The organism is uncultured Algibacter sp., from assembly GCF_947495925.1.
Lineage (GTDB): Bacteria > Bacteroidota > Bacteroidia > Flavobacteriales > Flavobacteriaceae > Algibacter_E.
Genome location: NZ_CANMAU010000004.1, coordinates 173,015 through 230,685, shown reverse-complemented (window position 1 = coordinate 230,685; position 57,671 = coordinate 173,015). Strand labels below are relative to the sequence as shown.

Annotated in this window: 50 protein-coding genes (2 of these 50 running past the window's edge); 18 read left to right on the top strand and 32 right to left on the bottom strand. The window is 33.2% G+C overall.

What is annotated here, in order from left to right; all coding sequences use genetic code 11:
* Positions 1-838: the 3' portion of a TolC family protein gene (locus tag Q0857_RS10070; protein ID WP_298534616.1), read on the top strand. The gene continues 581 nt to the left of window position 1, outside the view; the window shows 838 of its 1,419 coding nt (coding positions 582-1,419); its start codon lies beyond the left edge, outside the window; the stop codon is at positions 836-838.
* Between the two features lie 61 nt (positions 839-899).
* Here the strand turns inward: Q0857_RS10070 and Q0857_RS10065 are convergent, their stop codons facing one another.
* Together Q0857_RS10065 and hemN are read right to left on the bottom strand one after the other, a co-directional pair.
* On the bottom strand, positions 900-1,733 hold the full coding sequence (locus Q0857_RS10065) for a universal stress protein (RefSeq protein WP_298534613.1): 834 nt from the start codon (positions 1,731-1,733) through the stop codon (positions 900-902).
* A 16-nt stretch (positions 1,734-1,749) separates the two neighbouring features.
* Positions 1,750-3,114 (bottom strand): oxygen-independent coproporphyrinogen III oxidase, encoded by a 1,365-nt coding sequence (gene hemN, locus Q0857_RS10060; RefSeq protein WP_298534610.1) that lies wholly within the window; start codon positions 3,112-3,114, stop codon positions 1,750-1,752.
* A gap of 124 nt (positions 3,115-3,238) precedes the next feature.
* Between hemN and Q0857_RS10055 the strand changes: the two genes are divergently transcribed.
* The 5 genes from Q0857_RS10055 (at position 3,239) to lpxD (ending at position 9,741) form a co-directional block, all read left to right on the top strand.
* Positions 3,239-3,856: a YceI family protein gene (locus Q0857_RS10055; RefSeq protein ID WP_298534607.1), complete on the top strand. Its 618-nt coding sequence runs from the start codon at positions 3,239-3,241 to the stop codon at positions 3,854-3,856.
* A gap of 43 nt (positions 3,857-3,899) precedes the next feature.
* The gene (locus Q0857_RS10050) at positions 3,900-4,691 is read left to right on the top strand and encodes a hypothetical protein (RefSeq protein WP_298534604.1); all 792 of its coding nucleotides are present in this window, start codon (positions 3,900-3,902) and stop codon (positions 4,689-4,691) included.
* 128 nt (positions 4,692-4,819) lie between these two features.
* Positions 4,820-5,992, top strand: coding sequence for an LETM1-related biofilm-associated protein (locus tag Q0857_RS10045; protein WP_298534602.1), 1,173 nt, complete (start codon positions 4,820-4,822; stop codon positions 5,990-5,992).
* 134 nt (positions 5,993-6,126) lie between these two features.
* A complete protein-coding gene (locus Q0857_RS10040) occupies positions 6,127-8,505 on the top strand; it encodes an arylsulfatase (RefSeq protein WP_298534599.1) in 2,379 nt (792 codons plus the stop codon).
* Positions 8,506-8,748: 243 nt separating this feature from the next.
* Positions 8,749-9,741, top strand: a complete 993-nt coding sequence (gene lpxD, locus Q0857_RS10035; protein WP_298534596.1) for a UDP-3-O-(3-hydroxymyristoyl)glucosamine N-acyltransferase — start codon at positions 8,749-8,751, stop codon at positions 9,739-9,741.
* An 83-nt stretch (positions 9,742-9,824) separates the two neighbouring features.
* On the opposite strand, the gene Q0857_RS10030 is transcribed toward lpxD, so the two are convergent.
* From Q0857_RS10030 to Q0857_RS09990, 9 genes are all read right to left on the bottom strand, one after another.
* A complete protein-coding gene (locus tag Q0857_RS10030; protein ID WP_298534593.1) occupies positions 9,825-10,934 on the bottom strand; it encodes a T9SS type A sorting domain-containing protein in 1,110 nt (369 codons plus the stop codon).
* Positions 10,935-11,050: 116 nt separating this feature from the next.
* On the bottom strand, positions 11,051-11,806 hold the full coding sequence (locus Q0857_RS10025; protein ID WP_298534590.1) for a LytTR family DNA-binding domain-containing protein: 756 nt from the start codon (positions 11,804-11,806) through the stop codon (positions 11,051-11,053).
* A 7-nt stretch (positions 11,807-11,813) separates the two neighbouring features.
* Complete coding sequence (locus Q0857_RS10020; RefSeq protein ID WP_298534587.1) at positions 11,814-12,125, bottom strand: 2TM domain-containing protein; 312 nt, start codon at positions 12,123-12,125, stop codon at positions 11,814-11,816.
* Positions 12,126-12,127: 2 nt separating this feature from the next.
* On the bottom strand, positions 12,128-12,463 hold the full coding sequence (locus Q0857_RS10015) for a 2TM domain-containing protein (RefSeq protein ID WP_298534585.1): 336 nt from the start codon (positions 12,461-12,463) through the stop codon (positions 12,128-12,130).
* A 13-nt stretch (positions 12,464-12,476) separates the two neighbouring features.
* Positions 12,477-13,814 (bottom strand): 2TM domain-containing protein, encoded by a 1,338-nt coding sequence (locus Q0857_RS10010; protein WP_298534582.1) that lies wholly within the window; start codon positions 13,812-13,814, stop codon positions 12,477-12,479.
* A 23-nt stretch (positions 13,815-13,837) separates the two neighbouring features.
* On the bottom strand, positions 13,838-14,461 hold the full coding sequence (locus tag Q0857_RS10005; RefSeq protein WP_298534580.1) for a hypothetical protein: 624 nt from the start codon (positions 14,459-14,461) through the stop codon (positions 13,838-13,840).
* A 191-nt stretch (positions 14,462-14,652) separates the two neighbouring features.
* Entirely contained in the window at positions 14,653-15,378 is a 726-nt protein-coding gene (locus tag Q0857_RS10000; RefSeq protein ID WP_298534577.1) for an energy transducer TonB, read from the bottom strand.
* 462 nt (positions 15,379-15,840) lie between these two features.
* Positions 15,841-16,530 carry a DUF4386 domain-containing protein gene (locus Q0857_RS09995; RefSeq protein ID WP_298534574.1) on the bottom strand — a complete coding sequence of 230 codons (690 nt, stop codon included), beginning with the start codon at positions 16,528-16,530 and terminating at the stop codon, positions 15,841-15,843.
* Between the two features lie 85 nt (positions 16,531-16,615).
* On the bottom strand, positions 16,616-18,769 hold the full coding sequence (locus tag Q0857_RS09990; protein WP_298534572.1) for a TonB-dependent receptor: 2,154 nt from the start codon (positions 18,767-18,769) through the stop codon (positions 16,616-16,618).
* Positions 18,770-19,064: 295 nt separating this feature from the next.
* On the opposite strand from Q0857_RS09990, the gene Q0857_RS09985 reads away from it, so the two are divergent.
* Together Q0857_RS09985 and Q0857_RS09980 are read left to right on the top strand one after the other, a co-directional pair.
* Complete coding sequence (locus Q0857_RS09985; protein ID WP_298534570.1) at positions 19,065-19,559, top strand: sigma-70 family RNA polymerase sigma factor; 495 nt, start codon at positions 19,065-19,067, stop codon at positions 19,557-19,559.
* A gap of 4 nt (positions 19,560-19,563) precedes the next feature.
* The gene (locus Q0857_RS09980) at positions 19,564-20,196 is read left to right on the top strand and encodes a hypothetical protein (RefSeq protein WP_298534568.1); all 633 of its coding nucleotides are present in this window, start codon (positions 19,564-19,566) and stop codon (positions 20,194-20,196) included.
* Here the strand turns inward: Q0857_RS09980 and Q0857_RS09975 are convergent.
* From Q0857_RS09975 to Q0857_RS09910, 14 genes are all read right to left on the bottom strand, one after another.
* Entirely contained in the window at positions 20,185-20,781 is a 597-nt protein-coding gene (locus Q0857_RS09975; RefSeq protein ID WP_298535085.1) for a pseudouridine synthase, read from the bottom strand. The genes Q0857_RS09980 and Q0857_RS09975 overlap by 12 nt on opposite strands.
* A complete protein-coding gene (locus tag Q0857_RS09970; RefSeq protein WP_298534566.1) occupies positions 20,768-23,062 on the bottom strand; it encodes a type IA DNA topoisomerase in 2,295 nt (764 codons plus the stop codon). The genes Q0857_RS09975 and Q0857_RS09970 overlap by 14 nt, the downstream gene beginning before the upstream one ends.
* A 200-nt stretch (positions 23,063-23,262) precedes the next feature.
* A complete protein-coding gene (locus Q0857_RS09965; RefSeq protein ID WP_298534563.1) occupies positions 23,263-24,651 on the bottom strand; it encodes a TolC family protein in 1,389 nt (462 codons plus the stop codon).
* Between the two features lie 45 nt (positions 24,652-24,696).
* Entirely contained in the window at positions 24,697-25,365 is a 669-nt protein-coding gene (locus Q0857_RS09960; protein WP_298534560.1) for an ABC transporter ATP-binding protein, read from the bottom strand.
* A gap of 148 nt (positions 25,366-25,513) precedes the next feature.
* Positions 25,514-27,904: an ABC transporter permease gene (locus Q0857_RS09955; RefSeq protein WP_298534557.1), complete on the bottom strand. Its 2,391-nt coding sequence runs from the start codon at positions 27,902-27,904 to the stop codon at positions 25,514-25,516.
* 3 nt (positions 27,905-27,907) lie between these two features.
* The gene (locus tag Q0857_RS09950) at positions 27,908-28,771 is read right to left on the bottom strand and encodes an alpha/beta hydrolase-fold protein (protein ID WP_298534555.1); all 864 of its coding nucleotides are present in this window, start codon (positions 28,769-28,771) and stop codon (positions 27,908-27,910) included.
* A 22-nt stretch (positions 28,772-28,793) separates the two neighbouring features.
* Complete coding sequence (locus tag Q0857_RS09945; RefSeq protein WP_298534552.1) at positions 28,794-31,217, bottom strand: ABC transporter permease; 2,424 nt, start codon at positions 31,215-31,217, stop codon at positions 28,794-28,796.
* Positions 31,218-31,226: 9 nt separating this feature from the next.
* A complete protein-coding gene (locus Q0857_RS09940) occupies positions 31,227-33,659 on the bottom strand; it encodes an ABC transporter permease (RefSeq protein ID WP_298534549.1) in 2,433 nt (810 codons plus the stop codon).
* Positions 33,660-33,667: 8 nt separating this feature from the next.
* Positions 33,668-36,097, bottom strand: a complete 2,430-nt coding sequence (locus tag Q0857_RS09935; RefSeq protein ID WP_298534547.1) for an ABC transporter permease — start codon at positions 36,095-36,097, stop codon at positions 33,668-33,670.
* A 47-nt stretch (positions 36,098-36,144) separates the two neighbouring features.
* Complete coding sequence (locus Q0857_RS09930; RefSeq protein WP_298534544.1) at positions 36,145-38,547, bottom strand: ABC transporter permease; 2,403 nt, start codon at positions 38,545-38,547, stop codon at positions 36,145-36,147.
* 39 nt (positions 38,548-38,586) lie between these two features.
* The gene (locus tag Q0857_RS09925) at positions 38,587-39,075 is read right to left on the bottom strand and encodes a nuclear transport factor 2 family protein (RefSeq protein WP_298534542.1); all 489 of its coding nucleotides are present in this window, start codon (positions 39,073-39,075) and stop codon (positions 38,587-38,589) included.
* Between the two features lie 112 nt (positions 39,076-39,187).
* Positions 39,188-39,865, bottom strand: coding sequence for an ABC transporter ATP-binding protein (locus Q0857_RS09920; RefSeq protein WP_298534539.1), 678 nt, complete (start codon positions 39,863-39,865; stop codon positions 39,188-39,190).
* Positions 39,866-39,907: 42 nt separating this feature from the next.
* Positions 39,908-40,999 (bottom strand): S41 family peptidase, encoded by a 1,092-nt coding sequence (locus Q0857_RS09915; protein ID WP_298534537.1) that lies wholly within the window; start codon positions 40,997-40,999, stop codon positions 39,908-39,910.
* Positions 40,999-42,249, bottom strand: coding sequence for an efflux RND transporter periplasmic adaptor subunit (locus Q0857_RS09910; protein WP_298534534.1), 1,251 nt, complete (start codon positions 42,247-42,249; stop codon positions 40,999-41,001). The genes Q0857_RS09915 and Q0857_RS09910 overlap by 1 nt, the downstream gene beginning before the upstream one ends.
* 202 nt (positions 42,250-42,451) lie before the next feature.
* On the opposite strand from Q0857_RS09910, the gene Q0857_RS09905 reads away from it, so the two are divergent.
* Positions 42,452-43,798 (top strand): sigma-54 dependent transcriptional regulator, encoded by a 1,347-nt coding sequence (locus tag Q0857_RS09905; RefSeq protein ID WP_298534531.1) that lies wholly within the window; start codon positions 42,452-42,454, stop codon positions 43,796-43,798.
* Complete coding sequence (locus tag Q0857_RS09900; RefSeq protein ID WP_298534529.1) at positions 43,788-45,161, top strand: ATP-binding protein; 1,374 nt, start codon at positions 43,788-43,790, stop codon at positions 45,159-45,161. The genes Q0857_RS09905 and Q0857_RS09900 overlap by 11 nt, the downstream gene beginning before the upstream one ends.
* 34 nt (positions 45,162-45,195) lie before the next feature.
* Here Q0857_RS09900 and Q0857_RS09895 read toward each other — a convergent pair whose 3' ends face one another.
* Both Q0857_RS09895 and Q0857_RS09890 read right to left on the bottom strand, forming a co-directional pair.
* Positions 45,196-45,993 carry a 1-acyl-sn-glycerol-3-phosphate acyltransferase gene (locus tag Q0857_RS09895; protein ID WP_298534526.1) on the bottom strand — a complete coding sequence of 266 codons (798 nt, stop codon included), beginning with the start codon at positions 45,991-45,993 and terminating at the stop codon, positions 45,196-45,198.
* A 50-nt stretch (positions 45,994-46,043) separates the two neighbouring features.
* Positions 46,044-46,685: a CoA pyrophosphatase gene (locus tag Q0857_RS09890; RefSeq protein WP_298534522.1), complete on the bottom strand. Its 642-nt coding sequence runs from the start codon at positions 46,683-46,685 to the stop codon at positions 46,044-46,046.
* A 2-nt stretch (positions 46,686-46,687) separates the two neighbouring features.
* On the opposite strand from Q0857_RS09890, the gene Q0857_RS09885 reads away from it, so the two are divergent.
* Positions 46,688-47,392, top strand: a complete 705-nt coding sequence (locus Q0857_RS09885) for a peptidylprolyl isomerase (RefSeq protein WP_298534519.1) — start codon at positions 46,688-46,690, stop codon at positions 47,390-47,392.
* A 3-nt stretch (positions 47,393-47,395) separates the two neighbouring features.
* Here Q0857_RS09885 and Q0857_RS09880 read toward each other — a convergent pair whose 3' ends face one another.
* Entirely contained in the window at positions 47,396-48,001 is a 606-nt protein-coding gene (locus Q0857_RS09880; protein ID WP_298534516.1) for a trimeric intracellular cation channel family protein, read from the bottom strand.
* A 125-nt stretch (positions 48,002-48,126) separates the two neighbouring features.
* The gene (locus tag Q0857_RS09875; protein ID WP_298534513.1) at positions 48,127-48,846 is read right to left on the bottom strand and encodes an RDD family protein; all 720 of its coding nucleotides are present in this window, start codon (positions 48,844-48,846) and stop codon (positions 48,127-48,129) included.
* A 24-nt stretch (positions 48,847-48,870) separates the two neighbouring features.
* On the opposite strand from Q0857_RS09875, the gene Q0857_RS09870 reads away from it, so the two are divergent.
* The 6 genes from Q0857_RS09870 to Q0857_RS09845 are packed head-to-tail and all read left to right on the top strand — an operon-like array spanning position 48,871 to position 54,600.
* Positions 48,871-49,860, top strand: coding sequence for a stage II sporulation protein M (locus Q0857_RS09870; RefSeq protein ID WP_298534510.1), 990 nt, complete (start codon positions 48,871-48,873; stop codon positions 49,858-49,860).
* 38 nt (positions 49,861-49,898) lie between these two features.
* Positions 49,899-50,582, top strand: coding sequence for a hypothetical protein (locus tag Q0857_RS09865; RefSeq protein ID WP_298534508.1), 684 nt, complete (start codon positions 49,899-49,901; stop codon positions 50,580-50,582).
* On the top strand, positions 50,579-51,784 hold the full coding sequence (locus tag Q0857_RS09860) for a DUF4350 domain-containing protein (protein ID WP_298534506.1): 1,206 nt from the start codon (positions 50,579-50,581) through the stop codon (positions 51,782-51,784). The genes Q0857_RS09865 and Q0857_RS09860 overlap by 4 nt, the downstream gene beginning before the upstream one ends.
* Before the next feature lie 2 nt (positions 51,785-51,786).
* Positions 51,787-52,857, top strand: coding sequence for a MoxR family ATPase (locus tag Q0857_RS09855; protein WP_298534503.1), 1,071 nt, complete (start codon positions 51,787-51,789; stop codon positions 52,855-52,857).
* A gap of 2 nt (positions 52,858-52,859) precedes the next feature.
* A complete protein-coding gene (locus Q0857_RS09850) occupies positions 52,860-53,222 on the top strand; it encodes a DUF805 domain-containing protein (RefSeq protein ID WP_298534500.1) in 363 nt (120 codons plus the stop codon).
* Between the two features lie 46 nt (positions 53,223-53,268).
* Positions 53,269-54,600 carry a DUF58 domain-containing protein gene (locus tag Q0857_RS09845; protein WP_298534497.1) on the top strand — a complete coding sequence of 444 codons (1,332 nt, stop codon included), beginning with the start codon at positions 53,269-53,271 and terminating at the stop codon, positions 54,598-54,600.
* Between the two features lie 54 nt (positions 54,601-54,654).
* Here Q0857_RS09845 and Q0857_RS09840 read toward each other — a convergent pair whose 3' ends face one another.
* Entirely contained in the window at positions 54,655-55,134 is a 480-nt protein-coding gene (locus tag Q0857_RS09840) for a Dps family protein (protein WP_298534494.1), read from the bottom strand.
* Between the two features lie 100 nt (positions 55,135-55,234).
* On the opposite strand from Q0857_RS09840, the gene Q0857_RS09835 reads away from it, so the two are divergent.
* On the top strand, positions 55,235-56,173 hold the full coding sequence (locus Q0857_RS09835; RefSeq protein WP_298534491.1) for a hydrogen peroxide-inducible genes activator: 939 nt from the start codon (positions 55,235-55,237) through the stop codon (positions 56,171-56,173).
* A gap of 4 nt (positions 56,174-56,177) precedes the next feature.
* On the opposite strand, the gene Q0857_RS09830 is transcribed toward Q0857_RS09835, so the two are convergent.
* The gene (locus Q0857_RS09830; protein WP_298534488.1) at positions 56,178-57,137 is read right to left on the bottom strand and encodes a hypothetical protein; all 960 of its coding nucleotides are present in this window, start codon (positions 57,135-57,137) and stop codon (positions 56,178-56,180) included.
* Positions 57,138-57,147: 10 nt separating this feature from the next.
* Positions 57,148-57,671: the end of a cytochrome c peroxidase gene (locus tag Q0857_RS09825; RefSeq protein WP_298534485.1), read on the bottom strand. Its footprint extends 532 nt past the window's final position; the window shows 524 of its 1,056 coding nt (coding positions 533-1,056); its start codon lies off the right edge, out of view; it ends in the stop codon at positions 57,148-57,150.

The following is a 57,671-nucleotide window of genomic DNA, read 5'->3' as shown; positions in this document are numbered from 1 at the left end:
GGATTTCTTAGATAATGCCCAAATGCGCTTTGATGGTATTAAAAAGAGTTATGAGGTCGGTGACAAACCAGCAATTGATACTCTTGAAGCAAGAATTACATTAAACAATAGAAAGTTAAACCTTGAAAAATCAAGAATAAAATTTATTAAATCGTCCTTGGAATTATCTAATTACCTCTGGTTAAACGAAAACACACCAATAGAAATTAACGATGGGGTTATTCCCGATATTAATATATTCAAGACTATCGACAATACTTTGAATACATCTATTTTAGATATTGAAAATATGAATTTGGATGAACACCCAAAGCTTAAGTCTTTAGATTACAAATTTCAAAGTTTGAACGTTGAAAAACGCTTAAAGATGAATAACCTTTTACCGCAAATAGATTTGCAATATAATTTTCTTTCAGAAACTCCTGAATCCATAAATTCTTTTAATTCTTCAAATTATAAAAGCGGTGTAAACATAAGTTTTCCCTTGTTTTTAAGAAAAGAACGTGGTGATTTAAAGTTGGCTAAAATTAAACTGCAAGACACACAATATGAAATTCAATCTGCCAAAGTAGCGTTAAAAAATAAAATTAATGCCATTAATCAAGAATTAGAATCCTTTCTTTTACAAAATGATTACACCGAAATTATTGTTGAAGATTATGATAAAATGTTAACTGCAGAAGAACGTAAATTCTTTTTAGGAGAAAGCTCTTTATTTCTAGTAAACTCAAGAGAATCTAAATTGATTGATGCTAAGCTTAAAGCCATTTCAATTGAAAACGACTTCTTTAATACAAAAGCAAATCTATTTAATGTATTGGCTCTTTCAATACTGTAAAATAAAAAGGAGATGTTTTATTTAAACACCTCCTTTTTTAATTTGAGTTAGTCACTCATTATTATATTTTAAAAGTTATAACAGGTAATGTAGAATGGTTTGCAACATCCTCGCCTATACTACCCTCAAAAAAGTGAGCTAATCCTTTTTTACCATGAGTAGGTACAGCAATTAAATCTGCGCCTATTTTATTTGAGAAAGTTAAAACACCATCTTCCACATTATAATCAGACACATAATTCACATCACTCATTTTATCTAAATTACCATCTGCTTTGGTAAAAAAGTTCACGACGCGTTTTTCAATTTCTATGGAACTTCTAAACCTATCGTTAGGCAGATTCACATAAACCAGATAGACTTTAGAATCCATAGCTCTAAATAAGCTCATGGCATTCAAATAAGATTTTATGCATTCTTCAGAAAAATCACAAGCAAAAGAAACGACTCCAAAGTTTACATTGCTCAATTCATTTTTAACTACCAGTACTGGTATATCGGCATTCCTCACAACTCTTTCAGTGTTTGATCCTATGAAATACTCCCTCATACCACTAGCTCCATGCGACCCCATCACAATCAAATCGACATCGTTTTTTAAAGCAACATCATTGACTTCACTAAACACTTTAAAATGCTTTATTATTGGGGATACCTTAACGCCTTTTAGATAATCTTTATCCAAAAAAGTTTCAAACTTTTGTTCAGCCAATTGCAGAAAAAATGCTGCTTTTTGATTTTGAAGACCGTCAGAGGCAGAAAGCATGATGTCCGACATTTCTAACATATGTAAAGCCAATAACTCAGCATCATATCTTTTAGCCAATTTAGCGGCTGTTTTTAAAGCGTATTCTGAATGTTCAGAAAAATCTATAGGTACAATTATTTTTTTCATAACTCTGTTTTTTTAATTAAACGGTCATCGAAAACAACTGCGTATCGGGTTGTTTTCTTTGTAACAACACATCAAATGCCATACAAATGTTTCTAACAAATGGCTGGCCTTTTGTAGTAACTTCAATAGTCTTATTTTTTATATGAAGTAATCCATCTTTTTCCATTTCTTTTAATCGAATCAAACTATCGGGCAATTCCTTGAAATACAACTCATCAAGCTCCCAAGAAGTTTTAAATTGACACATTAAATTCAAAATATGCTTTCTTATAACCAAATCTTCATCATTTAAAATATGTCCCCTATAAACAGGAATAGCATCCTCTTCTAATAGTTTATAATACTCTTCAATAGCTTTAACATTTTGAGAAAACCCATACCAACTATCACTTATGGAAGATACTCCTAAACCAATCATTGCTTGAGTTTTAGAAGCAGTATACCCCATAAAATTTCTGTGTAGCTCAATACTTATCATCGATTTGTGTAATGTATCTGTGGTTAATGCAAAATGATCCATCCCTATTTCTTCATACCCTACTTCAGCTAATAACTGTTTACCAAGTTCATATTGATTTCTTTTCAATTCCGCAGAAGGTAAATCTTTATCGCTAAAACCACGCTGACCATTTCCTTTTATCCAGGGTACATGAGCATAACTATAAAAAGCAAGCCGGTCGGGCAAAAGTTCTTTTGTTTTTAAAATAGTTTCTTCAACATGTTCTAAAGTTTGAAATGGTAATCCAAATATAATATCATGTCCAACTGATGTATAACCAATCTCGCGAGCCAGATCGGTTGCTTTTTTAACATTTTCGAAGGGTTGAATTCTATGAATTGCTTTTTGCACGGTTTCATTATAGTCTTGTACGCCATAACTCACTCGCCTAAAACCCACATCATATAAAGCCTGCAAATGCTCTCGTGTTGTATTATTAGGATGCCCTTCAAAACTAAACTCATGATCCTCAGATTTTACAGCCCCTTCTAAGACACCATTGATCAATATTTTTAAATGATCTGGGCTAAAAAATGTTGGAGTCCCTCCACCTAGGTGCAATTCCTTAATTATTGGTTTTTCATCCAATACGTCTAGATATAAACGCCATTCCTTTAAAACCGCTTTAATGTATGGCGATTCCACACTGTGCTGTTTGGTAATTCGTTTGTTACAACCACAAAACGTGCATAAACTTTCACAAAATGGTAAATGTATATAGAGACTAATTCCTTCTTTTTTATTGCTTTCTTTAAACGATTTTAATAAAGACCTTTTCCATTTTTCAGAAGAAAACGTCGTCTCGTCCCAATAAGGAACCGTTGGATAACTTGTATAGCGTGGACCCGCAATATTATATTTATTGACTAATGAATTAAACATACCTAACATTTATACTTCAAAATTATGGTTTTTAATGACTGTAAAATATGACATATGTCATGGTAGATATTTGCAATTGATTCATTAATCCCTTAACTTTCGCTTAAATAAAAAACTAAGAAAAATGAGAAAAGTAGGTATCCTATTAATTGCTTTAGCACTAGTAGTTACATCTTGTAAAAACGAAAAAAAAGAATCTAAAACAGAGACTACTCCAACTGAAAAATTTGTTGTAAAACCTGAAGCCACATCGATTACATGGAAGGCATACAAAACAACCGAAAAGATAGGCGTTGGAGGAGAATTTACCACTGTAAATTTCAAAGAACAAGCTGGGGCTTCACCTCAGGAGGCTTTAAATAATTTAAGCTTCTCAATTCCAATAAGTAGTTTATTTACTAATGATGCCACGAACACCCGTGATGCAAAAATTAAAACATCATTTTTTGGTGCCATGTTAGATACAGAGTTAATTAAAGGAACTCTAAACTATGAAAATGATATCGTAGTTGCCTCGCTTACCATGAATGGAGTTACTCATAATTTACCAATGGATATCATAATTACTGAGGAAAGACGTGTTTCTCTAACAGGCACCATGAATCTGGCAGACTGGAATGCTTTAGACGCCTTAGCTTCATTAAATAAAGTTTGTTTTGATTTACATAAAGGTCCAGACGGCATTAGCAAAACTTGGGAAGATGTAGCCATTGAGGTAAATACTTTTCTGCGTAAAAATTAGCAATTGAGGTCTTATAGACCGAATAACGATCCTATATTAAGATATGAAACTTAAAATTGCTTTACTTTTTGTTTTCATCATAATAGTTAGAAATAGCAATGCTCAGAATTCAAACCCGACTAATCAAAAGCATTGGTCCTTTGATATTACACCTTATGGGCTGCTTGCTTTTAACTCTACCGATGTTGGAGGCACGAGAATAAGACAATCGTTTAGCGATTTGGTTTCAATTACTGATGCTGGATTTCAACTAGCTGCTGAAGCCAAATACAAAAAACTTCATCTTATTTTTGATGGTACATGGGCCACTTTGGGAGATAGTTCGAATGATAGTTATTTGAATATTGATTTAAAAATCATTCAAAATATACTCACTTTTAAAATTGGCTATACAGTTTATGAAAATTTCAATTATGATGAAGATGAAATTTTAAAAGGCTGGTCTTTAACTCCCAATATTGGCGCTAAGTACTGGAAGAATGAAGTCCAGCTTCAATACAGTTTATCCTTTGAAGATGACATCTTAATAAATGATAATATAAATCAACTAGCAGATTGGTGGGATTTAATGATAGGCTTAAAGAGCGAATTCTTTATTAGTAATAAGTTCATGCTAAGTGTTAATTTAGACATTGGAGGGTTTGGCATTGGAAATTCATCTAAATCCGCTTACGATTTTGTCTATTTAAACACTTTTAAAGTTTCCAAATTAATTTCGGTAAATGCAGGCTTTAGAAATTTCAAATACCGAAGAGTCGATGCCAGTGAAAATGGTAACTTAGAAACGAATGTTAATGTTTTTGGTCCAATCGTTGGAGCTACTTTTAGTTTATAACCAAAAACACAATTCTAACACCTCTTGAGATAAACTTCACCGAATTCAGGCTTTGTTAGAACATAAGATTTATTTGTGAATTATTTGGCTAAAATGTTACATTTGCGGCATAATTTATTGAACAAACTATGAATCCATCATCGGCTGGTTGGATAAAAAAATTACTCAGTGAACTATCAAAAAATAATATCTTTCTAAAGTTTAGTGAAGAAGGTTTTTATGATAGTTTGAGAGACTGTGGCTTTATTTATGGTAGTAATTTAGATGTCGTTGTTCAGGTTTTTTCAAAAAAAGACTTGACCGAAGAAGAACTATGTAAAACAAACCTAATATTATCCTTGTTTTATACCCATGCTCGTTCTAAATCTAAAACAAATTTTATAGACAGTGTTATAGATTTTTACGGTTCGATTAATGAGGTTAAAACATCCATTTTTCAAGATTTATTGGGCGGTATAAAGTCTAGTGAACAACTTGAAAAAATCGTGCATAAGCGCGTCCAAATAGATGTCAATGTATTAACCAAAAATTTCAATTATTTTGTTATTAATGCCCTGTTATATGTTGATGTTTTGGCATATGTCGAATACCTAAAGAAAGAGAAAGTATCTATAAATTATATTAAAAAACTAGAGTCTACTATTGTTGCGATAACACTAAATGTTTTAAATTCTAAAGCGACTAAAAACCAATATGATGATAGTTTAATTAAACTCTTTGAATCTTCCCTAAGGTATCATGATAATATTGATATTGATTATAACAAAGCAGTCAAACTCATAAAATCGAAACAGGAAAAGCATTACATATTAGACCTAGCATGTATGGCTACTTGGAGTGATCAAATGATTGACCTTGAAGAGCAACAATTTTTAGAAAAACTTGGCAGCGATTTACAATTAAGTCTTTCTAGAATCAATCAATCCATAAAAGCTGTGAATCAATTTTACAGCATTAATAAAGACAATATTGCACTGTTAAGCTCAAAAAACATTGTTCAAAGTTTTTATAATAACTCAAGTAAAATGGTGCATAAGCTTATAAGTAGAAACAGTAAGCGCCTGTATCAAGAAATCAAAGATAGTAAAGAACTCATGGTACTAATTTCTCAATCTACAGTGCGCGATTTGAGTAAAGAGGAACAGAAAAAAGTACAAGAGCAATTATTAGATATTTTTAAATCCATCCCAAGTTTGGCAATTTTCCTGTTACCTGGAGGCGCATTGCTACTGCCTTTTGTGGTTAAGTTCATACCCAAACTTTTGCCCTCTGCATTTGATGAAAATAGAATTGAGGATTAAGATAACGTCAATAATATCTGCCCACCTTACGTTAAAAACTATAATAAATATAATATTTATAGACTTTGTGGTAAATTTTCTATAATTTTATAAATACTGATTTTTAATACTTCTAACTTAAATCATTTTTTTTTATGAAAACTAAATTACTAACATTAGCTCTTATTGGACTAATAATGAGTTGTAATTGGCCAAACAAGCAATCGCAAACTGCTGTTGCATCAGGGGAATACACTATGGATCGAACCGTTTTGCCTATACAACCACCTACACATGACCCTGTAACAATAATGGATGCACGCGATGTAGAAAAACCTGAACCTTTTGAGATTAAAGCACCTGAAGGCGCCCCCAATGTGGTAGTTGTTTTAATTGATGATATTGGATTTGGAGCGACAAGTACGTTTGGTGGAGCAATTAACACTCCTACTTTTGATATGTTAGCCAATAATGGGTTGCGTTTTAATCGTTTTCACACCACCGCCCTTTGTTCTCCAACCAGAGCGTCATTATTATCAGGAAGAAATCACCACAATGTAAATGTAGGATCTGTAATGGAAATAGCTACAGGGTTTTCAGGTAATCAAGGGATACGTCCAGACAATGCAAAATACTTTGCTGAAACCTTAAAACAAAACGGGTATAGCACTGCTGCTTTTGGTAAATGGCATGAAACTGCCACGTGGGAGGTTTCTGTATCCGGACCATTTACACGCTGGCCGACTAACTCAGGTTTTGATAAGTTCTATGGATTTATTGGAGGTGAAACTAACTTATGGGATCCCGTAATTTTTGATGGCGTCACAAAGGTGAGCAAAAAAGATGATCCAGATTATCACTTTACTACAGATATGACTAATGAGGCTATTGAGTGGGTTAAATTCCAAAAAGCCATGACTCCAAATAAACCATTTATGGTGTATTATGCGACTGGAGCTACCCACGCGCCACATCATGCCCCCGAGGAATGGATAAAAAAATATAAAGGTAAATTTGACAAAGGCTGGATGAATCTAAGAGAAGAGACCTTTGCTAAACAAAAAGCCATGGGGGTCATCCCAGAAAATGCGCAATTGGCTCCAATGCCTTCAGATATAAAAGATTGGGAATCGTTGAGCACTGATGAGAAAGCATTGTTCGCCTTACAAATGGAAACTTTTGCTGGTTTTGCAGAACATACAGACAATGAAGTAGGACGATTAGTTAATGCCATTGATGAAGTTGGTGAATTAGATAATACATTGTTTGTATATATCATGGGCGATAACGGTTCTAGTGCTGAAGGCGGACTTGAAGGAACTTACAATGAGTTGATTCATCTTAACGGTATCTTTGGAGAAGAAACAGTTGAAAGTATGCTAGAACATGCAGATGATTGGGGTGGACCAAATTCGTTCCCGCATATGAGTGCAGCATGGGCAGTGGCTACAGATGCTCCATTTAAATGGACTAAACAAATGGCCGCCGATTTTGGTGGTACTAGGAACGGTATGGTTATGCATTGGCCTGCAGGTATTAAGTCTAAAGGAGAAATTCGTTCACAATGGCATCATGTAAACGATATAGCTTCTACAGTCCTAGAAGCTACCAAATTACCCGAACCAAAATCAATCAATGGGGTTGATCAAATCCCGATGGACGGTGTAAGTATGATATACGCATTAGATGATGCTAATGCTGCAGACAGACATACCACTCAATATTTTGAAATGTTTGGTAATAGAGCTATCTATGACAAGGGCTGGTTAGCTCGCGTGGTACACATGGTACCCTGGGTAGGAAAACCAAGAGCGACCTTTCAAGAGGAAAAATGGGAGTTATATAATATTGATGAAGATTTTAGTTTAGTAAATAACCTCGCCGATGAAAACCCAGAAAAACTAAAAGAACTTGTAGACTTATTTGAAAAAGAAGCCATTGCTAATAATGTATATCCTTTAGATGATAGATTATATGAACGCTTTAATGCTGCAATGGCTGGGCGACCTGACTTAATGGGAGACAGAAAATCATTAACGCTTGCTAATGGCATGGAAGGTATTCTAGAAAATACATTTTTAAATATAAAAAATTCTTCGAAAACAATAGATGCTTATGTATCCCTTAAAGGGAAAGACAGTGGTATCATTCTTTGCCAAGGTGGTAAGTTTGGAGGCTGGGCATTATATATGAATGAAGGCAAACCGGCATATACATATAACTATTTTGGTTTACAAAGCTATACTGTGCAGTCAAACAAAGCCATTACAAATAACAATGCGAACATTAAATTACAATTTGATTATGATGGTGATGGTGCTGGAAAAGGTGGTTTAGCAAAACTTTATGTAGATGGTGATTTAGTTGCTGAAGGTCGCATTGAAAAAACCCAACCTGCGGTTTTCTCAGCCGATGAAACTGCCGATGTTGGTAAAGACGATGCTACCCAAGTTGCGAACACGGTGTTTGACGATGTACATGATTCTGAATTCACAGGCTACATCAATAAAGTAACAATTAGTATTCCTGAATAGATTAATAAAGGATACTAATACAATTAGAAATATTATCTAATATTAAAAACCCACAATAGGCATTTAAGCTAATTGTGGGTTTTATTTAATTCCTTAACAATTCATAAGTTCAACCCATTCTAATAATTATATGGTTTTATATAATTTCATCTATTTTGATTGAAAACGTATTTGACCGAAAAAAAGTAATTATTTAATTATATTTCCGTTAGTTTTACAAACAGAATTAACCAAAAATACCAAATGGCATCTTATACTATTCAATACATAAATGATCTTTTACAAGGAGAATTAATAGGTAATACAGAACAACTTATTGAAGGCCCAGAAGAACTTCAAAATGCTGAAATTAAACACATTACTTTTATAGGCAGCACGAAATACATAAAATATTGGGAAGATTCTAAGGCTTGTGCGGCCGTGGTTAATGCCAATTTAAAGATAGAGCCTGATGATAATCGTGCCCTAATTAAAGTGCCTAATGCCGATTTGGCTATGGCTAAAATTTTGGAACTTTTTAATCCACCTGCACCTGAATTTGAATCAGATATTCATCCAACGGCAGTTGTACATGAAACAGCCTCAATTGGTGAAGGTTGTAAAATAGGAGCAAATTGTTACGTTGGAAAAGATGTGATTCTCGGCAAAGGCGTCATATTATATCCAAACGTTTGTGTGTTTGATGAATCAACCATTGGTGATCATACTATAGCTTGGTCTGGAACTGTTGTAAGAGAACGCTGCCTTATTGGTAGTCATTGTATTTTTCATACTAATGTTAGCATTGGAGCTGATGGATTTGGTTATAGACCTAGTGATGATGGCCGTGGATTGGTAAAAATACCCCAAATAGGTAATGTTATTATTGGGCATTATGTTGAAATTGGAGCCAACTCTTGCGTAGATAGGGCCAAATTCAGCTCAACTATAGTTGGCGATGGCTGCAAAATTGATAATTTAGTTCAAGTTGCTCATAACAGTGTAATGGGGCGTTCTTGTATTATGGCAGGACATAGTGGACTTGCTGGCTCAGTCACTTTAGGCGATGGTGTTATTATTGGTGGTAGTGCATCAATAAAAGACCACACAACTATACACTCAGGAGCTACCGTTGGTGCTGGGTCTGGTGTTATGAACGATGTCCCTGCTGGACAAACTGTACTAGGTTATCCAGCTCAAGAAGCCAGAGACATGTTAAAGCAATGGGTTGCTGTGAGACGATTAGCTAAAAAATAAGAGCTTAATAAACTTCATTATATAAAAAACGACCTAAATAAATTTTAGGTCGTTTTTTATATAATCTAAGTGAATAATTTAATCTATTTCTTTATGATAGATTGAAAATCTGTCGAACCTCCGTTACTTATTTTTGCGTAATATACTCCTGAGGTTAATTCCAATAAGGATATTTCGTTGTTAACTCCAATCAGTTTTTGAGTTTTCACTAATTGACCAACACTATTATAAATTTGAATTAAAGCATCACTTTCCAATGCTGTTAGTAATTTTACATTCAGAATGTCATTTACAGGATTTGGATAAACTTGTACGTTTTTCCCAACTTTATTATCGTTAATACTTAGCTGATTTTCTAAGGTATACGTATGAATCCAGTCCACATACATGGTATTAATATCGTCATCTAATAAGTCGTTTTTTGCAGCAATTCCGCCACTCCAGCCTGGAGCATCAATAGTCCACAAATCCCATATGATTCGTAAATTTCTGGTAAAGTTTCTCGTTGTGCTCACGCTACCTGCAGGCTCCCCATCTAAGTAGAATTGAATATTATTAGCATCTTTCCACCAAACTCCAACAGTATGATATTCTTCGTTCCAAGGCACACCTTTTAAGGGGTTATCATTAGATAAATTTCTATTATCAAAATCTCCTTTAGCACGTTCTGTATTATTGTTGACCACTAAAAAATATTGAGACTGCATTAAGTAAGGCCAACTGTTGTACTGCGAACTTGAAGCCGAAGGCTTCGAATTAAGCTCTACCACATCAATTTCATCTCTGTTAGCACTGTTCCCTTCATTTAACCAGAAAGTATTATATGCCGAAATATGTGCTGTTTTCATCCTACATTCTGTATACATCGGGTAATTTACATACGCCTTAGACATTACTCTAGAAGTTTCAAACCATCTATTAGTCCCTGAATCATCAAGTGTCGCTTTTATCCAAAGATTACCATTTTCAACCCCAGAGTTATTAGCTAGCATTTGTACAGGTTCTCCATAATTCCAGAGTGACTTAAACCATTTACTTGTATCCCAGGAATCAAATTCGTCTGTTAGTCCACTAACTGCTACCCACTCTTTACCATCGGGGGCTGTAGGTTGAGCGAATGATTTGACACTGAATAAAAATGACAACAGTATGATGTACCTAATTTGTTTACTTTTAAAGAAATAGTTTAGCATAGTTTTTAATAGTTTTTAATAGTTTTTTACAAAACTAATAAAAACTATAGAAGGTATAGAAGGTATAGAAGGTATAAAATTAAAAATCCTGAATTAAACAAAACCAAGACATTAAACTATTCTAGCCAAGCCTTGAAACTTTTAACCCGTTCACGAGCTACAACAACGTCTTGCTCATTAAAAGAGTTTAATTTTATTTGCAAACGTGAATTGGTATAGCTCACCATATCTTTTATGGCATTAATATTAACGAAGAACTTCCTGTTAATACGAAAAAAACTTTGAGGTTCTAGTTCATCCTTTAAATGATCTAGAGTAGAGTCAACAAGATAGTTTCGACCTCCCGTTGTATGTAAATATGTCCCTTTATTTTCGCTATAAAAACACTCTATATCATCAACATTTATAAGCTTTAAATGTTGACCTACTTTTACTGAAAACCGCTTTTTATATTCCCTATCAATAGGGTTTACAAGTAATTTTTTAATGTCATTAAAGTCTAGAGTTACAGCTTGTTTCGGAGGAGTTCGTTCTTTATACTTTTGCACAGCTACTTCCAAATCGTCATCGTCAATTGGCTTAAGTAAATAATCAATACTATTTAATTTAAAAGCCTGAAGTGCATACTCATCATAAGCGGTTGTAAAAATTATAGCCGACTTAATATCAATGATTTCAAATATTTCAAAAGATAAGCCATCACTTAGTTGGATATCAAGAAATATTAAATCTGGATGCTCGTTATTTTGAAACCAGTTTATTGATTCTTCGACAGAATGTAACATAACCTCAGCCGATAAGTCTAAATTTTTCAGCATACGTTGTAAACGCCTTGCTGATGGTTTTTCATCTTCTATTATTAAAACTTTCATAATTATATTATTCCCATTTAGTCGTTTTCGTTTTCTCATTCATATACTCCCGAACTTTTTTCTCCTCCCAGTTCTTTGTAAAAAAAGATTTCCCTTTAAAAACATGTAATGCATGGAATACCATAATGATTCCCCAAGCAATCATAATAATAATATTAAACCAAATGAAGAAATCTTTATACGGTCCGGCCACAATCCACAGATTATAGCAGAGCAATACAACAGACACTATATATCCAATCAAATGAAAGTAAAATATTTTTAACTTTTTAACTCTTTTCTTAGCTCGAATATAACTTTGTTCTTTATGCTCCTCCATAACTATTGGTATTTACGACTTTCCCTTCCATCCTTCTCCATGTATTCTCTAATTTTTCGATCCTCCCAAGACTTACCCAAAACTAAGTTTTTACCAAAAATACATAACGCATGAATCCCCAAACCGATTCCCCAAAAAATAGGTGTTGCAAAAGTGCCAAAATTCCAAAAAGAACCGCCGTTAAAAACTATCATACCAATAATGAATATATTTACAACGCCATACCAGAAAGCATGCCAATAAAATCCTTTAAGTTCCTTTACTCGTTTTTCGGCTCTTAAATACGCATCTTCTTTTTGATACGATTTATTATATTGTTCTAAATCTCGATTTTCCATAATTTTAAATATTTTAATCCCAATTCTTTTTTTCCTCTTCCATATACTTCTCAATCTTCCTTTTCTCCCAGCTTCTTCCAAAGCCTCCTCCATCGACAAAAACCCTAAAACCCTGAATAACTAATCCTAACCCCCAACCAAACATTGGGAACCAAAACCAATGAAACTGCGGCACGGTTTTAAGGTTAACGAATATTAAAAAAGGAATAACCAAGCAGTAAGATCCCAGGCTGTAATAAAAGCCTTTTAGTTCTTCTACGTGCTTGCGCGCACGTATATAATTATCATCTATTTCTGGTTTTGATTGTGATTTCATTATTGACACTTGTTTTGTAAGCATAGGCACTGCAACAGCAAAGCGCTTAGCTTCTTTTATGATATTAACTTTTTTATCTGTTAACAAATTATAGCGCTGTTGGATATTACTCAAACCTACACCACTACTCTTTTTAACTATTTGTTTGGGCTGCAAATTATTCTCTACAATAAGGTTGTTATTATTCTCATAGATCTTAATATGCAACGGTTTTGATGCTGTTACCATATTGTGTTTCACCGCATTTTCTAGTAATAGCTGTAATGATAATGGTACCACTTTACTCTCTGGGTTTGTAGATTTTTCTGGAGCACTAAATATAATGCTATCCTCAAAGCGCATTTTCAATAAGGACATATAAGTCTTGGCAAACTTAAGCTCTTCATCTACCGTAACTAGTGCTTTGTTTTTTTGTTCTAATACATACCGATACACTTTTGAAAGTGACGTAGTAAACTTTTGCGCACTATTTGGATTTTCTTCTATAAGACTAGTCAAAACATTAAGACTATTAAACAAAAAGTGCGGGTCTAACTGATTTTTTAAAGCATCGAACTTAGCACTTGCTGTACCTGCGATTACTTTTTGCTCTTTTATTCTATTTTGTTGGTAGCGATTGTAAAAATAAATAGCGTGAAAAACTGCAATTATTAATAAAGTAATTATGAGACCAAAGTGATAATACTTAAATCGTTCTCTTGCTATAAAGTCTTCAAAAGGAACTCCAAAATAAATCACTGTAGTTACTATTCTTAATAAAAACAACCCTAATAAGGTAATTACCACCGCACCAATAAAACCAATAATAATGCGCTTTAAAGTATCATTCTTTTTCCATGCTTTAGTTGCCAGATACCCAAAAAAAGCCATATTAGAATATCCAAGAACAAAAGAATACAACTGATAAAATGCCAAAATCTCGAAAAACTCTTGACTACTGTCAAAGGTAAAACCGTTTTCAAAAACGTTACCAATAATAAACACAACAAAGCCTATTACTATGGTAAGAATGATATTTTTCAATTGTTTTGACATTATATAATTATTAATCAGTTATCCTATTTCTCGCAAGTTTCAAAAATTTCCGTTGCTCTTTCTTTTCCCCAATTAGGATGAAACGGTGTTTCTGGTTTAAAGTTAGCAAAAAGTTCTATGGAACGCTCTAAATCTTTACAAAACGGTGCAGTATCCTGCCCAAAATATTTGGCACTTCCCATATCCCATTCTGCTTTACAATATACTACTCTTGGATTATTAGGATCAATCAAGGACGCCTTTGTATAAAGTCCTACTACTTTTGGAGATAAAGACATGCCATATGTAGCCCCATCAAAAGCGACCCAGGCTGTATGTAACAAAGCTTGGAGCACCATAATTTCTGAATTGTTTTTTGAAATTGCCGTAGCATCATTAATTAAATCTTGAGCTTTGCTTAGTTTTTGCGATAACTTCTCTTTATCTCGTTCTCCAAAACTTAAAGTAATGTTTATTTGTGCGGCATAGTATAACGGTAGCCAATTATCGGATTCCGCACTTGCAATGCGTTCAAAAAGGTTTGAAGCTTCCGCTGACTCGTTCGATTGCCATAGCCCAAAAGCTTTTTGCATTCCCTTCTCATAGCTTGTTTGAGCATTAAGGCAAACTGAAATTAAAAGTGTACTAATAATGATTAAATGTTTCATGATAAATGTTTTTAAGTTATTTTGATGAAACAAATATCCCTATTAAACCAAGCTATAAGAAAACAGACTTTCTGAATTGTCAAATATCTAAGATGAACTGTGAAATTAAACCTAACGTATAGAAAAAGGCAGTCTAAATACTTTTAAACTGCCTTTACTCACATTGATACAAACCTTTTTCAAAAACAGAATTAACCTTCCTGAAATTTAAAAAAGATGGGAATAGCATAAGTTACTTTCACAGGTTTACCGCGTTGTTTACCAGGTTTCATTTGAGGTATTTTTTTTATAATTCTTTCAGCCTCTTTTTCTAAAATTTCATCCGGTCCTCTGGATCTAACTCCAGTAATATACCCTTTGGAGTCAATTATAAACACAACTGAAACTCGTCCTTGCATTCCCATATCCAATGCCATTTGCGGATAATTAAAATGCTTAGCAACATGTTCTTGCATTTTCTTTTGAAAGCATTGTTTTGTCTGTAACTTAGACAAACCTTCACAGCCAGGAAATACAGGAACCTCTTCAATAACAGCAAAAGCTACCTGCACCTCTTCCTCTATTTCCTCAACAACAACTTCACTAACCTCGACAGGCTCTGCTATTGCCGTTTCCTGAGTAATCTCTGTACTTTCAATAATAGTTTCTTCAACCTCTTCTGTATCTTCAACCACCTGAACAGACTCACTAACCACAGCAGGGGGCGGTGGAGGTGGTGGAAGTTCAGTATTTAAAATTGGTATTTCTTCTTCAAACTCGCTTTGCATATCAACAATACCGATTTCGATTTCATCCTGTTCATAAGTTTTAAACTCTAAAACTTGCCAAGATAAAAGCAACATTAAATTTAACCCGATAGCAAAATAGATGCCACTATTTCTTCCTATCTCTAGTTGTGGGTTCTTTTTAGCTTCCATGATATTCTATTTACTAATTTATAACTACCGTTTAATTTGGTGAAATAAAATTATCATATTATCATAAAAATAACTATGATATTTATCATATCTCAAAAAATACATGATTTACTGATAATATAATAATTTACTAATTTTCTGAAACCAAATAAATGGTTAAAGAGATTCGAAGGTTTTCGCTACTCTGAACTTTTTAAGTTTTCCTTCTTATTTATTATTTCGACAAATTAAAGCGTCTAGAATATCGTCTTTCGACTCAGTAGCAACTAGTGAAAATGGTTCCTTTACAGCTATTAATGAATTAAAAAAAGTTCTTGAAATAAAAATGATTGTTGCAGGTAACGATGCAAATTTTTCTGTTCTCCAGTTTAATTTAAAGTGTATCCAAAAGTTTTATTGGTTATAATAAACAAAAAAATATAACGGGAAGAATACTAAGAAGTCTTAAATTTTTGGACCTCATTATTGAATAGTCTTATTCTTAACTCCCATAATAATTAACCATAAACAAAGTGAAATTTCACCAATATCTGCAGGGATTGTTATATTGTTTAGTAATACGGAATGGGTTCCAGGGTATAAAAAGTGTACAACAAAATCTATTAAATCTCCTATACATCCTAAAATTAAAAATACACCTATGATTTTAGGAACCAAACCAGACTTAAAAATCATGTACCCAAGAGGAAACAAATAAAGTCCATAAAATATCTGATTTACTAAATAACCATGTCCATGTATATTAAAATAGTATGACGACAATGATTTAAGCTGTTCATTATTAAAAGCAACTGAATATTCTGTATTGATCAAAAACTCCAAAGCAGAAAACTGATTTAACATATTTTGACAATACATGGCCACAGAAATAACCACGCACAATAACATAAACAATGACACACTCTTACTTACATTTTTAAAAATCACATATAATATAAAAGCATATACAAAAAATGCAGTTGACATGATCAGGTCACTAATAAAACCTAAGCGAAAAAGCCATTGGTTATTAATAATATTTTCGGTTGTCGCCGAAAAATCACCAGGAACAAAGAGTTTTTGTCTAACAAAAAATTCTGCAAATATTCCTGTAACAGCAAGAACTAAAAAAAATAAGCCAGCAAGTCTACCTAGTGTTTTGTTTGAATACATTTACGTTTAGTTTTGATTATACTGGAATGACGAACTAAAAGGGTTCTTGTTACAACCATTGTAAAATCTGACTAAACTTCTTGCTCTACAAATTATCCAACTGATTACTCTTTTTATCATCACTAATCGTCCAAAAGAAGCCAACAAAGAAAAACTGATCGGCTGCAGGTTGTAGAGCACGTCTAGCGAAATCACCATTTGCGTCAGGAGCGTTTGCATATTGATAACCATTTATATTTTTGAACCCTAGTGCATTATTCACTGAAGCGTATAGTATTTTTTGAGGACTAATTAAATAAGCCCAGTTTAAACTTAAACTATTATATGACTTCGTTTTTTCGTTTAAAAAACCAGGTTCATTTGGATTGGTGTATGTTCGTCCTGAAGCAAAACCATAAGCAAAACCAATTTGACTACGCAACTTTTCAATCCAGTATTTACCAACTACAGATAAGTTATGGGTATTCGCGAAATTTGGTTGTGCTTGTTCAGGGTAGTTTTGATAATCGCGCTCGGTATCCAAAAAAGAATAGCTTAACCAATAATCAAAATTTTTAACGCTGTAACTATCCCTCCAGAAAAAATCTAGACCCTTTGCATAGCCAAATCCAGCATTATTAAAACGACTTGCAAAACTTGGAAATTCGCCATCATACTTTATTAAGTCATCATAGTTTTTATAATAGGCCTCCGCGCGAAATATTCTGCGATCTGCATTATATTGATAATTCATAATATAATGTGTCGTGTTCTGTGACTTTACATCTTGAGAAAACTTTAAAATATTACTAGAAGGGTTCTGATAAAAATTTCCATATGCCAAAGACAGTTGACTTTTAGGAGACAACTTATAGGCCAGTGATACTCTAGGCGCCAATGTAAAATCTTTAAATACCGAACTATACTCTCCTCTTAAACCCGTTTTAAAGGCTAAGTTTTTTGATATAAAAATATCGGCTTCAGCAAAGGCAGCCGCCAAATTATCATTATACCCATAATCAACATTCTCAACCATATCATCGGTGTATTCTTCTTCAAAATCAGTAGAAAAGAACTCCGCTCCTAAGTATAATTTAAAACGATTACTAACTCTATTTTTTAACTTCAACTTGGTATGAAATGCATTATTAACATCCTTTATATTTCGCTGCATAATTTTTTGTTTTGTATTAGCCAACGTATAACTAGCCCCTCCAAAGATGGTCCACGTATCACTCAAAACACCTTGATAAGACCCGTTAACATAGAAATTATTATTATTCAGTTTATATCGTAAACCATCTGTGTAATTAATATCCTCTTGTATCAATTCAAAGTTTGTTGCGTCAAAAGCACCATAAAGTTTTATAAGTCCTGAGTTAGTTTTTTTTCTAAAAACGGTTTCCCCAGAAGCCATTTCATACGGTTTTATCCAATCATTCCTGTCTGGAAATAAGGCAATATAAGGTGCTAAATTTATGTATGAAGCGTTTACACTCACCGAACTTTTCTCCCATTTCTGCGTATTTCCTAATGCACCTCCCACACTCATAATACCAATATCTGTTTTCTCTTGATCTGGTTCATCAATCGTATTTAATAACAATACACTAGATAAGGCCTGCCCATATTCTGCAGAATAACCGCCTGTTGAAAAAGTAATCCCGTCAAATAGAAAAGGAGAATAACGCCCTCTTGATGGAATATTATTAGTTGTTGGAGTGTATGGTGAAAATACACGAATTCCATCAATAAATATTTGGGTTTCTTCAGCATCACCGCCACGAACAAACAATCTACCATCTTCTGCAACAGTAGTTGTACCCGGTAAGGTCTGTAAAGCGCCGACAAAATCACCCAAAGCACTTGCTGTAGTCACAACATCTAGAGGTTTTAACACATTCACTTTACTATTATCTCCTGCTGAAAAAGTACCAGCCGATAGTACTACGGCATCTAAAGTATTGACATCGGCCTTTAGCTTTACAGATATGTCCTTCATATAAGACACATCGCCAACCATAGTATAGGTTTCATAAGACAAAAAAGAAATTAAAAGCGTTTGTGTACCTTTCTCAGTAGTTGTAAATGAGAAAGCTCCGTTAATATCGGTAGAGCCGCCATCATATGTCCCTTCTAAATAAATATTAGCACCAACAACGGGTTCTTTTTTTTCATTTAAAACAACGCCGTTTATGACTGATTGCCCCTGAACATGGAACGCGAATAACAAAATTAGTAATATGGTTAGCTTGTTCATGATTTACAGTTTTAATAGTTTTTGATGATGAAATTGAGTTAGTCAATTAATTATGGTACAAATATGTGACTCTGGTTTACTATTTAAAACTGTTATGTACCGAACTGTAAAAATCAAATGATGAATTGAAATTTTATAAAACAAAAAAACAAACACGTTTAAGACGTCATAATAATTGATAATCAGCTCTTTTAAAACAAACACAATCGTTCTCATTAAATTCTCTATTTTTATTTCTTATTACCTGTAACAATTAACATCATTTAGCTACTTACAGAATAACTAAACCATCACATTGAATAAAGAACTAGAACATAGTTTTGTTGAATTACTTGAAAAGCATCAAAATATTGTGCACAAAGTATGTCGTTTGTACACTAATAATTATGATGCACATAATGATTTATTTCAAGAAATCACCATTCAACTATGGAAGGCATACCCTAAGTTTAGAGGTGATGCAAAGTTTAGTACCTGGATGTACAGAGTGGGTTTAAATACCGCTATTACACTTTATAGAAAATCGAAGCGCACCATTAACACGCAAGATTTTGAGGGTGTGGCTTTTAAAATAAAAACAGAAGATTATGATGATACCGAAGAGCAACAGTTAAAAGTATTATATAAAGCAGTACATCAATTAAATGATATAGATAAAGCACTTGTCTTCTTGTATTTAGAAGATAAAGATTATAGAGAGATTAGTGAAACTTTGGGAATTAGTGAAGTGAATGCCCGTGTGAAGATGAATAGGATAAAAAAGAAACTAAAAACCATATTAAATCCGTGACACTATGGATGAATTAGATTTATTAAAGAAAGATTGGAATAAAAAGGGGAATCAAACTAAATTGTCTGCAAAAGATATCTATCCTATGCTGCATAAAAAATCGTCTTCAATTGTAAAGACCCTTTTTTATATTAGTATTGCCGAACTTGTGTTTTGGACCTTGATTAATACCATTCCATTATTTACATCACCGGCATATCGTGAACAATTAGATCATGTTTATACTAATAAAACCATTTTAGCGGGGCTCACTATTGTTAGCTATAGTATTATAGCCTTATTCATCTATTTACTATACAAGTCTTACAAGTCCATTTATGTCACTGACAATGCTAAAAAACTCATGGAGAGTATTTTAAAAACTAGAAAAATCATTAAATATTATGTTATTTACAATCTAGCTGCCGCCTTTGTTGCTATGGTAATTGGATTGTATTACGGAATTAAATTTAATCCTGAAGTGTCGGGTAAACTAGAGCACGCAACCAACGGTGAAGCCTTTATTATTTATGGGTTCCTAATTGTTTTTACCCTTATATTTGTTTTATTGCTTTGGTTGTTTTATAGACTTATTTATGGTTTACTTCTAAAACGTTTAAACCGAAACTACAAGGAACTAAAAAAGTTAGAAGTTTAAAAAAAACTGAGAAACCTCAACGACATCACCAGACAGCATCTTGCCTAAATGAATATGAGCTACCCGCACTCTAACGAGTCGTAGCGTTGGATATCCCACAGCCGATGTCATTTTTCTTACTTGTCTAAACTTTCCCTCATTCAAGGTGATTGACACCCATGTAGTAGGCCCATGCCTATCGTCACGTATTTTTTTGGAACGTAATGGAAAATCTGGAGCCTTATCAAGTTTGAAGGCTTTACATGGTTTGGTTAAGTACGTTTTACCATTAATACCAATTTCAACACCTTTCTGTAATTCTTCTATCTCTTTTGCGGAAATATTGCCATCAACCTGCGCATAATACTCTTTCTCTACTTTTCGACTATTTACAAAATCACTCACTTTCCCATCTGTGGTTAGCAATAACAACCCTTCAGACTTTTCATCTAAACGTCCAATAGACATGGTTCCCATGGGAAAGTCAAATAATTCACCTAAAAACTTTTTAGATTGTTGCTTGGAATCATGACTTTTAAACTGGCTGAGAAACCCATAAGGTTTATGTATAATAAAATGCCTATTTTTATTTTCAGACTTCTCCATTAAGAATACTATGCACCAAGGCTTTGGTAGGTTGTTTTCCATTCATTTTGGTTCGCACAGCTTCAAAGGTCATTTTAAAATCACAGCCCGTTTTATAAGCAGAACATCCATAAGCCGTTTTTCCTTTTATTACCTTTCCTTTTTTACACTTAGGGCACACCAATTCATCAGATTTCGCTTTCGGGGAAGTTTGCTTGGGCTCCAATTTTAATTTGAAATTATCATCAAAACGCAATAAACCTTCAATCGTTCCTGAATCTGTTTTGAAACCTTTTAAATTCACTGTAGATCCTTTTTGAAGCAATCTTATAAATTGTTTTTCAGATATTTTTTTCTGACTAAATTTAAAAGGTAATACAAAATTACAACCCGACTTGTAAGCTGAACACCCGTAAGCCGATTTCCCTTTTATAAGTTGTCCCCTTTTACATTTAGGACAAACTTCTGATGTTAAACCCGATCCTGTTTTAGCGGCCTTTGCCTTCTGCGTACGTTTTTGAATAATATTAGCCTGTGAAATATTAGCGCGCTTAGTTTCACTACGTACTTCATAAACTAGTGCGTCTACCATACGCTTCATGTTTTTAATAAAAGCTCCTGCGCTAAACTCCCCTTTCTCAATATCTTTCAATTGTTTTTCCCAGGACCCTGTTAATTCAGCCGATTTCAACAATTCATTTTGAATAGTTTCAATCAATTGGATTCCAGTAACCGTTGGCAACACTTGTTTTTTATTACGTTTTATATATTTCCGTTTAAAAAGTGTTTCAATGATATTAGCACGAGTAGACGGTCTTCCAATACCATTTTCTTTCATCAAATCACGCAGCTCATCATCATCAACCTGCTTTCCTGCAGTCTCCATAGCACGCAGTAAAGACGCTTCTGTAAATTGATTTGGAGGTTTTGTTTCTTTTTCTAAAAACGAAGGCTCATGAGGACCACTTTCTCCTTTCTCAAAAGTGGGTAAAAGCCCAGATTCTTTTTGTTTAGTATTAGGGTTTTCAAATACGACACGCCAACCTTTTTTTAAAATTTCTTTCCCGGTAGTTTTAAAAGATACTTCTGAAGCTTTACCAATTACAGCTGTATTTGCAACAATACAATCGTCGTAAAACACCGCAATAAATCGTTTCACGATAATATCATAAACTTGTTGTTGATTGTATTGCAAGTTAGTTTGCATACCTGTTGGAATAATGGCATGGTGATCGGTTACTTTTTTATCATTAAATACCCTGGTTGATTTCTTAATTTCCTGACCTAAAAGCGACTGTGTTAAGCTAGCATAATTGGTCAGTTTTTTAAGAATCCCTGATACTTTTGGGTAAATATCTGTTGGTAAAAACGTGGTATCCACTCTAGGATACGTCACCACTTTTCGTTCATATAATGCCTGAACAATCTTTAAAGTTTCATCTGCTGAAAACCCAAATTTCGTATTACAATACACCTGTAACCCTGTTAAATCGAAGAGTTTGGACGCATATTCTTTTCCCTTTTTTTTAGTAATCGATTCTATTTTAAAATCACTTTCTTTAACCTTAGCTGCTAAAGCTTCTCCATCTTCCTTTTTAAGAAAACGGCCTTCTTCATAACTAAATAAGGTTTCTCTGTAAAGTGTTTGAAGCTCCCAATACGGTTGTGGTTTAAAATTTTCAATCTCCTTAAATCGATTCACAACCATGGCTAATGTGGGCGTCTGCACCCTACCTACAGATAACACCTGTTTGTAACCACCATGCTTAACGGTATATAATCGAGTCGCATTCATACCTAATAGCCAATCTCCAATAGCCCTAGAAAACCCTGCATAATACAGATTGTCATAGTCCGACCCTGGTTTGAGGCTCTCAAATCCTTCCTTAATAGCTTCAGTGGTTAGCGAAGAAATCCACAAACGTTGTACTTCGCCTTTATAATTGGCCTCGTTCATAACCCAACGCTGAATAAGCTCCCCTTCTTGACCGGCATCCCCACAATTTATAACAACTTCGGCTTTATCAAATAAACTTTTTACAATTTTAAATTGCTTTTGAATTCCCGAATTTGAAGACACCTTGGTTTCAAATTTTTCAGGAAGCATAGGTAGATTATTCAAATCCCAACTTTTCCAATAGGGTTTATAATCATTAGGTTCTTTTAATGTGCATAAATGCCCAAAAGTATAGGTTACCGCATAGCCATTGCCTTCATAAAAACCATCACGCTTAGAATTAGCTCCTAAAACAGCAGCTATCTCTCTGGCAACACTAGGTTTTTCTGCAATACAAACTTTCATTTACACATCTTAAAATCGAACATGCAAAATAGACATTTCAGTTAGTTTTATACCAGAGAATTATTAAGAGTTATTAACGAGTTATAGAAATGAACCGCTCCTATTCAAAAATAATTTTATCGGTTTTATTAATAAAAGATAAAGTCAAGTTAACGGGTTAAGAATTTGAAAAAATCAATTTGAAACACTGAAAAGAAGCACTAAACCCCTCGGTAATAATCTAATATTTTTATCCTTAAAATGTACTCATATTTAGCTTTATTCAAATTAAGTTGGGCATTATCAATATTGTTTTTACTCGTTATGTACTCAACTATATTTGAAACACCATTATTAAACCTTACTTCATTGACTCTAAAGGATTCTTCAAATGCTGCTACCTGATCTTGAACCGCATAATACCTATTATAAGCTGTTTCCATATTATTGTAAGCTTGTTCAATAGATTGTTTAAAAAGTAATTGTGTATTCTCCAAATCTAATTTAGATTCCTCTAGTTGCACTCTTTGTAATTCAACATTATTCTTTGCTCTAAAACCATTAAATAAAGGCACTCGAACAGAAACACCAACAACGCTATTCAGGTTATTATTAAACTGATCTTCATAATTTATTTTACTACCATCAAACTGAGTTTGACTCTCGAAAACTGGATAATCCTGATTCGCAATATTAACGAAGCTAGTGGTTTCAATAATACTGGTACCCGTTTCAGTAAATGTTTTTGCCAAACTGGAATAATTAGTATTCAATTGCCCAAACAAGGAAACCTCAGGAAAATAATCAGATTTTGCTACCTTAATACCTTTCTCTGCGGCATCAATTCTAAACTGTTTCGCCTTAAAGGTTGCTAAATTCTGTAGGGCTTCTTCATAAATTTGAGCTGCAGATAATTGATATTTACCTGACTCAATTAAACCCGATATGTTTTCTACATCTTTATCTCCATTAGACTCTATATTTAATAATCTTATAAATTCCAATACAGCAAACTTAAGTCTGTTTTCGGCATCATATATAGCCGCCTGATCTAAGGCATATTGCCCTTTCATATCGGTATAATCAACAGGGTTTCCTGCGCCAGAGTCATAACGCGCTTTAAGTCTATTCAACTGCGCATTGGTTGCTTCTAGTCTAGATTTAGCCAATGTTACCAAATCTCGATTATTCAAAATTAGGATGTAGCCTATGGTAACATTAAGTTTCAGATCCTGTTTAGCCTCTTCCAATTCCATTTCTGCCGCCTGCATGTTAAATCGGCTTTGCTTAATACTATTCAAAAGTCTAAACCCATTAAAAAAGGAAAAATTCAAATTTGCTCCCAAGTTAGAAAAGGTAAGTTGCTGGTTACTATAGCTATTGGTAAAGGGATCTATACTACGTCCATCGTTAACCCCTAAATTATAATTCATGTTAAGATTTGGAAGTAATTCATTCCTTGCTTGTTTATAATTGACTTTTGACGATTCTGACCTCAGCCTAGAACCTTTAACATCAAAATTATTCTCCATGGCTATAGCAATACACTCTTCTAAATTTAGAGTTTGTACAACATCACTTTGCCCATTACCTTCCCAAATAGAAAGCATCAAAACTGTTATTAATATTATAATTTTATTTAACATCCTTTCAAATCAATTATTGACTATCAAACCATCTTTTAAACGAATAGTTCGAGAGCCATGTGCAGCATTATTTTCTGAATGTGTTACTTGAACTATAGTTACACCTTCTTCGTTTAATTTTTTAAATAACTGCATAATTTCTTCACCTTGCGTAGAATTTAAATTACCTGTGGGTTCGTCAGCTAAAATAAGTTTTGGGCTTGACACTAATGCTCTTGCGATGCCTACTAATTGTTGTTGACCTCCACTTAACTGCGACGGGAACAAATCTTTTTTTCCAACAATATTGAATCTATCAAGCATATCTGCTACCATAGCCTTTCGCTCAGATCTACTGTGTTTTTTATATAGTAATGGGGTTTCTATATTTTCATACACCGTGAGTTCATCAATTAAGTGGTAGGATTGAAATACAAACCCTATATATTCTTTGTATAAATTAGATCTGTGCTTTTCTTTTAAATTATGAACGGGTTCTCCTAAAAAGTTATACTCACCTTCATTAAAGTCGTCTAACATTCCAATAACATTTAGTAAGGTTGTTTTTCCAGAACCAGATGGCCCCATGATGGAAATAAATTCACCTTCTTCTACCGTAAAGTCTATGTCATTTAAAAGAAAAACGCGGTTACCACCAGAATTTACCCATTTAAAAAGATTCTTTAGTTGTAATATCATTTATTTACATGTTTTGATTAGAAAGACAACAATATCATGCCAGTATTTAAACTACTAAAAAAGAACCACTTAGATTCACACATATATCATAACCTGTTCGAAATTGATACAATACTGTCCCATAATAGAACACTTTATATTCCAGAGTTTATTCCGTTCTTAAACTTTTTATGGGGTTTGTAAAAGCAGTTTTTAAAGCTTGAAAACTTACAGTAATTAATGTAATTCCAACAGCTCCTAAACTCGCAATAACAAAAACCCACCATGATACATCAGTACGATAGGTGTAATTATTCAACCAGTTTATACCCCCATAATACGCCAATGGCGTTGCTATAATAATGGCAACAACAACCAGTTTAATAAAATCTTTTGAAAGTAACTCCCATATATCAAACACCGAAGCCCCAATAACCTTTCTTATTCCAATTTCTTTGGTTCGTTTTTCTGCTATAAACGAAGCCAAACCAAAAAGCCCGAGACAACTAATAAAAATGGCAAGCATAGAAAATATAGTAGACAATTTACCTATGCGTTCTATAGCTTCAAACTTCTTCGCAAAAGTATCGTCAACAAACTGATAATCGAAAGGCACATTGGGAGCATGCTTAGCCATTACGTTCTTGACTGTTGATAAAGCTGAAGATACACTTTGATTAGGGTTGAGTTTTAATTCGATCCAGTTGGTGTTGCTATACTTTATCAAATAAACGGTTTGCATAATGGGCTCAAACGGCGAGGTGGCCAAAATATCTTTAACAACACCTATAACCTCATGTTCTTGATTATTCCATCTAATTATTTTCCCAACCGGATCTTTCAAGCCCATATATTTTACTGCAGATTCATTGAGCACAAAAGCGGTAGAATCTGTAGCAAAATCTCTGGAAAAATCTCGTCCTTCAACTAAATCCCATCCAATCGTTTTTCCATAGTCATGAGATATAGATATGGTCGCTAAATTGGTAATAAAACCTGCAGACTTACCTTCCCACTCAAACCCTCCAGTGGTACTCCAGACATCTGTTAAGGGGCTTGAAGATTCGGCCATTTCTACCACGGCTCCACTGTTTAAAAGTTCACTGCGCATAATATTATACTTCCCTTCATAATCCTCCGTATTTTTCCCAATCATAATAACACCGTTCATATCATAACCCATTGGCCTGCTCTTTACATAATGTATTTGCTTGTGAACAACAACAGTACCTATAATGAGGATAACAGATACTGTAAACTGCATAACAACAAGCACTCTTCTAAATGTTGTTGTTGACTTACCTGTTTTAAAAGCTCCCTTGAGCACACTTACGGGGCGAAAAGACGATAAATATAAAGCGGGATAACTTCCAGCCAAAAGGCTTGTGATTACTATGAAAAGAAAACTAATGAACCAAAATTGACCATTATTAAAAGGAAAAACAATCTCTTTATCTGCTAATAAATTGAATGACGGTATTACTAAAAACACAATAAGCACAGCAAATAAGAATGCTAATGAAACCATGAGAAAAGACTCAACTAAAAACTGATTAATCAGCTGTTTCTTTGATGACCCTATCGTTTTTCTAATCCCAACTTCTTTCGCTCTTTTTTCTGACTGTGCTGTACTAAGGTTCATAAAATTAATGCAAGCTAGCAACATCACAAAAAGTCCAATGATTCCAAATAACCAAACATACTGTATAAAACCTCCAGATTTAAAACCATCTCTCCAACCTGAGCGCAAATGCCAATCTTCCATGGGGTTTAATAATAATTTTGGATTATCTGGTCTATCATCTTCTGAAAGATTATTAAATACGGTTTTTTCAATATTATTTGTCACAGCCGCCAAACTTTTACCTTTTGCCGTTTGCACAAAGACCTGATAAGAATTATTATCCCAAACATTATTATCTCTAGCATATTTAACCCATGAAAAAGCGATAGCGTATAAGTCCCATGGCAAAATAAATTCTAGGTTCTTAAATGTTGAATTATGTGGTAAATCTTTATAAACACCTGTGACTAAAACATCTATTTTGTTGCCAATTTTAATAGTTTTACCTAATGGGTTCGCTTTACCAAAAAATGATTCTGAAGTAGATTCTGACAGAACAACAGCATAGGGATCATTTAAACATTCCCAATCCCCGTGAATCATATTTAAGGATAGCATACTAAGCACTCCAGGTTCCATAAAACCACCATTCCTGGTAAATACTTTATCTTCTGATGCCAAAATATTATCACCATGAAAGGAACTCATCACTATATGCTCAAAGTCCTCCGCATGTTTTAATCTCAATTCACTCCCCAAAGGATATGGTAAAGAATAACGAACTACTTTTTTACCGTTACGAGACTTACGTACCAAGACCTGCGAAATATCTTTATAATTTTCGTGATTTTTATCAAAAGTAAGTTCATCTTGTACCCAAAGACCAATGAGCAAAACAATGGTCATTCCTAAACATAGCCCTCCAATATTTATGAGAGTATATCCTTTGTTTCTTAAAAGGTTTCTCCACGCGATTTTTAAATAGTTTTTTATCATCTATTATTTTTTATAATCTTGATAAACGAACTTCAAACCATCATAAACTGTTTTTAATAAGATGGTAATATGCGTTTCATTATCATAGGCTATACTTTTCCATACTAACGTTTTAGGTGCATTTTCTTCTAAAACAATATCCATAGCGTTAATTCCCATTCCTTTATAAGACTTTCCTTTTCTGCCAGTTATAAACAATTTTGCATTTAAGTCTGGTGAAGCAGATAATGTCTCTTTAGCTAGCTTAGTAACATAGCCACTATCCCACCATAGCGATGGGTCTGCTGTTATATAGGCATTAAATAAATTAGGTTCTTTCGCCATACTATATATGGCAAATGTACCACCGTGAGAATGCCCAAAAAGAGTATTAAATTTTGATGTAGCATATGTTTTATCGATATAAGGCATTAACTCTTCTTTAATAAACTTGATGTAATTATCTGCCTTTCCAGATAAAGGTGCCCGTTTATCATAATATGTTGGCAATAAGTCTCTATCTCGCATCACTACGCCATCGATGAACTTGTTATCAATACCAACAATAATACACCTAGGAATAACCGCCCAATCTGAAGCTATTTTGTGAGTTGGAGATACCACGTTTACAACCGTTTCGCCATCCAGTACATAAATAACATCGAAATTTTTGTCTGATTTCGGATAATAATCTGCTGGTAAGATCACCCTATAATTCCTGTACTCGTTTAATGTTTTAGAAAAAATGGAATCTTGAATTACATATTTATTTTGTTGTGCTAGCGTTACATTAGATGTACATAATGCAATAAAAGCTGTATAAAAAAATATTTTTTTATACAGCTTACTCATTTTTGTTCTCCATTTAGATGATTTTTTTAATCTCATAACTTTTTTATTTATAAATCTATTACACCTTTATATTATCAGAAGGGTTAATTTTTATTAAACTAATAGTATGTCTCAATACTGCTATTAATACCACAGCAAACAGTATTAGAACAGATAAAACCACCAATAGTAGACTAATACTTACTCTATAAACATAGTTTGACAACCATGATTCTAACATATAGTAACTTATGGGTAATGCTATCAATAAAGAAAATATGACTAGATAAACATATTCTTTGAAAAACAAGATAAAGATATCTTTTACAGAAGCCCCAATTATTTTTCTAATAGCTGTTTCTTTTTTTCGTTGTAAAGCTGTGTAAGCAGATAAACCATAAAGACCAAGGCAACAAATTAGAATAGAAATCATAGATGCTATTAAGAAAATCTGCATAAAACTATCTTCCTGCTCATACTGTTTATTAAAATATTCGTCCATAAAAAAATATTCAAATGTATCTTCAGGATAGATTTCACTCCAAATAGCTTTCACCTTAGGAACTAAACTTTCTAAAGGTTCTTTATTAGCAGCTATGGAATAATGCCCATGAATATAATTGTACTTTAAAACATATTTATAAATTGTAGGTTGTAAATCTGATTTTAAACCATGTTGATGATAATTCTTATTAACACCAATTACAGTAAACTCCTTATTTTCCGGACCAATTACCTGCTGATTTAAGGCTTCTTCAGGAGACTCAAACCCTAAAAGCTCTACGGATTTTTCATTAAGAATAATATCAGATATATGATTCTTATAATTTGATGTAAAATTTCTACCAGCAATTAAAGGAATATTATAAGTATCGAAAAAATCATGGTCAATAATTGCTATTTGATAATTACTTTCCGATATTTTATCTTTACTCTTTTGTTTAAAATATGGGCTTGTATATAAGACTTGTTGTCCGGGAATACTTCTAGAAGCAGAAATATTATTAACTCCAGATAATTCTGAAACAGTATTCTTAAACGAATGCATATTAGAAAAAGCCAACTTATGAGAATTCATAGACTTTGGTGCTCTAATAATCAACTTATTTGTAGCATTGAATCCTAGTTCTTTTGTTTTCATAAAAGTTAATTGGTCATAAATTGTAAGTGTTCCAAAAATAAGCCCAATAGCGACAATAAATTGGAATGTAACCAACCCCCTTTTCAACAACATATTTTGATGTGGTAAAATACCCTTTAGTGTTTTAGATGGCAATAACTTAGATAAACTAATTGCTGGATACAGTCCTGCTATTATAGCTCCTAAAAGCATAAACAATAAAATTTGCACCCAAAAAGAAACGTTTGTCCATATATCACGTATAAAATCAAATTCTGTAAATTGATCAATAAATAAAGTCCCCGTTGTAATTAGAAAAACAGCTACTATAAAAGCCAGTACACTCATAAAAACAGATTCTAGTAAAAAATCACCCATCAAACTGAATTTCACTGCTCCAAGTGTTTTTTTTATGCCAATCTCTAAAGTCCGGGTCATTGATTTACTAATTGTTAGGTTTATAAAATTCACCCAAGCAACAACTATTATAATTATAGCAATAATGAAAAGAAAATTAATACGTGTTATACTGACTCCCGATGAAGGTGTTATTTCATCCTTAAAATGTGCTTTTAAATGAATGTCTTTAACTGGTATTAGATTCAACGAAACTCTGATTTCAGGGGTTTTTGAATCATAGTATTTGTTTAACAGTATTTCAAGTTTACTTTGGAAATCCTCAACAGTAATCCCTTTTTTCAACTTAACGTATGTATACTTGCCAGTCCATTTCCAGTTTCCATTTGGTGAATCCCACCCTTTACTGTAGCCCGTGGCTATTGATGTCAAAAAATCACATTTAATATGTGAATTTTTAGGAACATCTTCAAAAACAGCTGTAACTTCCATAGGATAATCAGTACCGTTAAGATTAACGATTTTACCAATTGGATCTTCATTTTTAAAATAAAGTTTTGCTGTAGATGAAGATATAGCTGTTGTAAATGGTCGAGTTAAAGGGGTTGTTTTATCACCTTTTAAAATTTTAAATTTAAAGACATCAAAAAAAGTATTATCTACCCATAAAACATCTCTATCATTAATTTTAAAATCCTTTTCTCGATAATCCATTAAGCATTTCTCATGTTCAAATCGAGTTGTAGCTTCTACTTCTACTAATTCTGCTTCTAGTGTTGGTGCCAAAGCACTAAAAGACTTAGCTGTTTTGTCTACTATTTGATTATTTTTAAAAACATCTGTGTTAATTCTATATACTTGGTTATAATCAGGATAAAAACTGTCATAGCTTGTTTGATAATCAACATACTTTAAGAGTATTACACATGTTACAACCCCTATTGCCAAACCAAAAACATTGATAAATGTAAATAGCTTATTTTTAAGTAAAAACCTGATATATAGTTTAAAAAAATTGTTTTTCATATAAAATGGTTATTCGGCTCTTAAACTTTTAATAGGATTAACAATAGCAGCTTTTATACTTTGGAAGCTTATTGTTAAGATTGAAACCAATAATGCTAAAACTACAGCCAATGCAAATACACTCCATCCAATACTTATACTGTATTCAAAATCTTCCAACCATTTATTCATGGCATACCAAGCAAGGGGTAATGCTATTAAAATAGCTATACCTACTAACCTTAAAAAATCGACTGATAATTTATAGGTAATCTGGCCGACACTTGCCCCCAATACTTTACGCACTCCAATTTCTTTAGCGCGTTTTTCAGCACTAAAGGCGGCCAATCCAAATAAACCTAAGCATGCTATTACTATTGAAAGAATGGTAAAGGTTATGAAAATGCGTCCTAAACGCTGTTCAGCATTATAGGTGTTATTAAAAGAATCTTCCATGAAATAATGATTAAACAATTGCCCTGATGCCATTTTCTGCCATATGTTATCAATGTTGGCTACGGTTGCAGCATAGTCCTTTGCATTAATTTTTACAGCCAAATCGTTGGCATACCCTCCAATATGCATGCTTAATGCTGCAATATCATTTCGTAAGGTTTCAAAATGAAAATCTTTAACAACTCCAATAACTTTATAGAATCTGGGGTTTTCCACTCCTAATTCATAAGTAAATCGTTTGTTTAAAACTTCCTCTGGCGTTATACCTAATACTTTTACAGTTGCTTCATTTATTATAATGCTAAGTGAATCACTGCCAAACGTTTGATTAAAATCTCTACCAGCAACCAACTCTAAATCTAGTGTTGACAAATAATCCATATCTACATCCCAGCTCTGCATTTGTAATGCATTCTCTTGGCTTATAGCCCCTTCTTCATAAAAACCTCGATCTCTTCTATAAGAGGGGATAGGTAAATAACTACTCAAACTTGCCTGTTTTACATGTGCTAATTGTTTCACTTGTTGTTTGAAACTTTGTTGTTGGTTGCCTAAAACACCAACATCTTGTATGACTAAAACCTGATCTTTGGCATACCCCACATCTTTATTTTGAATGTATTGTAACTGCTGAAAAACAACCAAAGTACTAATGATTAAAAAAACAGAAATGGCAAATTGAAATACGACTAACGTACTTCTGATCCCCCCACCTTTACGACTACCATTAGCATGTCCTTTAAGCACATCTACAGGGATAAATCGAGACATAAAAAAAGCTGGATACATGCCTGAAAAAAGACCAAGAATTAGGGTGCCTATAATTATCACTAACCAGAAAGATGGCGTACTAAAAGGAATTTCCATGGTCTTATCTGCTAGCGTGTTAAAAAAAGGAAGTACTAGAGCTGCAACTCCAATAGCCAACAGAAGTGCAATAAACGTTATTAAACCAGATTCTGCTAAAAACTGTTTTATTAACGCCGTTTTACCAGACCCCAATGTTTTTCGTATACCCACTTCTTTGGCACGTTTAAGAGAATGTGCTGTAGACAAATTCATAAAATTAACACTTGCTAAAACAATTAAAAAGAGTCCTATAAACGATAAAATATAAATATTCTGAATACTCCCATTCGAACTCATTTCTGGGAATCTATTAGAATGTAAATGAATATCCTGTAGCTTAATGGTACTAAAATTGTAATAATTACCAGATGCTAAAAACTGCTCTTCTGTAATACCTGGCATATAGGGTTGTGCAAATGGAATAAAATATTTCTTAAAGAATCCATTTAAGGCCGTTTGAACGTCCTCAATTTTTGCTGTAGGCAATAGTTTAATAAATGTTGGAAAATCGTTACTCCCCCAATTGTTTTCTTTTTCTTCTTCGTTACCAGTCATAGCTAAAAACACACCATGGTTTCTTAAAAGTGAATTCTTGGGTAGATCTTCAATAACGCCTGTTACCACATAGGTATCACCATTATTTAAAATGAGACTTTGTCCAACAGCTTCTCCAATTTTAAAGTGTTTCTCTGCAGCCGTTTTAGTTAATACTAATGTATTTGGTTCATTTAAAGCAGATGTGCTATCTCCAAATAATATATCTACTCCAAACATTTCAAAAAAGCTAGGATCAACATAACTCACTTGTGTTTCCTTTACATTTATATCGGTTGCACTTTTCTTTATCAACATGTTACCACTATTACGAAAACGTGTCACTAATTCAATTTGAGGCACATCACTTTGTAAAACCTCAGCTACTGGACTTGAAACCTCAGCCAAGTTACTTACATCTCCACCAAACTTGATATCTACATTAATACGATGTATGCGTTCTGCATCTGGGAACATGTTGTCAAAGTTCAGTTCATCATAGATGTATAAGGCAATTAACAAGCTTCCTGCCATACCAATGGTTAAGCCAAATATGTTTAAAAACGTAAAAAAGGGTTGCCTTTTAAGGTTTCGCCACGCTATTTTAAAATAATTTACTATCATATCTATATTTATTCTTGCCTAAGCGATTGCACAGGATTTGTTAAAGCAGCATTAATAGTTTTCACACTAATTGAAAAAATAACAAGCACCAAGACCAGTAATATTGGAATTGTAAACAACCATATATTTAAATGTATTCTGGTTTCAAAATTTTCAAGCCAATAATTAGCCAAAAGATAGGCAATAGGTGCTCCCAAAAGCATTGAGATCAACACCGTTTTCACAAAGTTTTTTGATAACAGTATTAGTATTGTAGATACACTTGCGCCAATAACTTTTCTAATTCCTATTTCTTTTTTCCGTTTCAAAACAGTAAAAGACGCTAAACCAAATAATCCCAAACATGCAATTAATATTGCAAATCCTGTAAGTACATTAAATACTTCCTGAAAACGTTTGTCTGCCTTAAACTGCTTATCAAATTCGGTATCCATAAAAAAAAACGAAAAAGGTGCCTCTGGAAATACCGACTTATAGATTGTTTCTAATTGTGCTAACTGTTCTTTAGCATTTCCATTGTGAAATTTAATGGTTGCTAACCCATCAAAAGAATTACCAAATCGATGAATAATTGGCACATAAGGTGCTTTGGCTGATTCTTGATGATAGTCTTTAAGCACACCTTTTATAGTCCATTCTGATCCCCACATTTTTATTTTTTCTCCTATAACTAATTCGTAATCGCTAACCCCCCAAAGGCTCAATGCTCTCTCGTTAACAATAACCTCCTTCTTTTCTGGTGTACTAGTTTCATCAAAATTTGAACCTGATAATAACTCCATATTCATTACTGGAATAAAGTTCTCATCAATAATTGTGATATAGAAGTTATGGTTACGCTTTTCTGAAGAGTTCGAAAGATTAATTCCAGTAGTAGTACTCATTTCATTAGCCAGTTCTCCAGGTACTGCCTCTGATAATGATACATTTTCTATATTCGAATCATTTAGAAGCTTTTGTTTAAATACACTATATTTTTCTGTAGAACCACTTTGTATAGGAGCTTCAACAATTATGGTATTATCCGTTTCAACACCTAATTCCATGTCTCTCAAAAAACTCAATTGTTTAGTAATCGTAAACACCAATATTAACAAGATAATAGTTACGCTAAATTGAAACACAACCAATGATTTACGCAACAACACCCCTTTAAATGAATGGGTAAAGTTCCCTTTTAATATGAGCGAAGGCTTAAAAGACGACAATACTAAAGCTGGGTACACGCCAGAAAACAATACTCCCAATAATAAAAATACTCCAACGATTCCCCAGAAAAACACGTCTGAGAAAACACTAAAACTTGAAGGCAATCCAGCTATTTCAATAAAGTATATCTTAACAAAGAAAATAATAACCAATGCACATAGAGCTGCTAACAAGTTCATTAATAACGATTCTATTAAAAACTGCCCCCTTAACTGATTCTTTGTTGAGCCTACTACTTTTCTAACCCCTACTTCCTTTGCTCTATCTAAAGCTTTAGATGTTGCCAAATTCACATAGTTTACAAAGGCACTAATAATGACAAGAAAAGCAACACCCAACAAGAAAAATACCGTTGCAGCATCTCCATTTGGTTCTGGCTCAAAAGGTTTATTAGAATACAAGTGAATATCCTCAATTTTTTGACTAATAACGCGGTCTGTTTCTAACTTACCTTCTTTTCGTAGTTGTTTATTAAATCCAATTAAATTCTGAGCAAAACTTTCGTATGTAACATTTTTGTTAAGTAAGGCATATGTATACGTGTTATTTCCACTCCAATTATCCTCGGTTTCCCCATATAATGCTTGCATAATAGGGTCTTTAAGCATCGTTGTATAAGACATTAACATATCAAACTTTAAATGGGTATTAGAGGGACTATCTGGTATCACCCCTACGATATTCAATAATAACTCCATTCCTGCTGCTGGTAAAGCTATTGTTTCTCCAACTACATTTGTACGATTAAAATATTTTAGAGCGATAGACTCTGTTACAACGGTTTGATTGGGTTGTGTAAGAAGACCTTCCTTTTCTCCATGTATTAAAGGGTATGAAAACAGGTTAAAGAAAGATGGGTCTATGGCATACACCTTTTCTACTATAAATTGTTTGTTATCAACTTCTATGGTTATGGTAGGTTCTCCTATATGATAAACTCTTGTAAAATCTTCAACCTCCGCCATTTCAGATTGCAACTTAGCCCCTAAAGGCGGGTTAGTTTCGCAATCTTGCGAACTCACTGTCTCACCATCCATAATATCATAAGTCAACCTTACAATTCTATTGGCCTTTTCATGAGTGTTTTCGTAACTCAATTCAAACCTCACATATTGAATAATTAATAAAGCAATAGCAAAACCAGTTGCAAGCCCTAATAAATTAATGGTGGTAAAGCTTTTATCTTTTATAAAACTTCGCCATGCGATTTTAAAATAGTTATGTATCATGATTTCGTTTTTGACACCAATATACCTTTAATGAATATTGATAATAGTTATTCTGTTCGTAAAGCCTTTACAGGATTAGCCGCCGCAGCTTTAATAGCCTGAAAGCTTACTGTAATTAAAGTTATAAACAATGCACCTAAACAAGCTATAACAAATACATCCCATCCTACGGATGTTCTATAGGTGAACTTTTGCAACCATTGCCCCATTATATAATATGCTAAAGGAGATGCTATTAAAAGTGAAATAATTACTAATGAGATAAAGTCCTTTGAAAGTAATAACCATAGTTGACTAATAGACGCCCCTAATACTTTTCTAACCCCTACTTCTTTAGTGCGTTGTTCTGCAACAAAAGATGCAAGTCCAAATAATCCAAGACAGCTAATAAAAATAGCTAGAATAGTAAAAACCTTTGCCAAACTAGCAATGCGTTCTTCGGCCTCAAATTTTCTACCGTATTCCTGATCTACAAACTGATAATCAAATGGAATACTTGGAAAGTTGTTTTCAAATACATTTTCAATTAAACTTAAACTCTCTCCAACACTTTTATTAGGATTCAAACGTAAATTATAATAACTGGCATTTTCGTATCCGTCAAAAACATACATCGCTTGCTTTACAGGCTCATAAGCAGATTGAACAATCATATCTTTAATAACACCTATTATTTTTAAGGGTGGGGCTGGGTCTTCTGTATCAGAATCCTTAATAAGCATCCCTATCGGATTCTTTAACCCCATATATTTTACAGCTGTTTCATTTAAGATAACAGCAGTGCTATCTGTTGCAAACTCCCTAGAAAACCCACGACCTGCAATCAATTGCACATCCATAGTTTCTGCGAACTCGTACGACACGGAGGTATGCGCTAAATCTTCTTGAAACCCTTCTGGCTTGCCGTTCCATGTATAACCACTCCTGTTAGACCAAACTTGTGTTGTTGGGCTGCTAGAAGTGGACATGTTAGTAATTGCTCCAGATTCTATAAACTGGTTTCTTATCATATCTGCTTTTCCTTGAAACTCCGGACTCATAACTGGAAGCTGTACCAATCCATTTTTATCATAGCCAATGGGTCGGTTTTTGCTATATTCAATTTGACTCATAACTACCATAGTGCCAATAATTAATGCTACGGAAAAAGTAAATTGCATGACTACTAAAATTTTTCGCGGTAAAGCAGAATAACGTCCTGCCTTAAAAGTACCTTTTAGAACACTTACTGGATTAAAAGACGACAAATACAAAGCAGGATAGCTACCAGAAACAATTGCAGTAAATACTATAAATAGAAATGCCCAAAACCAAAAATTAATATTTGACCATGGGAAAACGATAGCCTTACTTGCCAAAGTATTAAAACCACTTAAAAACAATAATACAATCCCGACGGCTACAAAAAAAGCAAATACAACTACAAGGAATGATTCACTTAAAAACTGCACAATCAATTGTTTACGATTAGATCCAATTGATTTTCTAATACCCACTTCTGTAGCTCTTTTTTCTGAACGCGCTGTACTCAAATTGATAAAATTAATACAAGCCAAAAGCAATACAAAAACACCAATTATACCGAACATCCACACATTTTCAATACGCCCTCCTGTTTGCACTCCATTTTCAAAATTATTACGCAAATGCCAATCTTTCATAGGTAATAACATAAGCTGAGGATTAAATGGCTCTATTGCTTTCCCAGCAACTTTCTTTTTAGCATCTTTTATTACAGCAGAAACTGACTCCATAGAGGCATTTTCTGTAATTTGAACAAATAGTTGAAACGAATTGTTTCCCCATTGATCCTTTGCATTTTGCATCCAATCATAAGTTTGAATCATCATTTCCCAATTACACACATATTCTAAATCAGAAAAAGAAGTACTCTCTGGTATGTCTTCATAAACAGCAGTAACCATTAAATCGCCTTCATTATTTATGGTAATTGGTTTTCCCATTGGATCTTGGTTACCAAATAAATCTTTAGCCAAAGATGCAGAAAGCATGATTGAATTAACCTCTTTCAAAGCCTTATGATCGCCTCGTAGCATCTTTAAATCTAATAACTCAGGAGCTTCTTCCTGCATAAAATTCCCTGTTCTTGAAATACTTACATCACCAACTTTTAAATAGTTTGAATTGTTCCAAGAAGACATGACAATATGCTTAAAATAATCGGCATAGTTTTCACGCAACTCAAACTCCAATGGTCTTGGAATGGAAGGATCTGTTCCTGTTTCCCCATTAAAAGTTTGACTTTGAAATATTTGAGCAACCTTAGATTTATTGGTGAAATAATCATTATAACTTAACTCATCCTTAATCCAAAGCCCAATCATTATTGCCACGGCCATACCTATGGCTAATCCAAAAATATTGATGAATGAATACACCTTGTTCTTAAGAAGGTTTCTAAACGCTATTTTGAAATAATTTTTGAGCATAATTTCTATAAATTACTGTTCGGTTTTTGATTGATTTTATTAATGCAGACTCACTACTTTTTTAATTTTCCATTTCCCTTTTTCATTATGCCAGATAATAATAAACTTTACAGGTGTTGATTTAACTTCAGGTTCCTGATTATTATAAAACTTATGAAAACCTATTTGAACTGCCCCATAATTTTTAATAGGATATACTTCAACACTTTCTTTTATTAAATTTCTAGTTACTTTTCCACAAATATTCCTTTTGGTTCCATCAATAATATCCGGTTTAGAAGTCATCAACCCGCCTTTATCATGAAAAAACTCAATATCATTACTATAAATATCAGCTTGTGTTGCTAAATCGCAAGTATTGTAAGCATTAAAAAATATGCTATCCATTTTCATAATACCATCATATATCTCTTTATCCGTTGGAGTATATGCTCTAATTTGAGTAGAATTCTTATCAACTGATACTTTACAGGACAAACAGAAAAAGGTTAATGTGAATAATATTGATATTTGTTTTATTCTTTTCATATTTTGATTACGCTCGATAAATTTAGCTTCCGAACTTCAGTACAATTAATTTGATTGACTTATTTTATACTGAAGACCTTCCACCTGTTCGGTTTTTGATTGATGATATTTTTTAAGCTAAAACATTCTCTGTAACCTTTTGGCCATCTAACATTCTTATAATACGATGCGTAAACTTCGCATCGTGCTCACTATGTGTAACCATTATAATGGTAGTTCCTTGTGTGTTAAGCTCGGTTAGTAAATCCATGACCTCATTACCGTTACTGCTATCCAAATTCCCTGTAGGCTCATCGGCCAATATCAGTTTAGGGTTATTAACAACAGCTCTAGCTACTGCAACTCTTTGTTGCTGACCTCCAGATAACTGCTGAGGAAAGTGCTTACGTCTGTGCATAATTTGCATTTTTTCTAATACCTCATGCACGCGTTTTTTTCGCTCTGCCTTTTTTACACCCGTGTAGATTAACGGAAGTTCAACGTTTTCAAAAACAGATAATTGATCTATCAAATTAAAACTTTGAAAAACGAAACCGATATTATGTTTTCGAATATTTGCTCGCTTACGTTCGTTATAATGAATGACTTCTTCCCCATTAAAAATAAAACTACCGCCATCGGAATCGTCTAACATTCCTAAAATATTAAGAAGTGTAGATTTACCACATCCTGAAGGTCCCATAATTGCAACGAACTCCCCTTTTTCCACTTCAAAGGATAATTTATTTAATGCTATAGTTTGTAATTCTTCAGTTTTATAATACTTTTCTAAATCTGTAATTTTTATCATGATAATATCGTTTAATACAATGTCAACTGGTTAGTATGATTTTTATATTTTGTTAGAATTTATTCTCTCTTTTAAAACGGTAACAGCCGCATTAATTACCGGGTCACTTTGACGTTCAATATCTTTTTCACCATTTAGCACCAAAACATCTGGAGAAAACCCCTTACCTTCAAAGTTCTCTTTATTCATAGAAAAGAATTGCTGATTGGATAAAGTAACATTCCATCTGTTAGGTAATTTAAATCTATATATGTCAGAAAACATCCCTTCAGTGTTATTTCCTATAATGGTAACATTGGGTAACCCTTTTAAAAGAAGTATAAACACCTCTGCAGCACTAGCCGTATAACAACTTGTTAATATAACAATGGGGTTTGTAAACTGCTTTTTTCCTCCCGACTTTATCTCTCTGTGTTTCATAGGCGCAAACTCATTTTTACCTTTTATTCGAGTGCGTTCATAGTGCCCTAGAGACGATTTCTCTGCGACAAACCTACTCGCCAATTTGTAAGCGCTACTATCCCAACCACCGCCATTAAATCTTAAATCAATTATTAATCCCTGTTTTTGATGTAAAGCCTCGATGGCTTCATCTATCGCTCTTTGATATTTCCCAGAAGTATTTTTTCGCGTCATTTCGTCCAGCCTTAAATAGCCATAGACATCTGAAAAGCGATATTGAAAATTCGTGTTTGTATTTTTGGCGACATTGTTTTTTACTGGTGCTGAAAATCCATTCTTCTTTAGCTCCTTATCAATTACATATTGAAATGCAACATATTTTTCTTCAGAATTAAATTCTAATTGAATATTACAAGCGTAAGAAGGTCCACACTCAAGTTTATCGTCTTTAAAACCAGGTAAGATCCTTACATGACCATCTTTTAACTCTTGTAACATTGCACAACAAACTTCGTAAAGTTCCTCGTTAGTAGTATTTTTATTTACTTGCGGTCTATATTTTTCATAAACTTTATTCCAGTTTATTTGTTTCAATTCAAAATTAGCATACCTACTATCAAACTCACTCCAAAGCGATTCAAAATTCTCTACTGGTTTATTGACGTCATTAACCTGGGTCAGTCCAATTCCGTGAAACAAAAAACTAAATAATATTATTAACAGGTTCCTCATTATTTCTTCAATACTAATTCTTGTTTATCGCCAAAATTATCATAGCTTGAAGTAATGACTTTATCTCCTGGAGATAAGCCTTCTAAAACTTCATAATATTGTGTATTCTTTGTCCCTAATTGAATATCTACTTTATAGGCTAAAGTGCCATCTTCGTTTAATTTAAAAATCCAGTTGCCTCCTGTTTTTTGGAAGAACCCGCCCTTAGGCACTAAAACGGCCTGCTTTTCTTGACTTAAAGCTAATCGAATTTGTAATGATTGCCCACGTCTTATACCTTCAACCTTTTCATCAAAGAGCATATCCACCTGAAACCTTCCATTAGTAACTTGTGTAAATACTTTTTTAATAGTTAGCACATATTCGTTTCCATTAAATTGAAATGTACCTTGTTGCCCGGTATATATTCTAGAAATATAATGCTCATCAATATCCGCTCTAACTTTAAAACCACTCAACACATCTATTTGCCCTAGGCGCTCCCCTTTATTTTTAGACTGCCCTATTTCTGCATCAAGCGATGTTAACTGTCCATCAACTGGAGCACGTACAACTAAATCTCCTACTTTTTTACGCATCAATTTTAACGCACTTTGGGTTCTTGCAAATGAGCTTTCTATTTGACCAGCTTCTTGCTTTACAGCAATAGAATCTTCCATAAGAATCTGTTCTGCAAGTTCCATTTGTTGCTTCTGGTTATTGTAATTATTCTCAGATTCCTTAAATTCCTGTCTCCCAATAGCCTTTTCTGCATACAACTTTTTATTTAGTTGATACACACGATCAGCTTCAATCAAGGCATTTTTCACATCTGTCATTCTTGTTAATTTATTAATAGTATTTTGTCTCGCTGCATTTTGCGAAATTTGCATTTGTGTTAATAAATTATAAACCGATGTTTCTTGATTTACTAAACTTAATTCTAAGTCGGTGTTAGATAGCCGAAGAATGGGCTCTCCTTGTTTCATAATAACACCATCTTCTACAAAAATCTCATCTACACGCCCTCCTTCAACAGCATCCAAATAAATGGTTGTAATTGGCATAACAACACCACTTACTGGGATATTTTCTTGAAACGCACCCTGCTTAATTTCACTAATAGAAATACGCTCTGCATCGACATTTAATTTAGACTTTCCTCCTGTTGACACAATTACAAAAATGATTAATGCTGCTATCACGATGCCACCCACTATAAGGCTTATGGTTTTCTTATTAAATCTCTTCTTTTCTAAAGGTATATCCATTTATCACTTCAATTTGCTTATACCATATGTAATACTGTGCCATAAAATAAAACACTAACTACCAGACATTTAAACACACTATCAATAATCGAAGTGTTCGAAAATGATACAATCATGTGCGGTATTAAAACACTTTTTAAGGTTTAAATATTTGTAGTTCAATAATTTCAATGAAGCCCGATAAAATTGTAATATTGTGTTTATGCTGTTAAAAAACGCAAACATATTAGTAGTAGATGACGATGAGGACGTATTAACAGCAATGCGTCTATTACTTAAATCTAAATCCAAAAGTGTAGTTACCGAACCTAATCCTGGTAATATTACTTCACTTATCCAGAGACAAAAATTTGATGTTATTATTCTAGACATGAATTTTACAAGTGTAATACATACTGGAAATGAAGGCGTATTTTGGCTAAAAAAGATTAAAGAAATTGATAAAGATGCATCTGTAATTTTAATAACTGCTTATGGCGATTTAGATTTAGCCATTCGTTCTTTAAAAGTAGGCGCTTCAGACTTTTTAGTAAAACCTTGGAAAAATGATAAACTTATTGAAGCTATTGGAGAAATTTTAGATAAAAAAAAATCTAAAAAAACTAAAGCTCATGATGCATTACATTCAAAATCCGAAATATTAGGAGAAAGTCCTAGTATGCATGATGTTTTTTTTAAAATTAATAAAATTGCTCCTACCGATGCAAACATTTTAATTTTAGGTGAAAATGGGACAGGTAAAGATCTTATTGCCAAAGCCATTCATGATAATTCGCTTAGAAAAAACAAACCTTTTGTAAAAGTTGATGTTGGTGCATTAACTGAAACTCTTTTTGAAAGTGAACTATTTGGCTATAAAAAAGGTGCTTTTACTGATGCCAAAGCAGATAGAAAAGGGCGGTTTGAAGCTGCTCATGAGGGCACTTTGTTCTTAGATGAAATTGGTAATATTAGTTTACAGCAACAAGCCCGTTTGCTAACTGTTTTACAGAATAGACAAGTAACACCCTTGGGCTCGAACCAGCCTATACCTATAAATATCAGACTTATATGTGCTACTAATTTAAACCTCAGCACCTTATCTAATGAAAATAAATTTAGAAAAGATTTAATTTACAGAATTAATACGGTAGAAATCATTATTCCGCCATTAAGAGACCGCTCTAATGACGTTGTTCTTTTGGCTAAACATTTTATTGAACTTTATGCCGATAAATACTTAAAGCCTCCTTTTACTATAGACAATGGTTTTATTAATAAATTAAAAAAATATCATTTCCCTGGCAATGTAAGAGAACTCCAATATGCTTTAGAACGTGCCGTTATAATGTCTGATGGTAATATATTAAATGAAACCGATTTAGTATTCTCCCCTATAGAAAATAGTACAGATTCCTTAGGCCCAAAAGATTTAAAACTTGAGACCATTGAAAAAAACACTATTTTAAAAGTGATCAAAAAAAACAATGGTAACATTTCTAAATCTGCAAAAGAATTGGGAATAACTCGCACTGCTCTTTACAGAAGAATTAATAAGTATGACTTATAAACGGTACAAAATAGCGTTAATAATACGAGTCATAACTTTATTTCTGTTATTAACAGCTCTAGCCTTTTCTCTTGTGAGATTAGATGCTCAAGAGATTTCGCCTCTCAAAACCATATTGGCTATTTTTCTAGCAGCTATTTCTGTTTACAGTGTTTTAGACCTTTTCAATTTTATTTTTAAGAGGTTCTCTGAAATGGACGATTTTTTCGAATCTATCAAGTATCGCGATTTTTCTCGACACTTTAATGAAACCTATGGAGCAGAAGATATTAGAATTTTACACAAACATTTTAACAATGTAAACAAAACAATAGTTCAAATTAATAAAGAAAAAGAAGAGCAGCATCTCTACTTAAAAAAAATACTAGAATTAATTAACACAGGGATTATTGCTTATAACATAGAATCTGGAAACGTGCTATGGGTTAATGAATCTTTTAAGAAAACGTTAAATATTCCCTCTTTAAAAAATATAAGCTTTGTTGAAAAAAGAAATACAGACCTTTACAGAGCCATATTCATGACCGATCATCATGATGAAACTCATATTTCAGTCAATATTAGCAACGAAAAAACCAAACTATTAATTTCGAGCTCTATTTTTCTAACAAAAGAAGGCTCCTTCAAATTAATTGTTTTACAAAATATTGATGAAACGTTGAACAAAAATGAGTCTGAAGCTTGGAAAAAATTGTTAAGCGTGATGACTCATGAAATAATGAATTCTATTGCGCCTATCTCTTCTTTAGCTGAAACTTTACAATCTAAAGTTGCTTTATTTATCGAAGATTCAAATGAAAACCCAATAGACATGAGTGATCTCGATATTGGTATTGAAAGTATTAAAAAAAGGAGTGAAGGACTTCTTAAGTTTGCAAAAACTTTTCGTAGTCTGAATAAAATTACTAAACTCAATTTAAGTAAGATTTCTGTTGCAGACCTATTTGAAACTATAAAAACTTTAATGCTGCCATCACTTGAGAGTAAGGATATAAAACTTCTTTTTAAAACTGAAAACCCAGAACTCCAAATTGAAATAGACATTTATTTACTAGAACAGGTACTTATTAACCTTATTCTTAACGCTGTAGAAGCTTGTAAAGATAGGCTAGATTCAAAAGTAATAATAACTGCGCAGAAAAATATTGATGGAAAAACAATAATAAAAATCTCGGATAACGGAAAAGGCATCCCGAATGATGTTATTGAAAATGTTTTCGTTCCATTTTTCACAACAAAAAAAACAGGTAGTGGTATAGGGCTAAGTTTATGTAAGCAAATTATGCTGCTTCATAAAGGAAACATTTTAATTAATAGTATTGAAGAAAAAGGAACTTCGGTAAAATTGATTTTTAACAATTAAGCCTTAACCAACCCAGTATTATCATATTAAAAACCTACCACTCCCTTAATTTATTTAAAGCTTCCTGAGCTTCTAAATCTTTTTGAGAAATCACTTTTAAGAATGAAGGATGCTGCTCAATGGCGTACTCTATTCTTTTTACAATATCGTTGGTAGTTTCATTATCGTAATCAATATCAAGAGGCTCTTTTATTTCAATAGTTTGAAGAATATTTTTTTTCTTAATTCGAAGCCCTTTCTTATCAAAAGACCTCCTAAACCCATCAATAACAATAGGAATTACGACCGGTTTATAACGCTTAATAATATGAGCTGTCCCCTTTCTAATAGGTTTAAATGGTGTGGTAGTTCCTTGCGGGAATGTAATTACCCAGCCATCATCCAGTGCTTTCCCTATACTAGAAATATCACTCATTTTAACTTGTCTATTAACATCTTTACCCTGAGATCGCCAAGTTCTTTCAATACTTATGGACCCCATGTACGCCAAAATTTTTGGTAGCAAACCTGCTTTCATGGTCTCTTTCGCAGCTACATAATAAATGTTTAGCTTAGGATTCCATATATATCCAACATTTTTTATGGAATCGACCCTACCGCTTAGGCTGGCATTAAAAACATGAAACATAGCAACCACATCGGCAAAATACGTCTGATGATTGGAAATAAATAAAACATTAGTATCAGGCAAATCTTTTAGGATTTCGGAGCCTTCAATTTGAAGTTCATTAAACCCTCTAAACCTTCTGTGGGTTAATAGCCCAAATACCCTAATGAGCCATTTTTTTAGAAAAAGTATATGCCCGAATGGATTTTTTTTAAACAATCCCATAAATCACACGTCAAATTGGTTGGTGAGTGCAAAGGTAATAAATATGCTAACTACACAAGTTCTTTTAACAGGTCTTTAATCTCGCTAAGCATCATAGCCGTGGCTCCCCAGACCACATGACCATTCAATTTAAAGGCAGGAACCTCAACCTCAACACTATATGAGGTGTTAACTTTTCTAATTATTAATGCGTTCTCACTTAAAAAATCATCTAAATGTACCTCTATTATAGATTCAACCTCATCATCCTGCTTTATAAACCGAGGGGTATTTCTTACTATCCCCAAATAAGGTTGTACATAAAAATTACTAGGAGGGATATAAACCTGCGATAACTCTCTTATAACTTGCATACTTTCTAAAGGAACTCCTACTTCTTCAAAAGTTTCTCTTAAGGCAGCGTCTTCTAATGAGGCATCGGCCTCCTCTAACTTACCACCCGGAAAAGCAACTTGCGCAGAATGAACTCCTTTGTATGTTTTTCTTAATATTAAAACGAACTTGGTTGCGTTACTACTATCTGGATAAAAAAGCGCCAGAACTCCAGCCTGCTTCGCTTTTTTTTCGTTTTCTTTTTGTTTATTTAAAAGTGCCCTACGAAAAGGGGGTACCATTTTAAAGTGTGATGTTTCCCCTGGTAGCGGTATATTTTTTATTTTTGATAGCGATTGTAAAAAATTATCAAAATTCATTTATGAGAATTATCCTTAGTTTTTGCTTCTTATTTCTTTTTTTGAACTGTGAAGATAAACAAACCAAAAAGAAAACAACTTTGGAAACTGAAGTTGCTAAACCTAAAAAAAAAGAAATTACAAAAAGTACTACTGACCTACCAGAAAGGGAATTTCCAAAGCTAAATTCTAGAAGTGCTATGGATTTTTTCCTAGAATACGACAAGCACCACAAAGAGAATACTGTACGCCTGACAACAGATTTTGGAAACATTACTATATTGCTTTTTAATGAAACAAAATTTCACCGATCTAACTTTATTTGGCTCACTAAACAGCATTATTTTGATGGTACTCAATTTTACAGAGTAATAGATAATTTCATGGTTCAAGCAGGAAATAGTGACGATAAAAAAACAGCTAGAAAACGCGCACATATTGGCAAATACTTACTTCCAGCTGATACGAAAAGAGGTTTTAAACATGACCGCGGTGTCGTATCAATGCCTAGTAGTGAAATTGACAATCCGCATAAATTGGCTTCGCCTTATGAGTTTTTTATAGTGCAGCAGCGAGGTGGCGCACACTTTTTAGATGGTGACTATACTATTTTTGGAAAAGTCATAAAAGGTATGGATGTGGTTGATAAAATTGCAGCTGTAGATACTGATGATGGAGATTGGCCTATGCGAAATATATTTATTCGAAAAGCTGAGATTGTTAGATAATTGTCACTTGCTTAGATAAATATTTGGCAAAGCTATTTTAAATTTTACCGCCAATAACCTAATTAATATAACCACAATGCCGGCTATAACAAATACTATATTATTTGGAATTGGAAAATTAATCAACAAGAAATACACAACCCCTCCTAGAATACATGCCGTAGCATAAATTTCTTTGCGGAATATTGCTGGAATTTCATTACATAAAATATCACGAATCACACCTCCAAATGTGGCAGTTATGGTTCCTAAGGCAATGCAAATTACTGAATGCAATTCAACATTTAACCCTTTTTCAATACCAACTACAGTGTACAAACCGATACCTATAGTATCAAAAAGAAACAATGAGGTTCTTAAATAGTTTATTTTACTTCTAAAAACTATAGCAAAAACAGCTGACCCTAAAATAATATAGGTATAAGTCATGTCTTGCATCCAACTTACTGGTGTTTCTCCAATAAGTAAATCACGTAAAGTCCCTCCGCCAACTGCTGTTACAAAGGCGATAATAAGAACCCCGAATACATCCATTTTCTTATTAAAAGCTACTAAAACACCTGAGATGGCAAAAGCTATTGTTCCTAAAATATCTATGATATAAAACATAATGTTTAACTAAATTTTGTAGCCAGTCGCGGATTGCGTTAGGGATGGAGCAATTATTGGAGCTCCTCGCAGAGAGCGACTTGTGAAAGCCTGACCCTTTGGGTAACGCCATTATAATAAGCCACTTACATATCTTGAGTATAGAAATTATAATCTTTTAAAACCACATCAACAAACTCCATATCACTTTTTTGCCGCATTGTTTTAATTCCTGCCACTTCCATAATTTTCGACCTCAATTTAATTAAAGTTTGATAATCTCTAGAAGCCCTTGCGATATTGAAGGTTTCTTTTATAATTCGAACGTCGTTATCTGATAGTTTTATAACATTAGGATAGGTAGGCTTATAATCTTCTTTTAAATTTTCTAATATCGTGTGATTAATGGTAACACTATCTTTTAAACCAATAACAGCTGTTCCGGCCGCCATATCACCTAAACGTTGCGTTTTTTTATTGAAAAGCATCACAAAAAAACCCAGACCAAGTATATAAACATCAACAATTCTGAAAAACCAGCGTACTACATAATCAGAAAATGAAGCCTGATACCCATCTATTTTAACTACCCTAATTTTCATGATTCGTTTACCAATGGTTTGTCCCTCCAGAACAGATTCTAAACCTAAAGTATAAAACATTACGGGGAAACCTAAAACCGTATTTATAGCTATTTGCGACCATTGATCCATGTTATCAAAGGCACCAAAAGTCCAATTTAAAACCATTAAATAACCAATTTTAATGACCATATCAATAATAAATGCCAATAACCGCTCTCCCGCTCCAGAAGCATTGAAAGATATTTTTACATTTTGAGTAGTGTTAATTTGTAACTCTGACATTTTATATTTTATTTTATCAAATATATGAGAGAAGTTTCATTCATCAAGCAAAATAAAGAAAAATGGTTAAGTTTTGAAAAAGCGGTCTTCAATAACGATTTTGAAAACCCTGATGAATTGGCTTCTCAATACATTCATTTAATTAATGACTTAGCATACGCCCAAACCTACTATCCAAAAAGTAAGGTTATAACATACCTCAACCAATTAGCGGCAAAGGCATTTCAAAAAATTTATAAAACGAAACGTGAAGATTCCAATAGAATTTTGGAGTTTTGGAAGGTTGAGGTCCCATTGATTTGTTATCAATACCGGAAATACATCTACGTGGCATTTACTATATTTTTAACTTTCACTTTTATAGGTGCTATTTCTGCTGCCAACGATGGTGAATTTGTAAGGTCTGTTTTAGGTGATAATTACGTGAATATGTCTTTGGAAAACATTGAAGCTGGAGATCCTGTGGCTGTCTATAAAAGCGGGAGTAACTGGGGAAGTTTTATTGGCATTACGATTAACAATTTAAAAGTAGGCATAATTGCTTTCGTTCTTGGGGTTTTTCTGGGTATTGGCACCTTGTATGTTATGTTTAACAACTGTATTATGTTGGGATCTTTTCAATATTTTTTTTATGACAAAGGGGTATTCTGGGAAAGTGTTAGAGGTATATGGATTCATGGTTCCATGGAAGTTTTTGCCATTGTTATTGAAGCCGCTGCCGGATTATTATTAGGAGCTAGTATTTTATTCCCAGGTACACATTCAAGGTATACTTCGTTCAAAATGGGCGCTAAAACGGGGATTAAAATATTGATTAGTACGTTCCCTTTTACCTTTGCTGCAGGATTTTTAGAAGGTTTTGTAACCAGATATTCTAACATTATGCCCCATTGGTTATCGGTTGGAATCATTCTTATAACTCTGAGCATTATCAGTTATTACTATTTAATTTATCCCTTTAAAGTCCAAAAGCAAATTACACAAACCCCAACAATAAGCGCGTTAAATATTTGAATAACAAATTCCTACATATACTTTTTTGTTTATTTTTCATGGGACCGTGTAATCAAGTCTATGCAACGCACTTCAGTCAATCTATTGCGACCTCTCGCTATTTCGATGATGATTTTAAAGAACGTTATTCTAGTGATAAATTTAATTACGAAGGTGAAGATTATGTTGGTCATACACCTCCTGGGTCTGGAAATTATGAAGATTTCAAAAATGCCAAACCCAAACAAAAAGAGCAAAATAATAACGATCAACTATCTATAAACCTCGGCCCTTTAAACTGGCTCTTTTATTTAGCTATTGCTGGAGCCGTTCTATTTTTAATTTACATTTTAGTAAATGAAGGTGGCTCAAGGTTGTTTTCTACAAAAAAGAATAAAACAATAAATAGCTACGACAATATCACAGCAGAGAACATTGAAGGCACAGACATTAATAACCTCATTAAAAATGCTGAAAACAATAATGATTATAGACTAGCGGTACGTTATTATTATTTACTGGTATTAAAAACATTAAGTATTAAAAATTATATTAAGTTTGAAGATGACAAAACAAATAGTGAGTATTTAAACGAAATAAGAGGCAAGTCCTTTAGCAAAGATTTTGATTACACTTCTTATCTCTATAATTACATCTGGTATGGAAAATTTCATTTACCCTTCGAAAAGTACGAGAAAGCTAAAGTTAATTTTGAAACCCTTTTAAAACAGGTTGAGAAATGAAGAAAGTACTCCCTATTCTAATCCTAATAGCAATTCTAGTTGTTACCGCTTCTATTTTTATTGGTATAAAACGTACTAAAACTATTGATTGGGAAGAGTCTTTTAACGAAAAAAGCAACAAACCATATGGTGTAAGTGTACTTTATAAAGAATTACCCAAGCTTTTTAAAAACAATAAAGTTAGAACAGTTTACCACCAACCGGCAAGCTACTTAAAAGCACATGCTGAAAATAGTTTTGGAGACCATGTGGCAGAAGGCAGTTTCATGATTATTGGAAATTCTAATTATTTAGAGGATGAATCTGTAGATGAGCTTCTCAATTTCGTGAATTCTGGTCATACTTTATTTATTTCTGATTATAATTATCATCAAAAAATACACGATACTTTAGGTATAGATATTGGCTTTATTGAAAATAAAAACGATAGTATTTCGTATCAATCTTTAAAATACCTTGATGTTAAAAACATAAAAATAGACCGAAATAATGGTGACTGCTATTTTTCAAGGTTTGATTCCATAAATTACAAAGTACTTGGCCATTCAAAAATTGATTATAAGCATGTTAACTTTCTTGAAATCCCCTTTGGTGATGGATTAATTTATCTGCATACTGAACCCAAAGCTTTCACAAACTACAACCTCCTAAAAGATAACAGATATGAGTATGCTCAGGGCATCTTGTCATATTTACCCGAAAAAGATCTTTATTTCGATTCCTACACTAAAATTCAAACAGGTTATGATGGCCATGTTGAAAAAGAGTCTAACCTCAGTTGGTTTCTTGAGCAGCTTTCGTTTCGGTGGGCATGGTACACAGCTATCGTTTTTGGTATTCTTTTTATGATATTTAATGCAAAACGCAGACAACGTATTATTAAAATAATTAAACCGCTACAAAACACTACGGTGGGTTTTGTAAAAACAGTATCAAATTTATACTTTGAAACGCAAGACCACAAAAACTTAATTAATAAAAAAATAATGTACTTTTTAGAAAAAATAAGAACCGATTATAACATCGACACGGCCATACTTGATGACAGCTTTATAGAAAAACTGACCTCTAAGTCAACCAAAAAAAAGGAGGATGTTAAAAAAGTAATTGATTTTATAAATTGGTTGAGAACGAAAAATGAGTTTTTCGAAGACAACTTAATTAAATTAAACAGACATATTGAATCATTTTATTCAAAATAATTATGGACGAAAACAAAGAGCCTCAAGATCACCAAAATTACATTCCACAACAGGAACCCACAAAAGTTTCAAATGATGGCGGTCCAAATGAAGATGATAACAGCATACAATTTCAAAACCGTTTAGATTTATCCGAACTTCAGCAAAGTATTCAAAAAATCAAGGCTGAAGTTGGAAAAATAATTGTCGGTCAGACTGACATGATAGATATGCTTATTGCTTCACTCCTTGCTAAAGGACATTCCCTAATTGAAGGCGTTCCTGGTGTAGCAAAAACCATTACTGCTAAATTATTAGCTAAGTCTTTAAGCGTTGGTTTTAGTCGAATTCAGTTCACTCCAGATTTAATGCCAAGTGATATTTTAGGAACTTCAGTTTTTAATCTAAAGGATTCAGAGTTTGAATTTAAAAAAGGGCCCATTTTTTCAAACATGATTTTGATTGATGAAATTAATAGAGCTCCAGCGAAAACACAAGCCGCTTTATTTGAAGTTATGGAAGAACAACAAATCACTATTGACGGAAAGAAGTTCAAGCTTGATAGTCCGTTTATGGTTTTAGCTACTCAAAATCCTGTAGAGCAAGAAGGTACTTATAGATTACCCGAGGCACAATTAGATCGATTTCTTTTTAAAATAGATGTTGATTATCCGAATTTGGAAGAAGAAATAGAGATACTTTCTAGAGAGCATCAATTAAAGGATAAAGTAAAAACGGATGAAGTCATATCATTTTTAACCGCTTCTCAAATTGCAGAATATCAAAATTTAGTATCTCAAGTTTTAGTAGAATCGCATTTGCTTAAATATATCGCGCAACTTATTGTGGCTACCAGAAGCAATCCCTTTTTATATTTAGGCGCATCACCAAGAGCCTCTATCGCCATATTAAAATCGAGTAAAGCTTTTGCCGCTATGTTAGGGCGAGATTTTGTTACTCCTGAAGATATTAAACGTGCCTCCATACCAGTTTTGCACCATAGAGTTATTGTTACCCCTGAACGTGAAATGGAAGGTATTTCTAGTAAGCAGATTATAAAACAAATTATTGAAACCGTTGAAATACCTAGGTAATTATGTTTAAAAATATTTTATCTTCAGAAGGAAGAATAAGAAGAACAGAGTATGGCCTTACTTATTTAGGATACACCATTATTGTAAATGGTTTTGTATTTGTTAGTGGTTTTTATGGTTTTGAGTATGCTGATTATGTTCAAATTGCTATCATTATTCCCCTATTTTATATTTTAATTGTTCAAGGAGCCAAAAGATGCCATGACCGGGGAAATAGCGGTTGGTATCAACTTATTCCTTTTTATCAGTTATGGATGATTTTTGCAGATAGTGACTATGGCCCAAATGAATATGGAGACAACCCAAAAGGCCTTGGCAATCATGAGGACATAGATCAAATAGGTAAGCCAATTGAGAATGAATAATCTATTATTATTTTAAAAAAATTCACATAAATCTTCTAATCAAATTTTGAAACTCCTTAAGGCATTTTACATACAACCACGTTTTTTTTATGCTGGCATAGGCATTGTGGTTCTATTTGCTTTAAGCTATTTCATTCCAATTTTATTTAACATTGCACAACTTTCTATTCTTATTTTAGTGCTCTTATTTTTTATAGATATTATAATTTTATTTGCAGGAAAACACAAAATTGAAGCCACACGTACAGTCCCTGACAAGTTTTCAAATGGGGATAGTAATCTTATTAAACTAAATATTTCAAACAATTACAGTTACACTATTCATTTAGAAATAATTGATGAAATACCTGAGCAATTTCAAATTAGAGATTTTAAGCTTAAGGAAACAATTTCTTATCGTAAATCTAAAGAAATTCAATACCACCTAAAACCTATTGAACGCGGCGAATACCATTTTGGTAGTTTAAACGTTTATGCCCGCTCTGTTTTAAATATTGTTGCTAAACGTTTTACATTTAATAGTAACGATATGGTACCTACCTACCCTAGTTTTTTACAATTAAAGAAGTTTGAACTATTAAACATCAACAAAAATTCATCAGAATATGGGCTTAAAAAAGTGAGGCGTTTGGGGCACTCTATGGAGTTTGAACAAATAAAAGACTATGTTTTAGGTGATGATTTAAGAACCATTAACTGGAAGGCTACCGCCAAGAAAAACCAGCTTATGGTAAATCAATTTCAGGATGAAAAATCTCAACCTGTTTATGCTATTATAGATAAAGGCCGCATAATGAAAATGCCTTTTAATGGTTTAAGTCTTTTAGATTACGCTATTAATTCAGCCTTAGTTATAAGCAATGTGGTTCTGAAAAAACATGATAAAGCTGGCATGCTATCATTTTCGAAACGCATAGAAAATGTTGTTGTCGCCGAACGAAGAAGTTCTCAGATGCAGCTTATTTTAGAGGCCCTATACAATGTAAAAACTGATTTTCATGAAAGTGATTTTAGTAGATTATATGGAAATATTAAACGTCATATAACACAGCGTAGCCTCATTTTAATGTATACCAATTTTGAAACTTTAGATGGCCTAGAAAGGCAACTACCCTATTTAAAAGCTATTAACAAAAACCATTTACTGGTGGTTATTTTCTTTAAAAACACAGAGTTAAGCGAACTCATTTCAAACAAAGCCGAAACCGTTCAACAAGTTTATGATAAAGTTATTGCAGAAAAATTTGCGTTTGAAAAACGTTTAATAGTTAACGAACTCCAAAAATATGGTATCTACTCCATCTTAACTATTCCTGAAAACCTAACGATAGATAGCATTAATAAATACCTTGAAATTAAAGCTAGAGGTCTACTATAAAAAAAGGCAACTAAATACAATCTAGCTGCCTTTTAATATTAATCGGTTAAACACTTATACTGATTGCCCTAACCAAGCTTTCATCATCCAGACAGTCTTCTCCTGTTCTGTAATAAAATCGCTCATCATGGAATTAGTTCCTTCATCATTAGCCTCATCAGACCGCTCTAATATTTGTCTTTCAATCTTTAAAAGGGCTGTCAATGAATCTATAATTAAAGTTACAGCTAATTCATCTTGAGATATATTTTTGCCAACAGGTACTACAGCCTTTGCCGAATAATCCTCAAAGGTATGTAAAGGTGTCTCACCAAGCGTTAACACTCTTTCTGCAATTTCATCAACCTTAACATTGGCATCGGTATATAACTCTTCAAATTTCACATGCAAATCAAAAAATCGCTTCCCTTTTATGTTCCAATGAATACCTCTTAAATTCTGATAATATATCTGAAAATTCGCTAATAAATGATTCAAATCACTTGCCAATTCTTTTGTTTTGAACGTATCTAATCCTAAACTATTTAATGTCATAATTTTTTTATTTTATTACAACAAACATAACTTATAATTAACCTTTATTTCCATAGATTTAATTGATAGTTTTTATACATTTATAGCCTAATTTGATATCATGACAATAACTCAATTATATTATGTTTTAGCTGTTGCCGAAAACCAAAATTTTACAAAAGCTGCCGAAAAATGTTTTGTTACTCAGCCTACGCTTAGTATGCAAATACAAAAACTCGAAGACCAATTGGATGTTCAAATTTTTGATAGAAGTAAAAAGCCAATAGAGCTAACTGAAGTTGGTAAAAAAATTGTGACTCAGGCTAGAAATATTGTAAATGAATCCTATAGAATTCAGGATATTGTAGATCAGCAAAAAGGATTTATTGGGGGAGAATTTAAGTTGGGAATAATTCCAACAATCATGCCTACGTTACTTCCTATGTTTTTAAAAACGTTCATTAAAAGGCACCCAAAAGTAAAGTTAAAAATTGAAGAGTTAACCACTGAAGAGATTATAGCTAGAATCAAAGATGGTCATTTGGATGCTGCTATAGCGGCAACGCCATTAGAAGACGAAAATATTAAAGAACGTGTACTTTATTTTGAACCTTTTGTGAGCTACATTCCAGAAGGTCATCGTTTGCATAGCAATAAAAAAATTGATGTTACGGATTTAGATATAAACGACATGTTATTACTTGAAGATGGGCATTGTTTTAGAGATGGTGTTATTAATTTATGTAAAGCTTTTAAAAACCATTCAGACGATCAGTTTCAATTAGAAAGCGGTAGTATTGAAACCTTAATTAAATTATCAAATGAAGGCCTTGGCATGACCCTACTTCCTTACTTACATACTCTTGAGATACATGACAAAGAGAAGAAAAATTTACACTTCTTTAATGAACCCTCTCCGGCAAGGGAAGTAAGCATCATTTATCATAAAAGCGAACTTAAAATGCAAATTATAGAAGCATTACAAGATGTGATTTCTGGTATTATTAGAGGAGCTATTGCTTTTCAAAATGTAAAAATCATTAGCCCGCTTCCTAAATAAAATGTTATAACGTTAAATTCAAGTAAACCGATAATTTATTTATAGCTTCTACATTATCGCCAAACAAACTTTGTTGAATGGGGAAGGTATAATTAGCTCCAATGGTAAATCTATTAAACACCACCTCAGAACCAATAGCGCCACTAAAACTCTCGCCACTAGTTTCAGGTAGTATTTCTCCGAACTGCTCAATTGAATTGTAAAAATCTCCTGAAACCCCAACAAAAGGCATAATAATGTGTGTTGTTTTTGGAAATGAGTAATAAACATTTGAAGCTAAACTAAACTGGTTACCAAAACGATAATCATTTTTATTTGCGGTTTTAAGGTAATATGTTGCCGTAGTATTCACGCCTATTTTACTGCCGCTATACCCGTGATTTAAAGAAAAAACACCATCTAAACTTCCCGTACCTAATTGAAAACCAGGATTAACCCGATCCGTAAGTTCTTCTTCAAACGCACCTGTAGGAAATTTTGCTCCGATTCCTATTTGTATTCTGTGACCAGATGGTTCTCGATCTACACTAAAAACTACTTCAGCATCTTTTTGTTTCTTATAAAATGTGAACTGATACCAACCAATAACATTCATATCACCTAGTCCATTAATATGTTCTACTCTGTCCTGAAAAGTGCGATACAAATCTTGATATGGAATAATGCTGCTCACATAAAATGACTCCGTAATTGGCACACGCCCCCATATCTGATAGGTATTAAAACTCTCTTTGCTGATTGGGGAGTTTTCAAAAATACCATCTTTAGACTCATAGTTCTGATAGATATACCTTAAACCAACAAAGTTGGAATTTTTTAGTGATCCAAAACCAAAACTACCTGCGCTTGTAGAACACCCACAAAGATCACATGTTGGTTCAAACAAACTATGTGAATGATTATCATTTGAGCAACAAGTCTTAGCTTCATTAACAAAAGGTAGAAGCATCAACGTCAAACTCATCCAAATAACTTTAAAATTCTGCAAACCTTTTATCATTTAAAAACTCGTTATCGGTTAATGTTTTTAAAAATGCTATAATAGCTTCCTTTTCATTAGTATTTAAATGAATTCCTAACGAACCATCTGCTTTTTTCAATTGCTCATCTACTTCACCTCCATTTTCAACCATGCCATCTGAATAAAAGTTTAGTACTGCCTCTAAAGTTCCAAAACGCCCATCATGCATATATGGAAAAGTCATTTCTATATTTCTTAAACTCGGCACTCTAAATTTGTAAAAATCAGATTCATACCCAGAAACACGTTGCCTTCCTTTTTCTTCAATATGTTTTGGGTTATACGGGATTCCATTATTTCTATAACTCTGATCTGAAAACAAATCTGTAGCATGACAAGATGCACATTTACTTTTAAAAAGAGTCAACCCTGTCTGCTCTAAACTTGTAAAAGGTTCGCCTTCTTCTTGTCGCATTACTTTATCGTATTTTGAGTTTGCAGATACCATCATAACCATAAACTGAGATAATGCTTTAA

What these genes read in the sequence shown, in the direction of transcription:
- Q0857_RS10065 (WP_298534613.1), bottom strand. Translation starts at nt 1,733, where the DNA reads ATGAAAAAAATAATTGTACCTATAGATTTTTCTGAACATTCAGAATAC.
- hemN (WP_298534610.1), bottom strand. Translation starts at nt 3,114, where the DNA reads ATGTTTAATTCATTAGTCAATAAATATAATATTGCGGGTCCACGCTAT.
- Q0857_RS10055 (WP_298534607.1), top strand. Translation starts at nt 3,239, where the DNA reads ATGAGAAAAGTAGGTATCCTATTAATTGCTTTAGCACTAGTAGTTACA.
- Q0857_RS10050 (WP_298534604.1), top strand. Translation starts at nt 3,900, where the DNA reads ATGAAACTTAAAATTGCTTTACTTTTTGTTTTCATCATAATAGTTAGA.
- Q0857_RS10045 (WP_298534602.1), top strand. Translation starts at nt 4,820, where the DNA reads ATGAATCCATCATCGGCTGGTTGGATAAAAAAATTACTCAGTGAACTA.
- Q0857_RS10040 (WP_298534599.1), top strand. Translation starts at nt 6,127, where the DNA reads ATGAAAACTAAATTACTAACATTAGCTCTTATTGGACTAATAATGAGT.
- lpxD (WP_298534596.1), top strand. Translation starts at nt 8,749, where the DNA reads ATGGCATCTTATACTATTCAATACATAAATGATCTTTTACAAGGAGAA.
- Q0857_RS10030 (WP_298534593.1), bottom strand. Translation starts at nt 10,934, where the DNA reads ATGCTAAACTATTTCTTTAAAAGTAAACAAATTAGGTACATCATACTG.
- Q0857_RS10025 (WP_298534590.1), bottom strand. Translation starts at nt 11,806, where the DNA reads ATGAAAGTTTTAATAATAGAAGATGAAAAACCATCAGCAAGGCGTTTA.
- Q0857_RS10020 (WP_298534587.1), bottom strand. Translation starts at nt 12,125, where the DNA reads ATGGAGGAGCATAAAGAACAAAGTTATATTCGAGCTAAGAAAAGAGTT.
- Q0857_RS10015 (WP_298534585.1), bottom strand. Translation starts at nt 12,463, where the DNA reads ATGGAAAATCGAGATTTAGAACAATATAATAAATCGTATCAAAAAGAA.
- Q0857_RS10010 (WP_298534582.1), bottom strand. Translation starts at nt 13,814, where the DNA reads ATGTCAAAACAATTGAAAAATATCATTCTTACCATAGTAATAGGCTTT.
- Q0857_RS10005 (WP_298534580.1), bottom strand. Translation starts at nt 14,461, where the DNA reads ATGAAACATTTAATCATTATTAGTACACTTTTAATTTCAGTTTGCCTT.
- Q0857_RS10000 (WP_298534577.1), bottom strand. Translation starts at nt 15,378, where the DNA reads ATGGAAGCTAAAAAGAACCCACAACTAGAGATAGGAAGAAATAGTGGC.
- Q0857_RS09995 (WP_298534574.1), bottom strand. Translation starts at nt 16,530, where the DNA reads ATGTATTCAAACAAAACACTAGGTAGACTTGCTGGCTTATTTTTTTTA.
- Q0857_RS09990 (WP_298534572.1), bottom strand. Translation starts at nt 18,769, where the DNA reads ATGAACAAGCTAACCATATTACTAATTTTGTTATTCGCGTTCCATGTT.
- Q0857_RS09980 (WP_298534568.1), top strand. Translation starts at nt 19,564, where the DNA reads ATGGATGAATTAGATTTATTAAAGAAAGATTGGAATAAAAAGGGGAAT.
- Q0857_RS09975 (WP_298535085.1), bottom strand. Translation starts at nt 20,781, where the DNA reads ATGGAGAAGTCTGAAAATAAAAATAGGCATTTTATTATACATAAACCT.
- Q0857_RS09970 (WP_298534566.1), bottom strand. Translation starts at nt 23,062, where the DNA reads ATGAAAGTTTGTATTGCAGAAAAACCTAGTGTTGCCAGAGAGATAGCT.
- Q0857_RS09965 (WP_298534563.1), bottom strand. Translation starts at nt 24,651, where the DNA reads ATGCTTTCTATTTGGGAAGGTAATGGGCAAAGTGATGTTGTACAAACT.
- Q0857_RS09960 (WP_298534560.1), bottom strand. Translation starts at nt 25,365, where the DNA reads ATGATATTACAACTAAAGAATCTTTTTAAATGGGTAAATTCTGGTGGT.
- Q0857_RS09955 (WP_298534557.1), bottom strand. Translation starts at nt 27,904, where the DNA reads ATGATAAAAAACTATTTAAAAATCGCGTGGAGAAACCTTTTAAGAAAC.
- Q0857_RS09950 (WP_298534555.1), bottom strand. Translation starts at nt 28,771, where the DNA reads ATGAGATTAAAAAAATCATCTAAATGGAGAACAAAAATGAGTAAGCTG.
- Q0857_RS09945 (WP_298534552.1), bottom strand. Translation starts at nt 31,217, where the DNA reads ATGAAAAACAATTTTTTTAAACTATATATCAGGTTTTTACTTAAAAAT.
- Q0857_RS09940 (WP_298534549.1), bottom strand. Translation starts at nt 33,659, where the DNA reads ATGATAGTAAATTATTTTAAAATAGCGTGGCGAAACCTTAAAAGGCAA.
- Q0857_RS09935 (WP_298534547.1), bottom strand. Translation starts at nt 36,097, where the DNA reads ATGATACATAACTATTTTAAAATCGCATGGCGAAGTTTTATAAAAGAT.
- Q0857_RS09930 (WP_298534544.1), bottom strand. Translation starts at nt 38,547, where the DNA reads ATGCTCAAAAATTATTTCAAAATAGCGTTTAGAAACCTTCTTAAGAAC.
- Q0857_RS09925 (WP_298534542.1), bottom strand. Translation starts at nt 39,075, where the DNA reads ATGAAAAGAATAAAACAAATATCAATATTATTCACATTAACCTTTTTC.
- Q0857_RS09920 (WP_298534539.1), bottom strand. Translation starts at nt 39,865, where the DNA reads ATGATAAAAATTACAGATTTAGAAAAGTATTATAAAACTGAAGAATTA.
- Q0857_RS09915 (WP_298534537.1), bottom strand. Translation starts at nt 40,999, where the DNA reads ATGAGGAACCTGTTAATAATATTATTTAGTTTTTTGTTTCACGGAATT.
- Q0857_RS09910 (WP_298534534.1), bottom strand. Translation starts at nt 42,249, where the DNA reads ATGGATATACCTTTAGAAAAGAAGAGATTTAATAAGAAAACCATAAGC.
- Q0857_RS09905 (WP_298534531.1), top strand. Translation starts at nt 42,452, where the DNA reads ATGCTGTTAAAAAACGCAAACATATTAGTAGTAGATGACGATGAGGAC.
- Q0857_RS09900 (WP_298534529.1), top strand. Translation starts at nt 43,788, where the DNA reads ATGACTTATAAACGGTACAAAATAGCGTTAATAATACGAGTCATAACT.
- Q0857_RS09895 (WP_298534526.1), bottom strand. Translation starts at nt 45,993, where the DNA reads ATGGGATTGTTTAAAAAAAATCCATTCGGGCATATACTTTTTCTAAAA.
- Q0857_RS09890 (WP_298534522.1), bottom strand. Translation starts at nt 46,685, where the DNA reads ATGAATTTTGATAATTTTTTACAATCGCTATCAAAAATAAAAAATATA.
- Q0857_RS09885 (WP_298534519.1), top strand. Translation starts at nt 46,688, where the DNA reads ATGAGAATTATCCTTAGTTTTTGCTTCTTATTTCTTTTTTTGAACTGT.
- Q0857_RS09880 (WP_298534516.1), bottom strand. Translation starts at nt 48,001, where the DNA reads ATGTTTTATATCATAGATATTTTAGGAACAATAGCTTTTGCCATCTCA.
- Q0857_RS09875 (WP_298534513.1), bottom strand. Translation starts at nt 48,846, where the DNA reads ATGTCAGAGTTACAAATTAACACTACTCAAAATGTAAAAATATCTTTC.
- Q0857_RS09870 (WP_298534510.1), top strand. Translation starts at nt 48,871, where the DNA reads ATGAGAGAAGTTTCATTCATCAAGCAAAATAAAGAAAAATGGTTAAGT.
- Q0857_RS09865 (WP_298534508.1), top strand. Translation starts at nt 49,899, where the DNA reads ATGGGACCGTGTAATCAAGTCTATGCAACGCACTTCAGTCAATCTATT.
- Q0857_RS09860 (WP_298534506.1), top strand. Translation starts at nt 50,579, where the DNA reads ATGAAGAAAGTACTCCCTATTCTAATCCTAATAGCAATTCTAGTTGTT.
- Q0857_RS09855 (WP_298534503.1), top strand. Translation starts at nt 51,787, where the DNA reads ATGGACGAAAACAAAGAGCCTCAAGATCACCAAAATTACATTCCACAA.
- Q0857_RS09850 (WP_298534500.1), top strand. Translation starts at nt 52,860, where the DNA reads ATGTTTAAAAATATTTTATCTTCAGAAGGAAGAATAAGAAGAACAGAG.
- Q0857_RS09840 (WP_298534494.1), bottom strand. Translation starts at nt 55,134, where the DNA reads ATGACATTAAATAGTTTAGGATTAGATACGTTCAAAACAAAAGAATTG.
- Q0857_RS09835 (WP_298534491.1), top strand. Translation starts at nt 55,235, where the DNA reads ATGACAATAACTCAATTATATTATGTTTTAGCTGTTGCCGAAAACCAA.
- Q0857_RS09830 (WP_298534488.1), bottom strand. Translation starts at nt 57,137, where the DNA reads ATGAGTTTGACGTTGATGCTTCTACCTTTTGTTAATGAAGCTAAGACT.